This window comes from Rhizobium leguminosarum (genome assembly GCF_019798305.1).
Classification (GTDB): Bacteria; Pseudomonadota; Alphaproteobacteria; order Rhizobiales; family Rhizobiaceae; genus Rhizobium; species Rhizobium leguminosarum_U.
The window spans coordinates 171526-225920 of the sequence record NZ_JAAXDD010000001.1; the positions used below are offsets into that span (position 1 = coordinate 171526).

At 61.3% G+C, this 54395-nt stretch carries 58 protein-coding genes, 1 tRNA gene and 4 pseudogenes (2 of these 63 only partly in view); 32 read left to right on the plus strand and 31 right to left on the minus strand.

Features of this window, described 5'->3' with window-relative positions; translation table 11 throughout:
• Together HFO99_RS00740 and HFO99_RS00745 are read left to right on the plus strand one after the other, a co-directional pair.
• A protein-coding gene (locus HFO99_RS00740) for an alpha/beta fold hydrolase (protein ID WP_222358481.1) crosses the window boundary here: on the plus strand, window positions 1-24 show its 3' end. It extends 807 nt beyond the left edge of the window; only the last 24 of its 831 coding nucleotides appear in the window; its start codon lies beyond the left edge, outside the window; it ends in the stop codon at window positions 22-24.
• A gap of 114 nt (window positions 25-138) precedes the next feature.
• Window positions 139-1344, plus strand: coding sequence for an NAD(P)/FAD-dependent oxidoreductase (locus HFO99_RS00745; RefSeq protein ID WP_222358483.1), 1206 nt, complete (start codon window positions 139-141; stop codon window positions 1342-1344).
• A 693-nt stretch (window positions 1345-2037) separates the two neighbouring features.
• Here the strand turns inward: HFO99_RS00745 and HFO99_RS00750 are convergent.
• The 3 genes from HFO99_RS00750 to HFO99_RS00760 form a co-directional block, all read right to left on the minus strand.
• Window positions 2038-2463, minus strand: coding sequence for a cupin domain-containing protein (locus HFO99_RS00750; protein ID WP_222358485.1), 426 nt, complete (start codon window positions 2461-2463; stop codon window positions 2038-2040).
• Between the two features lie 145 nt (window positions 2464-2608).
• A complete protein-coding gene (locus tag HFO99_RS00755) occupies window positions 2609-3361 on the minus strand; it encodes an SDR family oxidoreductase (protein ID WP_222358488.1) in 753 nt (250 codons plus the stop codon).
• Between the two features lie 148 nt (window positions 3362-3509).
• Window positions 3510-4463, minus strand: coding sequence for an MBL fold metallo-hydrolase (locus tag HFO99_RS00760; protein WP_222358491.1), 954 nt, complete (start codon window positions 4461-4463; stop codon window positions 3510-3512).
• 323 nt (window positions 4464-4786) lie between these two features.
• Here HFO99_RS00760 and HFO99_RS33220 point away from each other — a divergent pair.
• Window positions 4787-5066: pseudogene (locus tag HFO99_RS33220) on the plus strand (DNA-binding response regulator); the annotation flags it as partial.
• Window positions 5067-5085: 19 nt separating this feature from the next.
• Here the strand turns inward: HFO99_RS33220 and HFO99_RS00765 are convergent.
• Entirely contained in the window at window positions 5086-5982 is an 897-nt protein-coding gene (locus HFO99_RS00765; protein WP_222358494.1) for a LysR family transcriptional regulator, read from the minus strand.
• A 94-nt stretch (window positions 5983-6076) separates the two neighbouring features.
• Between HFO99_RS00765 and HFO99_RS00770 the strand changes: the two genes are divergently transcribed.
• Together HFO99_RS00770 and HFO99_RS33225 are read left to right on the plus strand one after the other, a co-directional pair.
• Entirely contained in the window at window positions 6077-6826 is a 750-nt protein-coding gene (locus HFO99_RS00770) for an SDR family NAD(P)-dependent oxidoreductase (protein WP_027666963.1), read from the plus strand.
• 2 nt (window positions 6827-6828) lie between these two features.
• Window positions 6829-7352, plus strand: a pseudogene (locus tag HFO99_RS33225) (integrase core domain-containing protein); the annotation flags it as partial.
• Window positions 7353-7389: 37 nt separating this feature from the next.
• Here HFO99_RS33225 and HFO99_RS00775 read toward each other — a convergent pair.
• Window positions 7390-7464: transfer RNA gene (locus HFO99_RS00775), tRNA-Gly, on the minus strand.
• Between the two features lie 256 nt (window positions 7465-7720).
• Between HFO99_RS00775 and HFO99_RS00780 the strand changes: the two genes are divergently transcribed.
• From HFO99_RS00780 to HFO99_RS00795, 4 genes are all read left to right on the plus strand, one after another.
• Window positions 7721-8230, plus strand: a complete 510-nt coding sequence (locus HFO99_RS00780) for a prolyl-tRNA synthetase associated domain-containing protein (protein WP_222358497.1) — start codon at window positions 7721-7723, stop codon at window positions 8228-8230.
• Between the two features lie 160 nt (window positions 8231-8390).
• Complete coding sequence (trxA, locus tag HFO99_RS00785; RefSeq protein ID WP_222334725.1) at window positions 8391-9365, plus strand: thioredoxin; 975 nt, start codon at window positions 8391-8393, stop codon at window positions 9363-9365.
• A 372-nt stretch (window positions 9366-9737) separates the two neighbouring features.
• A complete protein-coding gene (locus HFO99_RS00790) occupies window positions 9738-10424 on the plus strand; it encodes an LON peptidase substrate-binding domain-containing protein (RefSeq protein WP_222359226.1) in 687 nt (228 codons plus the stop codon).
• Window positions 10425-10433: 9 nt separating this feature from the next.
• On the plus strand, window positions 10434-10622 hold the full coding sequence (locus HFO99_RS00795) for a Trm112 family protein (RefSeq protein WP_017966162.1): 189 nt from the start codon (window positions 10434-10436) through the stop codon (window positions 10620-10622).
• Window positions 10623-10686: 64 nt separating this feature from the next.
• Here HFO99_RS00795 and HFO99_RS00800 read toward each other — a convergent pair whose 3' ends face one another.
• Window positions 10687-11901: a ubiquinone biosynthesis hydroxylase gene (locus HFO99_RS00800; protein WP_222334724.1), complete on the minus strand. Its 1215-nt coding sequence runs from the start codon at window positions 11899-11901 to the stop codon at window positions 10687-10689.
• 84 nt (window positions 11902-11985) lie between these two features.
• Between HFO99_RS00800 and tesB the strand changes: the two genes are divergently transcribed.
• From tesB to HFO99_RS00830, 6 genes are all read left to right on the plus strand, one after another.
• Window positions 11986-12870, plus strand: a complete 885-nt coding sequence (gene tesB, locus HFO99_RS00805; RefSeq protein WP_222334723.1) for an acyl-CoA thioesterase II — start codon at window positions 11986-11988, stop codon at window positions 12868-12870.
• Window positions 12871-13081: 211 nt separating this feature from the next.
• A complete protein-coding gene (locus HFO99_RS00810; RefSeq protein ID WP_003543684.1) occupies window positions 13082-13432 on the plus strand; it encodes a P-II family nitrogen regulator in 351 nt (116 codons plus the stop codon).
• Between the two features lie 27 nt (window positions 13433-13459).
• Window positions 13460-14887: an ammonium transporter gene (locus HFO99_RS00815; protein ID WP_222334722.1), complete on the plus strand. Its 1428-nt coding sequence runs from the start codon at window positions 13460-13462 to the stop codon at window positions 14885-14887.
• A 281-nt stretch (window positions 14888-15168) separates the two neighbouring features.
• Window positions 15169-17862 (plus strand): FtsK/SpoIIIE family DNA translocase, encoded by a 2694-nt coding sequence (locus HFO99_RS00820; RefSeq protein ID WP_222358500.1) that lies wholly within the window; start codon window positions 15169-15171, stop codon window positions 17860-17862.
• A gap of 139 nt (window positions 17863-18001) precedes the next feature.
• A complete protein-coding gene (locus HFO99_RS00825; protein ID WP_222249036.1) occupies window positions 18002-18670 on the plus strand; it encodes an outer membrane lipoprotein carrier protein LolA in 669 nt (222 codons plus the stop codon).
• A 147-nt stretch (window positions 18671-18817) separates the two neighbouring features.
• Window positions 18818-19621: an exodeoxyribonuclease III gene (locus tag HFO99_RS00830; RefSeq protein WP_222358503.1), complete on the plus strand. Its 804-nt coding sequence runs from the start codon at window positions 18818-18820 to the stop codon at window positions 19619-19621.
• A 48-nt stretch (window positions 19622-19669) separates the two neighbouring features.
• Here HFO99_RS00830 and HFO99_RS00835 read toward each other — a convergent pair whose 3' ends face one another.
• Window positions 19670-20125: a cyclic nucleotide-binding domain-containing protein gene (locus tag HFO99_RS00835; RefSeq protein ID WP_222301020.1), complete on the minus strand. Its 456-nt coding sequence runs from the start codon at window positions 20123-20125 to the stop codon at window positions 19670-19672.
• 135 nt (window positions 20126-20260) lie between these two features.
• A complete protein-coding gene (locus tag HFO99_RS00840) occupies window positions 20261-20944 on the minus strand; it encodes a response regulator transcription factor (protein ID WP_222249035.1) in 684 nt (227 codons plus the stop codon).
• A 167-nt stretch (window positions 20945-21111) separates the two neighbouring features.
• Here HFO99_RS00840 and HFO99_RS00845 point away from each other — a divergent pair, with 167 nt between their 5' ends.
• Window positions 21112-21633 carry a L,D-transpeptidase gene (locus HFO99_RS00845; RefSeq protein ID WP_222358506.1) on the plus strand — a complete coding sequence of 174 codons (522 nt, stop codon included), beginning with the start codon at window positions 21112-21114 and terminating at the stop codon, window positions 21631-21633.
• Window positions 21634-21863: 230 nt separating this feature from the next.
• Window positions 21864-22694 carry an aldo/keto reductase gene (locus HFO99_RS00850; RefSeq protein WP_222358509.1) on the plus strand — a complete coding sequence of 277 codons (831 nt, stop codon included), beginning with the start codon at window positions 21864-21866 and terminating at the stop codon, window positions 22692-22694.
• A 79-nt stretch (window positions 22695-22773) separates the two neighbouring features.
• Here HFO99_RS00850 and HFO99_RS00855 read toward each other — a convergent pair whose 3' ends face one another.
• The 6 genes from HFO99_RS00855 to rplS form a co-directional block, all read right to left on the minus strand.
• Complete coding sequence (locus HFO99_RS00855) at window positions 22774-23121, minus strand: cell surface protein (protein WP_222358513.1); 348 nt, start codon at window positions 23119-23121, stop codon at window positions 22774-22776.
• Window positions 23122-23567: 446 nt separating this feature from the next.
• A complete protein-coding gene (gene leuC, locus HFO99_RS00860; protein WP_170257166.1) occupies window positions 23568-24977 on the minus strand; it encodes a 3-isopropylmalate dehydratase large subunit in 1410 nt (469 codons plus the stop codon).
• A gap of 75 nt (window positions 24978-25052) precedes the next feature.
• Entirely contained in the window at window positions 25053-25214 is a 162-nt protein-coding gene (locus HFO99_RS00865) for a hypothetical protein (protein WP_222301199.1), read from the minus strand.
• On the minus strand, window positions 25201-26073 hold the full coding sequence (locus HFO99_RS00870; protein WP_222358516.1) for an amino acid ABC transporter permease: 873 nt from the start codon (window positions 26071-26073) through the stop codon (window positions 25201-25203). The genes HFO99_RS00865 and HFO99_RS00870 overlap by 14 nt, the downstream gene beginning before the upstream one ends.
• 16 nt (window positions 26074-26089) lie before the next feature.
• On the minus strand, window positions 26090-26887 hold the full coding sequence (locus tag HFO99_RS00875) for a transporter substrate-binding domain-containing protein (protein ID WP_222358518.1): 798 nt from the start codon (window positions 26885-26887) through the stop codon (window positions 26090-26092).
• Window positions 26888-27030: 143 nt separating this feature from the next.
• Entirely contained in the window at window positions 27031-27582 is a 552-nt protein-coding gene (gene rplS, locus HFO99_RS00880) for a 50S ribosomal protein L19 (protein WP_072640274.1), read from the minus strand.
• Between rplS and HFO99_RS00885 the strand changes: the two genes are divergently transcribed.
• Window positions 27572-27859, plus strand: a complete 288-nt coding sequence (locus tag HFO99_RS00885; protein WP_222346361.1) for a hypothetical protein — start codon at window positions 27572-27574, stop codon at window positions 27857-27859. The two genes, rplS and HFO99_RS00885, sit on opposite strands and share 11 nt — an antisense overlap.
• A gap of 10 nt (window positions 27860-27869) precedes the next feature.
• Here the strand turns inward: HFO99_RS00885 and trmD are convergent, their stop codons facing one another.
• The 5 genes from trmD to ffh all read right to left on the minus strand — a co-directional run bounded on the left by trmD (window position 27870) and on the right by ffh (window position 31627).
• Window positions 27870-28601 (minus strand): tRNA (guanosine(37)-N1)-methyltransferase TrmD, encoded by a 732-nt coding sequence (gene trmD / locus HFO99_RS00890; protein ID WP_151520434.1) that lies wholly within the window; start codon window positions 28599-28601, stop codon window positions 27870-27872.
• Window positions 28601-29170 carry a ribosome maturation factor RimM gene (gene rimM, locus HFO99_RS00895; RefSeq protein WP_094087706.1) on the minus strand — a complete coding sequence of 190 codons (570 nt, stop codon included), beginning with the start codon at window positions 29168-29170 and terminating at the stop codon, window positions 28601-28603. The genes trmD and rimM overlap by 1 nt, the downstream gene beginning before the upstream one ends.
• A gap of 112 nt (window positions 29171-29282) precedes the next feature.
• Entirely contained in the window at window positions 29283-29654 is a 372-nt protein-coding gene (gene rpsP, locus HFO99_RS00900; protein ID WP_012759371.1) for a 30S ribosomal protein S16, read from the minus strand.
• Window positions 29655-29703: 49 nt separating this feature from the next.
• Window positions 29704-30024: a chorismate mutase gene (locus tag HFO99_RS00905; RefSeq protein ID WP_011427149.1), complete on the minus strand. Its 321-nt coding sequence runs from the start codon at window positions 30022-30024 to the stop codon at window positions 29704-29706.
• Window positions 30025-30040: 16 nt separating this feature from the next.
• Window positions 30041-31627, minus strand: a complete 1587-nt coding sequence (gene ffh / locus HFO99_RS00910) for a signal recognition particle protein (RefSeq protein ID WP_065281561.1) — start codon at window positions 31625-31627, stop codon at window positions 30041-30043.
• A 492-nt stretch (window positions 31628-32119) separates the two neighbouring features.
• On the opposite strand from ffh, the gene HFO99_RS00915 reads away from it, so the two are divergent.
• From HFO99_RS00915 to HFO99_RS00940, 6 genes are all read left to right on the plus strand, one after another.
• A complete protein-coding gene (locus HFO99_RS00915) occupies window positions 32120-32344 on the plus strand; it encodes a hypothetical protein (protein ID WP_017962453.1) in 225 nt (74 codons plus the stop codon).
• A 118-nt stretch (window positions 32345-32462) separates the two neighbouring features.
• Window positions 32463-33368 carry a diaminopimelate epimerase gene (gene dapF / locus HFO99_RS00920; RefSeq protein WP_222358521.1) on the plus strand — a complete coding sequence of 302 codons (906 nt, stop codon included), beginning with the start codon at window positions 32463-32465 and terminating at the stop codon, window positions 33366-33368.
• Window positions 33365-34639: a tRNA (N(6)-L-threonylcarbamoyladenosine(37)-C(2))-methylthiotransferase MtaB gene (gene mtaB, locus HFO99_RS00925; RefSeq protein WP_222358524.1), complete on the plus strand. Its 1275-nt coding sequence runs from the start codon at window positions 33365-33367 to the stop codon at window positions 34637-34639. The genes dapF and mtaB overlap by 4 nt, the downstream gene beginning before the upstream one ends.
• Before the next feature lie 16 nt (window positions 34640-34655).
• Entirely contained in the window at window positions 34656-36251 is a 1596-nt protein-coding gene (gene ftsY, locus HFO99_RS00930; RefSeq protein ID WP_222358527.1) for a signal recognition particle-docking protein FtsY, read from the plus strand.
• Window positions 36252-36326: 75 nt separating this feature from the next.
• A complete protein-coding gene (locus HFO99_RS00935; protein WP_065281557.1) occupies window positions 36327-36971 on the plus strand; it encodes a septation protein A in 645 nt (214 codons plus the stop codon).
• Window positions 36968-37555: a DUF2585 domain-containing protein gene (locus tag HFO99_RS00940; RefSeq protein WP_222358530.1), complete on the plus strand. Its 588-nt coding sequence runs from the start codon at window positions 36968-36970 to the stop codon at window positions 37553-37555. Before HFO99_RS00935 ends, HFO99_RS00940 begins: the two co-directional genes overlap by 4 nt.
• A gap of 191 nt (window positions 37556-37746) precedes the next feature.
• Here HFO99_RS00940 and HFO99_RS00945 read toward each other — a convergent pair whose 3' ends face one another.
• From HFO99_RS00945 to ccmA, 5 genes are all read right to left on the minus strand, one after another.
• Window positions 37747-38352: a DsbE family thiol:disulfide interchange protein gene (locus HFO99_RS00945; RefSeq protein ID WP_222358533.1), complete on the minus strand. Its 606-nt coding sequence runs from the start codon at window positions 38350-38352 to the stop codon at window positions 37747-37749.
• Entirely contained in the window at window positions 38349-38528 is a 180-nt protein-coding gene (gene ccmD / locus HFO99_RS00950; protein WP_017962446.1) for a heme exporter protein CcmD, read from the minus strand. Before ccmD ends, HFO99_RS00945 begins: the two co-directional genes overlap by 4 nt.
• A 2-nt stretch (window positions 38529-38530) precedes the next feature.
• Entirely contained in the window at window positions 38531-39292 is a 762-nt protein-coding gene (locus tag HFO99_RS00955) for a heme ABC transporter permease (RefSeq protein WP_222358536.1), read from the minus strand.
• 48 nt (window positions 39293-39340) lie between these two features.
• Window positions 39341-40000, minus strand: a complete 660-nt coding sequence (gene ccmB / locus HFO99_RS00960; protein WP_222358539.1) for a heme exporter protein CcmB — start codon at window positions 39998-40000, stop codon at window positions 39341-39343.
• 226 nt (window positions 40001-40226) lie between these two features.
• On the minus strand, window positions 40227-40874 hold the full coding sequence (gene ccmA / locus HFO99_RS00965; protein ID WP_222358542.1) for a heme ABC exporter ATP-binding protein CcmA: 648 nt from the start codon (window positions 40872-40874) through the stop codon (window positions 40227-40229).
• A 260-nt stretch (window positions 40875-41134) separates the two neighbouring features.
• Between ccmA and acnA the strand changes: the two genes are divergently transcribed.
• The 3 genes from acnA (at window position 41135) to HFO99_RS00980 (ending at window position 45518) form a co-directional block, all read left to right on the plus strand.
• Window positions 41135-43825 carry an aconitate hydratase AcnA gene (gene acnA, locus HFO99_RS00970; RefSeq protein WP_222358545.1) on the plus strand — a complete coding sequence of 897 codons (2691 nt, stop codon included), beginning with the start codon at window positions 41135-41137 and terminating at the stop codon, window positions 43823-43825.
• A 235-nt stretch (window positions 43826-44060) separates the two neighbouring features.
• Entirely contained in the window at window positions 44061-44801 is a 741-nt protein-coding gene (locus tag HFO99_RS00975; protein ID WP_222358548.1) for a DUF1223 domain-containing protein, read from the plus strand.
• 315 nt (window positions 44802-45116) lie between these two features.
• On the plus strand, window positions 45117-45518 hold the full coding sequence (locus tag HFO99_RS00980; RefSeq protein ID WP_222301059.1) for a DUF2794 domain-containing protein: 402 nt from the start codon (window positions 45117-45119) through the stop codon (window positions 45516-45518).
• Between the two features lie 82 nt (window positions 45519-45600).
• Here HFO99_RS00980 and HFO99_RS00985 read toward each other — a convergent pair whose 3' ends face one another.
• The 4 genes from HFO99_RS00985 to HFO99_RS01000 all read right to left on the minus strand — a co-directional run bounded on the left by HFO99_RS00985 (window position 45601) and on the right by HFO99_RS01000 (window position 50425).
• Window positions 45601-46158: a GNAT family N-acetyltransferase gene (locus HFO99_RS00985; protein ID WP_222358551.1), complete on the minus strand. Its 558-nt coding sequence runs from the start codon at window positions 46156-46158 to the stop codon at window positions 45601-45603.
• A gap of 110 nt (window positions 46159-46268) precedes the next feature.
• Window positions 46269-46997: a Bax inhibitor-1/YccA family protein gene (locus tag HFO99_RS00990; protein ID WP_027682507.1), complete on the minus strand. Its 729-nt coding sequence runs from the start codon at window positions 46995-46997 to the stop codon at window positions 46269-46271.
• A gap of 180 nt (window positions 46998-47177) precedes the next feature.
• Window positions 47178-49721 (minus strand): ABC transporter permease, encoded by a 2544-nt coding sequence (locus HFO99_RS00995; RefSeq protein WP_222358554.1) that lies wholly within the window; start codon window positions 49719-49721, stop codon window positions 47178-47180.
• Window positions 49718-50425: an ABC transporter ATP-binding protein gene (locus HFO99_RS01000; protein WP_116407513.1), complete on the minus strand. Its 708-nt coding sequence runs from the start codon at window positions 50423-50425 to the stop codon at window positions 49718-49720. Before HFO99_RS01000 ends, HFO99_RS00995 begins: the two co-directional genes overlap by 4 nt.
• Window positions 50426-50496: 71 nt before the next feature.
• On the opposite strand from HFO99_RS01000, the gene HFO99_RS01005 reads away from it, so the two are divergent.
• On the plus strand, window positions 50497-51141 hold the full coding sequence (locus HFO99_RS01005; RefSeq protein ID WP_222334701.1) for an arylesterase: 645 nt from the start codon (window positions 50497-50499) through the stop codon (window positions 51139-51141).
• A 68-nt stretch (window positions 51142-51209) separates the two neighbouring features.
• Window positions 51210-51803 (plus strand): RNA 2',3'-cyclic phosphodiesterase, encoded by a 594-nt coding sequence (thpR, locus tag HFO99_RS01010; RefSeq protein ID WP_003543644.1) that lies wholly within the window; start codon window positions 51210-51212, stop codon window positions 51801-51803.
• Here thpR and HFO99_RS33865 read toward each other — a convergent pair.
• Window positions 51710-52259 (minus strand): annotated as a pseudogene (locus tag HFO99_RS33865) (low molecular weight phosphotyrosine protein phosphatase). The gene thpR and the pseudogene HFO99_RS33865 overlap by 94 nt on opposite strands.
• 258 nt (window positions 52260-52517) lie before the next feature.
• Window positions 52518-52649 (minus strand): annotated as a pseudogene (locus HFO99_RS01025) (low molecular weight phosphotyrosine protein phosphatase); the annotation flags it as partial.
• A gap of 34 nt (window positions 52650-52683) precedes the next feature.
• Here HFO99_RS01025 and HFO99_RS01030 point away from each other — a divergent pair.
• Together HFO99_RS01030 and HFO99_RS01035 are read left to right on the plus strand one after the other, a co-directional pair.
• Window positions 52684-52989: a 4a-hydroxytetrahydrobiopterin dehydratase gene (locus HFO99_RS01030; RefSeq protein ID WP_222358563.1), complete on the plus strand. Its 306-nt coding sequence runs from the start codon at window positions 52684-52686 to the stop codon at window positions 52987-52989.
• Window positions 52990-53069: 80 nt separating this feature from the next.
• Window positions 53070-53462, plus strand: coding sequence for a YkvA family protein (locus HFO99_RS01035; RefSeq protein WP_018072065.1), 393 nt, complete (start codon window positions 53070-53072; stop codon window positions 53460-53462).
• A gap of 34 nt (window positions 53463-53496) precedes the next feature.
• On the opposite strand, the gene HFO99_RS01040 is transcribed toward HFO99_RS01035, so the two are convergent.
• Window positions 53497-54057, minus strand: a complete 561-nt coding sequence (locus HFO99_RS01040) for a sigma-70 family RNA polymerase sigma factor (protein WP_222358565.1) — start codon at window positions 54055-54057, stop codon at window positions 53497-53499.
• Between the two features lie 336 nt (window positions 54058-54393).
• On the opposite strand from HFO99_RS01040, the gene HFO99_RS01045 reads away from it, so the two are divergent.
• Window positions 54394-54395, plus strand: a 2-nt sliver of a protein-coding gene (locus tag HFO99_RS01045; protein ID WP_011653884.1) for an invasion associated locus B family protein. It continues 508 nt past the right edge of the window; just 2 of its 510 coding nucleotides fall inside the window; only part of the start codon is in view: it crosses the right edge, with 2 bases visible at window positions 54394-54395; its stop codon lies off the right edge, out of view.

A 54395-nucleotide genomic window follows, 5' to 3' on the forward strand; every position in this document is an offset into this window, starting at 1 on the left:
ATGCTGGCCTTTATCACCGCCTGAGCGACATCGCTTCACCAATCCGCGCGCCATCGTTGCCGACCATCTCGCCGCCCATCGGGAGCGGCAACGGTGACGTGCGGCCCCTTTGAAACCACAAACCACGGAGTGAATAACATGAGACTTGTGATTGTAGGCGCCGGGTTCGCCGGCATGTACGCCGCACTTTCCGCAGCCCGCCTGCGCGATATCGAAGGCGTTTCGCCCGAAGAGCTCGAAATCGCGCTGGTGTCCCCGGAACCGACGCTCGTCATCCGCCCCCGGCTTTATGAGCCGAAGCCCGAGAGCCTGACGGCACCCTTGCAGCATGTATTTGATGCCGTCGATGTCGCCTACGTGCAGGGCAGCGTTGAAACGGTCGACACGAAGGCCGGCACCGTAGACGTCGTCAATGCCAAGGGCGAACGAAGGTCCCTTCAGTATCATCGCCTTGTGCTCGCCACCGGCAGCCGGCTGTTCCGTCCGAATATTCCCGGCCTCGCCGAATACGCCTTCAGAGTCGATAACATCGATGACGCCATTGCCCTTGATCGCCACCTGCACGAGCTTGCGAAGATGCCGGCCACGGCCGCGCGCGACACAATCGTTGTTGCCGGCGCCGGTTTCACTGGTATCGAGGCGGCGACCGAGATGCCTTCGCGGCTGCGGACCCTGTCCGACAAAACCGCCAATCCGCGTGTCATTATCGTCGACCGCAGCAGCGCGGTAGCCCCCGACATGGGCGAAGGTCCGCGCCCGATCATCGAGGACGCACTTCGCAAGCTCGGTGTGGAAACGCGGCTCAATGCCGGCGTTTCATCGCTGGACAGATCCGGAGTTACGCTGAGTACCGGCGAGCATATCGAAACCATGACCGTGATCTGGGCGGCAGGCATACGGGCCAATCCGCTGACCACCAAAATTCCCGGCGAGCGTGACAAGTTCGACCGGCTGCTGGTCGATGGCTGCCTGCGCGTGCCGTCCGTACCCGGCGTCTTCGCCACCGGGGATGCGGCGCGCGCCGCTTGCGATGACTGCGGCAACTATGCACTGATGTCGTGCCAGCACGCCACACGCATGGGCGCCTTCGCGGGCAACAATGCCGCCGCTGAACTGTTGGGCGTGCCAGCACGGCAATATCATCAGGAAGCCTATGTCACCTGCCTCGACCTCGGCGATGCCGGAGCCCTCTTTACGCGAGGATGGGATCGCAAGGTGGAGATGGTTGGCGAGAAAGCGAAGGCGACCAAGCAGGAGATCAACACCGTCTGGATCTATCCGCCGAAGCCCGAGCGCGCCGCTGCGCTGGCCTCAGCTGATCCGGAGCACGTGACCAAACTGTGATCGGATCCCGAGATGAGGCTGCGCTCCGAATAGGAGCGCAGCTTGCCATATTCCGGCTTGTTCCTGACGCAACTTATCTTTCATCGATCATTTGTTCCCGAGTGCTTTCGGTTCGTAAGCGATCTTTGAGGGCGTGCCGCAAGGAGCAGACCGCCTGGTTCTCACCTGGAAACCTGATCGTCTCCCTATTTGCTCAAAACAAGCTTGCATTGTCCCGATATCGGGAAAGTCCGCCGCGTTTTCTGTAAGCCGGTTGAGGCCGAAGCCCCATGACTCCATCATCCGATGGTCGGAGAGATAGGATTCAGAAAGTGGTAGGAGAACTCTATGCTATCAGCGCGAGGCTGACTGGTGACCTCGGAGCCGAGCAGTTCGCTGCTGCTGCCCCAGGCAGACCGATGCGCGCGCTCGCGCATCCCGCGGCCCCGGATGGCTCTCGCGCTGGTACCATCGGGCTGGTGCGGCGCGATGCATAAAAGGCACGAGACTCATGCCGGTAAAGAAAAGGATCAGGACGATCGGGCGACCTGTCGGACGGTTTCAGCCCTGAATGTGCCACACGACGATCCCGGCAATTCCCATGGTGTTGGACAAGCGGCAGGAACTTGTCATCACCTGACATAGTTGGGTCCACCGATCATGGTCTGCGTCACAGAATTGCCGGGCACGGCATCGTGTGCGCGGCCAGGCCATCTATTTCTTGATCGGGAAGGTCAGTTCCTGCTCAGCGGTATCGACCACGAAGACAGCGAGAAGCTTTGCCGGCTTAGTCTTGCTGGCATTTTCGCTGACACCGTGGCGATCGCCCGGAAATTCCGAAAAGCTTTCACCCGCGCTATAGACAGTGACGGGGCCACCGTTGACTTGACTGCGGATCGCGCCTTCGAGAACGGTCGCGTATATGAAGGCGGACGCTGGATGTGTATGGCCCTCCGAGAAACCGCCCGGAGCATATTCGACGAGAACGCCCTTCATGCTCTTGCCGGGTACGTTCGGCAGTTTGTGGTCATAGACCAGCGTAACCTTTGCGCCCTCCCCGCCACCCGGCGCATCATGCGCAAGAGCCGAACCTGACAGGAGAGCCGTCAATGCGACGGCAAAAGCCAATGACTTGATCATGTTTATCATCCTTTCGTGATTTAGAGTAGATCGTAGTTTTCTATAAAATATTGTTTTTGTACATCTTTTCGATGTTTGGCGTAGCCATCAAAATGTCATGCTACGGGCGCATGGGCCGCGTATCAGGCGGCCCATACGCAAGTCGTTATTTTCTGGGCGTTGTCGCAAACCAATCGTCGAAACCGATGCGGCCGATGCGAGGATGATTGTCGGAGACGAGCGAACCGTCTTCCAGTTTGGTGCCGAAATAGCGGGCATCCGGATCTGCGATAACGGTGCGGGAATCTCCGATCGCCTTGAGGTAGCGCGCTGCGAAATCGCAAAGACGCGCACGCTCGGGGCCGCAGATTTCGATAATGCCGTTAACCGGCGCAGCAAGCGCCGCGTCAGCCACGAAATCGGCGACGTCGTCGGACGCGATCGGCTGCAGGGAACCTGTCGACAAGCGGGCCGTGTCGCCAACCGTGCCCTCCTGGGCGATGCCGCCGAGAAATTCCATGAACTGTGTGGAACGCACGATGGTGTAGGGAGTGCTGGCTTCCCGGATGATCTTTTCCTGGGCGACCTTGGCTCGAAGATAGCCGCTATCCGGCAACCGATCCGTGCCGACGATGGAAAGCGCGATGTGGTGTTTCACGCCGGCCTCGATTTCCGCTGCCATCAGGTTCTTGCCCGCCGTCTGAAAGAATTCAAGCACGGCCTTATCCTCGAAGGATGGCGAGTTCGCGAGGTCGATCACTACGTCGGTATTCTTGAGTGCTTCCGTCAAGCCCTCCCCGGTAAGGGTATTGATGCCGGTTCTCGGGGCAGCGGCAATGACCTCATGCCCTTTCTTGCGCAGGCGCTCTGCGGTCTTGGAACCGATCAGGCCGGTTCCGCCGATAATCACGATTTTCATAAGACGCTCCATTTGCTGCGCGCCTATGCGGTGCGCGTGGTTCAATAGGTGGATAGGTGAAGGCCTGGTTGAAGCTCGGACTTGAAGGCCGAGCTGGGCACGGCCTTCAAGGATGCACGCTTCGGTTCGGCCTTAATTCAACAAGTGGTCAGTAGTCCCAGAAGACCGGGACCCAACGAAAGGCGTCGCCGTCGACTGCAACATGGCCAACGGAAGGAAACGGCATATGCGTTGCCACCAGCAGTTCGCCGGTCGCTGCAAGCTCCCGCAAAAGCCGGACCCGAACGCGGGCGGCCTCCTCGGGGTCGTGTTCGAAGCCGTTGAACCAGTCGGGGTGGTCGAACCCGACCGCGAACACGGCGTCGCCGGCAAACATCAGACGGTCGTTGCCTGAGGCCACGCGGACCACGCTGTGCCCAGGGGTGTGCCCGCCGGTACGAGAGACGACCACGCCCGGCGCCACTTCATGCTCATCCTCGAACAGCCTGAGATGGCTGCGATACTCTTTGGCGAACCGCTTGGCGGCCGCCCGAAGCGCGTCGGGGAAGCCCGCCGGCATCGAGACGTGGGAGAAATCGGGCGACTCCCAAAATTTGACCTCGGCAGCCGCCACATGGATCCGCAGGTCCGGATTCAATTGTTCCTTCACCCCGTCGACGAGCAGCCCGCCAACGTGGTCCATGTGCATGTGTGTAAGCACGACGTCGGTCACGGATCCAAGATCGATGCCGGCGGCCTCCAGTCGCTTCATCAACTGCCCGGCTCGCGGCAAGTTCAAGTCCGGGTCCAATCCCAGCCCAGCATCGATAAGGATGGTCTGCCCGCCGCTGCGCACCACGACCACGTTTAGTGCCCAGTCGAAGGCGTCCGGCGGCAGGAACATGTCGCCCAGCCAGGCGGCCCGGGCGGCCGGCTCGGCGTTGTGTCCCAGCATCGCGGTTGGGAGCGGCAGTACGCCATCGCTGATCACCAGCACGTCAATCTCGCCGATCCGCACCGCATAGCGCGACGGAACCAGCTCTTCGGGCGCCGGTCTGCTGGGATGTAAGGTGTTGTCCAGTTTCATGCTTGCCTCCTGAGTATTGTTGATCATCTGGTTCATCTTCGAAAACTCCTGTGTTCTATCTTGGTGCTAATCCTGGTTGGCTTACGCTTCCTGGGCGGGAGGCGCGGTCAATGCGGGTGAAGTCTTTAGCGATCGGCGACACACTCACCGCTGGCGTGTCCTCTAATGATCTAGCGAAACCGATCTGCGGCTGCGCCAGAACGATTGCTGCCGCTGCAGAGCAATTGCTGTTGACGCATGTGCATGCGGCAATCGCCCGGGGTTTCGCCGGTTTGTTGGATGCACCCGCGAGAGATACGTCCCGCAATGATCGGGGCCGTTGATTGAAGCTCACCGCCTTTTCCCAAGTGTCGGCTGCCAAAACGATGAAGGCGAGCGCTGTGGATCTCCTCTCCAAGCCGGTGTCAGACCAGATCGCGTTGGATGGCCCCGGCGCACGGAGGTGATCATCGTCAAGCGCAATCTTGAACGTTTAGGGACGCTGACGCATCGCGAGCGCGAGATCCTACGCGAGGTGGTGACGCGCTGCGCCGTGCCAATGTCATGCGCAAGATGGAGGTCCGCTCCGTCTGTGGGCTGATCCGGGCATGGGAGACCTTACCCCCGACGATGCGCGAGACCGGCGGACCGGGATTCTGACCAACCCAACATCAGGTGCTCAGATGGCTTCGAGGGCTTTTGCCTCGCGGGCGATGAAATCGCAGACCAGTTTTACGCGTAACGGCACGGTGCGGCCAAAGGCGTGCAGTGCATTAAAGGGAGCGCTAGGGAACGCAAACCCCGCAGCGAGTGTAACAAGCGTGCCGCCTGCCAGGTCTTTCGCGACCAGACATCGCAGAAGATAGGCCGCTCCCAGCCCACTCAGCGCAGCCTGAATGAGTGCGGCCCCTGAATCGCAATCGACGCGCCCGAAGGGAATGAAGCTCGTCCCGTCCGGCAGACGCAGAGGCTGCGTGATACCATCCAGCGCATAGCGGGCAAAGGGCAGAGCCGCCAGTGCTTCGGCAGTTGCAGGATTGCCCCAGGTCTTCAGAAAGGCCGGAGACCCGACGATCGTCATCGGCAGGTCGGCCAGGTGACGAACCATGAGGTCCCCCGGCGCGGGATTTCCAACGCGCAGCACGACGTCGTAGTCCTCCCTGATCAGATCGACGAACCGATCCGTAAGTCCGACTTTGAGATGCAGGTTCGGATACTCGGCTGCAAAGCTTCCGAAGAGGCGGGGCAGCAGTAGAGGGGCCATTTCGCTAGGCATGCTGATGCGCAAGCGACCCGAGGGCGCAACGTCGGACCTGATCGCCTCTTCACTTGCATCCAGGTCCCGCAACAGCGGCGCAACGCGGTCGAAGAAAAGTTGCCCGTCCTGGGTAAGCATCAGGGCGCGCGTGGAGCGCAGGAACAGCCGGGCGCCAATCTTCTTTTCCAGCCGGGCCACGCTCTTCGACACCGCTGACGGTGTCGTCGCCAGATCGCGGGCCGCGGCGCTGAACGATCCGGCCTCTACCGTCCGCACAAAAGCCATCAATCCGGGCATCTCGTTGAGCAGATTCGGCATTTGCACCTCCTCGGCACAGATCATGTGCCCGCCCACGATCTAATGACGAAGGGTGGCAGCGTTTATCTAATTTCTCGTTGAAAGGAGATAAACAATGCAACACCTCAAAGACAAGGTCGCCGTCATCACCGGCGGCAACAGCGGCATCGGCAAGGCGACCGCTCGGCTGTTCGCGGAAGAAGGAGCGCAGGTCATCATTTCCGGGCGCCGGCAGGATGCTGTCGACCGCGCCGTGCAAGAAATCGGTCCCTCGGCCATCGGCTTCGTGGGTGATGCCGCCGACCTGGAAGATCATCGCAGGCTGGCGGACACCGTGAAGAGCCGCTTCGGCGGGCTCGACATCTACATGGCCAATGCTGGGATCATCAATCTTACCACCTCCGCCGAGGTGACTCCGGCAGACTATGACCGGCATTTCGCAATCAATACGCGCGGCGTGTTTTTCGGCGTGCAGACGATCGCCCCTCTGATTCGCGACGGCGGAAACATCATCGTTACGAGCTCGCTCGCGGCCACGAAGATCCTCCCGGACCACACCGTGTATGCCGGTTCAAAGGCAGCAACCGCCGCCTTTGCGAAAAACTGGGCGATCGAATTCAAGTCGCGGCGGATCCGCGTCAACATCCTGAGCCCGGGACCGGTCGAGACGGAAATCCTCGCCAAGCTGGGCGTATCGGAGGCCGAGCGGCCGGCATTCGAAGATTACATGGCTTCCCTGATCCCCGCCGGCCGTCTCGGCCGACCGGAAGAGTTGGCGCGCGCCGCACTCTTCCTCGCCTCCGATGCAGGAAGCTTTGTCAACGGGATCGAGCTTCATGTCGATGGCGGCATGACCCTGGCCTAAAAGGCCTGCCCTTTGCCAGCCCCAACGGGCTCTACAACCTGTCGAACCTGTCGGTCTGGTGGTTGAGGCTCGGCAGGTATCGAATGCATTAAGCCATCCGCAGCAGAACGGTCGCCACGAGCGCCTGCATCTGACGTTGAAGGAGGAGGCCACCCGTCCGCCCGGCAAACGACCCTTCAACAGCAGGTACGCTTCGATGGCTTCATCAGCGAATTCAACGAAGAACGCCCGCACGAGGCGCTGGAAATGAGGCATCCGGCAGATATCTATCGGCCCTCAAACCGCTTCTACAAGCGTCTGCCCGAGATCGACTATCCCATGATCGCGAGTGCTGGTCACCAATTTCGGACGCATCTGCCTGCATCGCAAGAAGATCAATATCTCGACCGCGCTGGCCGGACAGAAACTGGGAATCAAGGAGGTCGATGACGGTATTTGGCTCGTCAGCTTCATGCACTATGGTCTGGGTTATTTCGACCTGGAGCAGAGGGCTTTGCAAACCATAGATAACCCGTTCGGCACGAGGTTGTCACCTATGTCTTCGGTATGGGCAATTGGAAAACTGGAGCGGGCGAAGGGATTCGAACCCTCGACCCCAACCTTGGCAAGGTTGTGCTCTACCCCTGAGCTACACCCGCTCAATCCGCATCGGTCCGGGGTAGTTGTTGGACCGTCGGCGCCGCCTCGCGGCGACCGGCGCTATATGGCCTAACGGGTTTTCAAATGCAACAGGGAAATGACGGAGAGGCGAAGAAAAATTCTGATGCGCGCAGACGCGCGGCGGAAAGGCCGCAAATGCGGGGCAAAGCGTCGGTCGCAAAGATTGCCAAACGATGTGGACCGACTTAATCAGGACGCCTCGCTTTTTTCCCTTCCTGCCCAATGGATTGCCCCATGTCAGAAAATGCCCCGAAGACAAGAGAAGAATTGTTTGCCTTTCTCGAAGGGCTCGGCATCGCCCATAAGACGGTCGACCATGCGCCTGTTTTCACCGTGGCGGAATCGGTGACCCTGCGCGATGAAATCCCCGGTGGTCACACCAAGAACCTCTTCGTAAAGGACAAGAAGGACAGGTATTTTCTGCTGACCGTGGAGGAAAATGCTGCCGTCGACCTCAAGCAGGTGCATAATGCCATCGGCGGGTCCGGGCGGGTTTCCTTCGGCAGACCGGAGAAGCTGATGGAGTATCTCGGCGTCGTTCCGGGTGCGGTCACGGCCTTCGGCGCGATCAACGATACTGCCGAGAATGTCACCTTCGTACTCGATGCCGAGCTGATGGCGCACGAGATCGTCAACTGCCATCCGCTATCCAATGATGCGACGACCTCGATTGCGAGCAGCGACCTTATCCGTTTCATGGAAGCGACCGGACATAAGCCGCTTGTCTTGAAAGTGACGTCCTGACATACGATTTTAGCGCTAAAGCGCGTCGCGATCTTTTAGATTCGCTTGCCGCGCTTTAGTCTTTGGTTTTGCGCATGCCTTTATCGCAAAACCGCACCACAGTTTTGCGCGACATGCTTTAGCAAAGACGCCGGAAGGATCGGCGCGGCGGGAGATACCTATGAGCGGCAGCGACAACCCCTATAACGCTTCCTTCGGAAATCAGATGACGGCGAGCACAAGCTTCGGCGCGGCACCAGAGCCCGCGGCTGCGGCCGGCAGCTACATCACCGAGACGACGACCGCGAATTTCGCCAAAGACGTCATCGAGGAATCGCGCAAGCAGCCGGTGCTGGTCGATTTCTGGGCGCCCTGGTGCGGCCCGTGCAAACAGTTGACGCCGGTCTTGGAAAAGGTGATCAACGAGGCCAAGGGCCGTGTCCGGCTGGTCAAGATGAACATCGACGACCATCCCTCGATCGCCGGCCAGCTCGGCATCCAGTCGATCCCCGCCGTCATCGCCTTCGTCAACGGCCGTCCTGCCGACGGTTTCATGGGCGCGGTGCCGGAAAGCCAGATCCAGCAGTTCATCGACCGGATCGCCGGTCCGGCCGGTGCCGACGAGGCGGCCGAAATCGAAGCGGTGGTTGCGGAAGCGGCGGAACTGCTTGCCGCCGGCAATATCGACGAGGCCGCTCAGCTCTATGGCGCCGTGATGCAGGCCGATCCCGAGAATGCCAAGGCGCTTGCCGGAATGGCCGAATGCATGATCGCCGCCAACCAGCATCAGCGGGCGCGAGAAATACTGACGGAATTGCCGGAAGAGCTGGCGAAAGACGCCGGCATCCAGGCCGTGCTGATGAAGCTTGAGCAGATCGAAGAGGCCCGCAAGCTTGGTGATCCCGTTGCCCTCGAGCGTGAACTGGCCGCCAATCCTGATGACCACGAGGCGCGGATCAAGCTCGCCAAGATCCGCAATGTCGAAGGCCGGCGCGACGAGGCGGCCGACCATCTGCTGCTGATCATGCGCAAGGACCGTGCCTTCGACGATGATGGCGCCCGCCGCCAGCTGCTGCAGTTCTTCGAGGTCTGGGGCTTCAAGGATCCAGCGACGGTTGCAGCGCGCCGCAAACTTTCGGCGATGCTGTTCTCGTAGATCAGGATGATTTTAGGCCTGATCGGCCTAAAATCTGAATCCTGATCTAAATCAAAGAAATAGAGCATGATCTCGCCCGAAAACCGCGCACACTTTTCGATCATGCTCTAGATCGCCGCGCGTCCGACAAGACATGCTGTCAGTTTGAATCTACGCATACCCCGAAAACCGATTCCGATTTTCGGGGTATGCGCCACTGCATAGTGCCTTAAATCGGAATCGATTTAAGGCACTATGCAGTGATTCAAAGTTTTACAGCGTCCTTTTGCGCGTCTAAAAAGACGCGCGGGGCTGTAAGTTTCGAGCACCTGCCCTTGCGTTTTCGGGCGAGGGCACCACATTCTCGTGAAGACGGGCATGCCCGTTACAAGAATGCGGGACGGTTTCATGCAAGTCGGGAATGCCAGATACCTGAAGCCGGGCGATCTGCCTGATGCGATCGCTGTCTTCCCCCTGACCGGCGCCCTCCTCCTGCCGGCCGGGCAGCTTCCCCTCAACATTTTCGAGCCGCGCTACCTAGCGATGCTGGATGCAGCATTGAGCGGAAACCGGCTGATCGGCATGGTGCAGCCGGCGCTCGGCGAACACGAGGACAAGGGCGGCGAGCCCAACCTTGCCGCTGTCGGCTGCCTCGGCCGCATCACCTCCTTCGCGGAGACCGGTGATGGGCGCTATATCGTATCGCTGACCGGCGTCTGCCGCTTCCGGCTGCTGGAGGAGAAAGCGACCGGCGATCCCTTCCGCATCTTCCGTATCGCCCCGTTCATCGCCGACCTCTCGGCCGCAAACGAGGAGGAGGCGGTCGACCGCGCAGCGCTTCTGACCGCCTTCAAAGCCTATCTCGATGCCAACAAGCTGGAGGCAGACTGGGAGAGCGTCGAGCGGGCGAGCAACCTGACGCTGGTCAATTCGCTGGCGATGATGTCGCCCTTCGGGCCGGCGGAAAAGCAGGCGCTGCTGGAGGCGCCCGACCTGAAGACGCGGGCCGAGACGCTGATCGCCATTACCGAAATCGTGCTGGCGCGTGTCTTCGGTGACTCCGACACGGTTCTGCAGTAGACTTCAGCCATGGATGAAAAACTCAGCCGCGTCGATCCAAAACTGCTCGACCTCCTGGTCTGCCCGCTCTCCAAGGGCCGGCTTTCCTATGATCGCGAGCAGAATGAGCTCGTCTCGGAAAAGGCACGGCTTGCCTATCCGATCCGCGACGGCATTCCGATCATGCTGGTGTCCGAGGCCCGCCGCCTCGACGATTAGTGCGAAGCGGCTTTCCCAGGCAAACCGCGAAGCGAATTTGCTGGGAATTGCGTAAAAACAAAAGTTAAATCGTCTCTCCCGCAAGCAGGCGCGGATTGTCCTTTGCCGTCGTTCCGGCCGCCTGGCCAATGAAGAAGGATTTGAGGCGTGGCAGCCGGTCGACGATGCCGAGGCCGACGTCGCGGGCGATGCGGATCGGTGTTGCGTCGTTGGAGAAGAGCCGGTTCAAGACGTCCGTCGTCACCCCCATGCGGAAAGTGTCGAAGCGCCGCCAGGTCTGGTAGCGTTCGAGAATGTTGATCGAGCCGATATCGAGGCCGAGCCGATCGGCGTCCACGATGGTTTCGGCAAGTGCCGCCACATCCTTGAAGCCGAGATTGAGCCCCTGACCGGAAATCGGGTGGATGCCATGGGCGGCGTCGCCGGCCAGTGCGAAACGCGGCGCGACGAAGGAGCGGGCGAGCGTCAGGCCGAGCGGGAAGGCGCGCTTGTCGCCGATCACTTTCAGGCTCCCAAGCTTGTGGCCGAACCGGCGTTCGAGCTCTTCCTCGAAGATCAGGTCGTCGGCAGCGACCAGCCGGTTGGCATCCGGCGTGCGCTCTGTCCAGACGAGCGAGGAGCGGTTGTTCTTGAGCGGCAGGATGGCGAAGGGGCCGGCCGGCAGGAAATGTTCTTCGGCGCACCCGCCATGCGGCCGCTCGTGTTCGACGGTTGCAACGATGCCGGACTGGCCATAGTCCCAGGTGACGGTCCTGATGCCGGCGAGATCGCGCAGCGTCGAGCGCACGCCGTCGCAGGCGACCAATAGCTTGGTTTCCAGCGCGCTGCCGTCCGAAAGCGTGACAGTGGCATGGGTGTCATGGGTCTTCAGCTCCGTGGCGCCGAGCCCGTGGCGGATGTCGATGCCGAGCCGGTCGCAGGCGCCGCGCAGGGCTGCGACCATCACGACGTTCGGGATCATGTGGGCGAAGGGCCGGCCTTCGGCGACTTCGCCGTCGAAGGTCAGAAAAACCGGACGCACCGGATCGGAGGTCTTGGAGTCGGTGACGATCATTTTGGTGATCGGCTGGGCTTCCGGCTCGATCTCGTTCCAGATGCCGAAGACCTCGAGCATCTTTGCCGCCGCCGCGATGATGGCGGAAGCGCGCGTATCGTTTTTCCAGACATGTTCGGGAGCCGCCTCGACGACGGCGACATTCAGATGCGGCGCCGCCTGTTTGACCGCGACAGCGGCGGAAAGGCCGACATAACCCCCGCCCACAACCAGCATGTCCAGCATCGCACCGCTCCCGTACCTTATGCCTCAGATGTGCTCTATATAGATCATCGCAACTTCACTTCCTACCGCTGGGAGACATAGAAAATGACGGGCGAGACATCAGGGCCTTCGGCGATGGAGGCGCTGCTTTCGACGCTCGACCTCGAGCCGATCGAGGTCGATATCTTCCGCGGCCGCAGCCCCAAGGTCGGCTGGCAGCGGGTCTTCGGCGGCCAGGTGATCGGCCAGGCGCTGATGGCGGCGCAGCGCACCATCGAGGGCGAACGTTTCGTCCATTCGCTGCATGCCTATTTCATGCGGCCCGGCGATCCCTCGGTGCCGATCATCTACCAGGCGGAGCGTATCCGCGACGGATCGAGCTTCAACACGCGGCGTGTCGTCGCCATCCAGCACGGCAAGGCAATCTTCGCGCTGTCGGCCTCCTTCCAGGTGGAGGAGCCGGGCTTCGAGCACCAGATCGCGATGCCCGAGGTCGAGATGCCGGAGGCGCTGCTCGGCGAGCAGCAGATCAAGGAACAGTATCTCGCGCATGCGCCGGAGGCGATCCGAAAATACTGGCAGCGCGAGCGGCCTATCGAGATCCGTCCCGTCTCGCTGACGCATTATTTTTCCGACAGGAAGCTCGATCCCAAACAGGATGTCTGGGTGCGCGCCACCGGCCCGGTTCCCGATGACCGGCTCTATCAGGCGGCGGTGCTTGCCTATCTTTCGGACATGACGCTGCTCGATACGTCGCTCTATGCGCACGGAACGTCCATCTTCGATCAGAGCCTGCAGGTGGCGAGCCTCGATCACTCCATGTGGTTCCACAGACCCTGCAAGCTCGACGACTGGCTGCTTTATACGCAGGACAGTCCGTCAGCTTCAGGCGCCAGAGGATTAACCCGGGGAAGCCTGTTTACCCGATCGGGTGAGCTGATTGCCTCTGTCGCGCAGGAAGGACTGATTCGGAAAAAGGCAAATGAATAAATAATGTGCATCTTTTTGAATTTGCGCGTTATTTGTGCGCTTATCGGCCGATCATTTGCCTGTTTATTGGCGCTCTTTATTATAACCTTTACTTTTCAATAACTTACGATCTGCCTCGAATCTGGCACGCCCCTTGAATGTGTATTCGCCGGTCGCTGTTCAGGAATGTCAGCGGCAAGGAGAGTCGGCTCCGCGCCGAGGATAACGAAGGATGGGAAACCAGATGAAAATTGTGATGGCCATTATCAAGCCGTTCAAGCTCGATGAGGTCCGCGAAGCCCTTACGGCGATCGGTATTCAGGGGCTGACCGTAACCGAGGTTAAGGGCTACGGGCGCCAGAAGGGGCACACCGAAATCTATCGCGGCACCGAATATGCAGTCAGCTTCCTGCCGAAGCTCAAGATCGAAATCGCGGTTGCATCGGAACTCGTCGACAGGGCGGTCGAGGCCATCGCTGCATCGGCCAAGACCGGCCAGATCGGTGACGGCAAGATCTTCGTCTATTCGATCGACCATGCCGTGCGCATCCGTACGGGCGAAACCGATTCAGAAGCGCTGTAAGAACGGCAGATCAAGGAGCTTTACCCAATGTCAATTTCGAAGTTTTCTTCCACCTTTGCGCGTGTTTGCGCAGCAACGGTTGCCCTTCTGGCGCCGGCCGTTGCTTTCGCGCAGGAGGCTGCACCAGCTGCCACCGCCGCTGCTGCTCCTGCTTTCACCATGGACAAGGGTGACAATACCTGGATGCTCGTCTCCTCGGCGCTCGTCCTTCTGATGACCATCCCCGGCCTTGCGCTTTTCTACGGCGGTCTCGTCCGCGCCAAGAACATGCTCTCGGTGCTGATGCAGGTCTTCATGATCACGGCCGTCGTGGCGCTGATCTGGGTGACCTATGGCTATTCGCTCGCCTTCACCGACGGCGGCTCGCTGAACAGCTTCGTCGGCGGCTTCTCCAAGGCGTTCCTCGCCGGCGTCAACACGTCGTCGCTCGCCGAAACCTTCTCGAAGGGCGTCGCCATTCCGGAATACACCTTCATCGTCTTCCAGATGACCTTCGCCTGCATCACGCCCGGCCTGATCGTCGGCGCATTCGCCGAGCGCATCAAGTTCTCGGCCGTCATGCTCTTCGTCGTGCTCTGGGTCACCTTCATCTACTTCCCGATGGCCCATATGGTCTGGTTCTGGGGCGGTCCGAGCTCCTACACCTCGCCGGCCGGCCTGATCTTCTCCTACGGCGCAATCGACTTCGCCGGCGGCACGGTCGTTCACATCAATGCCGGTATCGCGGGCCTCGTCGGCGCCATCATGCTCGGCAAGCGTACGGGCTATAAGAAAGAAATCATGGCTCCGCACTCGATGACGCTGACCATGGTCGGCGCCTCGCTGCTCTGGGTCGGCTGGTTCGGCTTCAATGCCGGCTCCAACCTCGAAGCCAATGCCTATGCCTCGCTTGCCTTTATCAACACCTTCGTCGCAACGGCTGCCGCCGCTGTGTCCTGGTGCATCGTCGAATCCCTCACCCGCGGCAAGGCTTCGATGCTGGGTGGCGCTTCCGGCGCGGTTGCCGGTCTCGTCGCCATTACCCCGGCGGCAGGCTTTGCCGGCCCGATGGGCGCGATCGTTCTCGGCCTCATCGTCTCGCCGGTCTGCTACTTCTTCGTCGACGTCGTGAAGAACAAGTTCAACTACGACGACAGCCTCGATGTCTTCGGCGTCCATTGCATCGGCGGCATCATCGGCGCTCTCGGCACCGGTATCCTCGTCAACCCGGCCCTCGGCGGTGCAGGCATCGTCGATTATTCGACTGCAGACTTCGCAGCCTCCTATGCCGGCACGGCAACCCAGGTCTGGGCTCAGGCCAAGGGCGTGCTGACGACGCTGCTGTGGTCGGGCATCGGCTCGGCGATCCTCTACAAGATCGTCGACGTCGTGATCGGCCTGCGTGTCACCGTTGAAGCCGAACGCGAAGGTCTCGACCTTTCGACCCACGGCGAAGCCGCCTACCACTCTTCCTGATCACTGGGTTTGCGGCGCCCGGCAAAAGGGCGCCGCTGCACGGCCCGTCGCGGCCTATCTCGAGCTTTTCCGGGTTAGACCCGGAAAAGCTGCCATAGACCGCATTTCGCCCGGACCTTCCAAGGTTCGGGCCTTTTTTCATTTCCCTGCTCGGAATGCACGTCCAGGCATGCATGGTTAACATCGCTTTAACCCGGCTCTGATTAGGTAGAGCGGACGCATTTTGGCACGGCGAAGCTTCAGCGATTCGCGTGTCCTCAGGCATTGGACGGGTTAGACACATGGCAAGAAGCACGTCGCCGGCAATGGATGGCCGTCCGGATCGGTTCTCCTTCTCGGCATTCATGCTGCGGCAAATCCAGGCGCTCATCGGCTTTGCGATCTTTCTGCTGCTGGCGTTCTGCGTCGCGGCGCTGGCGACTTGGAATGTCGCCGATCCGAGCTATTCCTATGCCACTGCCAACCTGCCGACGAATATTCTCGGTTACAGCGGTGCCGCCTTTGCCGATATCGTCATGCAATTCCTCGGCCTTGCCAGCGTCGTTTCGATGCTGCCGATCGTCGCCTGGGCGCTGACGCTGATTTCTGGGCGCCGCTTCAGCCGTATTCCCGCCCGCATCGGCGCCTGGTTGGCCGGTTCGGTGCTCTCTTCCGCCGTCATCGGCTGTTTTCCGCCGCCGCTCACCTGGCCGATTCCGAACGGCATCGGCGGCGTTGTCGGCGACATGATCCTGCGTTTTCCGGCACTCTTCGTCGGCGCCTATCCCACAGGCACTTTCGCCATGGTCGTCGGCTGCATCTTTGCCGCGCCGACCGCCTGGATGATGCTCTTTGCATCGGGCCTCGTCGGTCGCAGCGACGCTGACGAGGAGATCGAGGAAGACTACGTCGATACAAGAAGCAAGGCCCGCGTCGTCGGAGACGAGGACGAGGAGGAGGATGAGTCGCGCTGGGTCGCTTTCAGCGGCGCCTTGACGCATGCCTGGTACATGAGCCAGGGCCGGCTGCGCCGGCTCTTCGGCATGGGTCCGCGCAAGCGGCGCCAAGGCGATTACGAATCACCTTATGATTTCAACGATGACGAGTTCGGCACGCTGAACGAACCCGTTCGCGCCAAGGCGCCGACCGTCCGCGGCGAGCGCATGGAGCCCTCGATGGAACCATCGATGGCGCCAAGGGCGGCTTCGCCGCGACGCATCGTCTCCGCGCCGTCGCTGTCCATCGATGACGACGACGACAATGACGACGACCTGCCCTTCGATAACGACATGCCGCCGCGCCCGGCCGATATCCTGCCCGACGACGATGACGACGATTGGATGATCCGCGCACCGGCAAAGGCGGCCGGCAAGCCGGAACCGCGCGTCGTCCCGGTGGTCGCACGCCCGAAGCCCAGCGCCCGCATCGAGCGGGAGGCGCAGGGCTCGTTTATCCGCCCCGACGGTTTCCAGCTTCCGTCGATGCATCTGCTCGCCGAACCGAAGAACGTCGTGCGCGACTCCACGCTTTCGGCCGATGCGCTGGAACAGAACGCCCGCATGCTCGAAGGCGTGCTCGAAGATTTCGGTGTCAAGGGCGAGATCATCCATGTCCGTCCCGGCCCTGTCGTGACGCTCTACGAACTGGAGCCGGCGCCCGGTATCAAGTCGTCGCGTGTCATCGGCCTTGCCGACGATATCGCCCGCTCGATGAGCGCGATTGCCGCCCGCGTCGCCGTCGTGCCCGGCCGCAACGCGATCGGCATCGAATTGCCGAACCAGACGCGCGAGACCGTCTATTTGCGCGAACTTATCGCCTCCCGGGATTTCGAGGGCAGCAAGGCGAAGCTCGCCATGGCGCTCGGCAAGACGATCGGCGGCGAAGCCGTGATCGCCGATCTTGCCAAGATGCCGCATCTGCTCGTCGCCGGCACCACCGGCTCCGGCAAGTCGGTCGCCATCAACACGATGATCCTGTCGCTGCTCTACCGCATGACGCCGGAACAGTGCCGGCTGATCATGATCGACCCGAAGATGCTCGAACTCTCCGTCTATGACGGGATCCCGCATTTGCTGACGCCCGTCGTCACCGATCCGAAGAAGGCCGTCGTCGCGCTCAAATGGACGGTGCGCGAGATGGAAGAGCGCTACAAGAAAATGTCGAAGATCGGCGTGCGCAATATCGACGGCTTCAACACCCGCGTCGAGCAGGCGCTGTCGAAGGGCGAGGCGATCTCGCGCACGGTGCAGACCGGATTCGACCGCCATACCGGCGAGGCGATGTACGAGACCGAAGAATTCGATCTAAGGCCGATGCCCTATATCGTCGTGATCATCGACGAGATGGCCGACCTGATGATGGTCGCCGGCAAGGATATCGAAGGCGCCGTCCAGCGTCTGGCGCAGATGGCGCGTGCGGCCGGCATCCACGTGATCATGGCGACACAGCGTCCGTCGGTCGACGTCATCACCGGCACGATCAAGGCGAACTTCCCGACCCGCATCTCCTTTCAGGTGACCTCGAAGATCGACAGCCGCACCATTCTCGGCGAACAGGGCGCCGAACAGCTGCTCGGCATGGGCGACATGCTCTACATGGCGGGCGGCGGGCGTATCCAGCGCGTGCATGGCCCGTTCGTCTCGGATGTCGAGGTGGAAGAGATCGTCTCCTACCTGAAGACCCAGGGCTCGCCGCAATATCTCGATGCGATCACCGCGGATGACGACGAAGACGGCGATTACGGCGGCGGTGGCGGCGGTCCGGCCGGCACGTCCAATCTTTCCGAATCGGAAGATCCCTACGACCAGGCGGTCGCCATCGTACTGCGCGACGGCAAGGCGTCGACCTCCTACGTCCAGCGCCGGCTCGGCATCGGCTACAACCGCGCCGCCTCGCTCGTCGAGCGCATGGAGAAGGAGGGCATCATCGGACCGGCCAACCATGCCGGCAAACGCGAGATTCTCGTTCCCACAGAAGGCGACATCCTCGACCGCTGACGGAACAGGCATATATTTCCAATACAGCCGCTTTTGCGGAAACCTGATAGCATCGAAGCCGTTACCTCTCGCAGGCCGATCGCAACGCCTTGAAGACGCCGCCTTTCGGCAGCATGCAGATCGCATAAAGGAGATTTAGATGAGTCACTCCGATAGCTTCCTCTCCGGCCTGACGGTAACGCGCCGCGATCTTCTCGGCGCCTTCGCCGTTGCTGCGATGGCGAGCGCCATTCCGTTCGGCGCTCATGCGCAGGCGGCAGCTCCCGCCTCCGGCACGGCGCAGGCGATCGCCGATCATTTCTCCGGCGTCACGACGATGCAGGGTGAATTCGTGCAGTTCGGCCCGCGCGGCGAGCAGACCGGCGGCAAGTTCTACATCCAGCGCCCGGGTAAGTTGCGCTTCAACTATGACGCTCCGTCGCCGATGCGGGTGATCGCCGACGGCAAGAACGTCGCCATCGGCAATACGAAGCTCAAGACCTGGGATCTCTATCCGCTCTCCAAGACCCCGCTCAGCCTGCTCTTGGCGCAGCATATCGACCTGTCGGCCGGTATGGTGAAGGGCGTGAAGCAAGAGTCCGACCTGACGACGATCGCGCTCGGCAACAATACGGTGTTCGGAAACTCGACCATCACCATGATGTTCGACCCGAAGACCTACGACCTGCGTCAGTGGACGATCACCGACAATCAGGGCAAGGACACTTCGGTGATGATCTTCAACGTCAAAACCGGCATGCAGTTCGACGATCGCGTCTTCCGCGTGCCCTATGAGACCATTCCCGGCACGCCTCAGTCGCGCGACTGAGAGCTTTTCGGTTGATCGCCGGCCGCTTTGACATGCGGCCGGTTCCCTCGCGTCCGCCTTTGTTTTAAAGCCCTTTCATGAAAGCGGATCGCATGAAAGCCGTTGCACGGTTTGCGCGATACGCGTTGGGCGTGAAAGGGCATCGGCATGGGCTTTTCGATCACCACCTGGAACATCAACTCGGTGCGGCTACGCATGCCGATCGTCGAGCAACTCGTTCTCAAGCACAGGCCCGATATCCTCTGCCTGCAGGAAACCAAGGTGACGAACGACCTGTTTCCAGCGGCACCGCTCAGGGCCATGGGCTACAATCACATCATCATCCATGGCCAGAAAGGCTATCACGGCGTGGCGATCGCCTCGCGCATTCCGTTGACCGAGGATCACCGGCAGGATTATTGCGGCGTCGGCGATGCGCGCCACATCTCGGCGATCTTCGAGCACGGCAATCGCCGCGTCCGGCTGCATAATTTCTATGTCCCGGCCGGTGGCGACGAGCCGGATCGCACGATCAATCCGAAATTCGGCCACAAGCTCGATTTCATCGAGGAGATGAAGCTGCTGAAAGCCAACGGTGAGGCCAACACCTCAGCGATCCTCGTCGGCGACCTCAACATCGCGCCGCTGGAGCACGATGTCTGGTCGCACAAGCAGCTTCTGAAGATCGTCAGCCATACGCCCGTCGAAACCGAGGGGCTGCTCGAGGTGATGAAACGCGGCGCTTGGCTCGATCTCATGCGCCAGCATGCGCCTGAAAACGAGAAGCTCTACACCTGGTGGAGCTATCGCGCCAAGGACTGGGAGGCGGCCGATCGCGGCCGTCGTCTCGACCATATCTGGTCGTCGTCGGATCTCGGGCCGCATCTGAAGCGGATCGAGATCCTGAAGGAGGCGCGCGGCTGGGATCGTCCCTCCGACCACGTACCGGTCACGGCGCATTTCGATTTCTAGAGCGATGCAGTTCGGCTTTTCGTAAAGCGCAGAACCGCCCTAACGGGATCAGCTGAAGCGGTGGAACTGGCTTGCGGCCTTTGCCGCAAGCTCGGCGAGATTGTCGCGGATCCGGTTCTCGATCAGCCGGGCTGCGTCCGGATATTCTTCGATCAGCCGGTGGAAGAGGGCGCGGGTAATGCGGATGATGCTGGTGTCCTCGCGCGCTACCGCGGTGAACTTGCGCTCCACCAGTGTCACCAGCGCCAGCTCGGAAACCAGGGTTCCGGGACCGGCGATCCCCTCTGTCCTCTGCATGCCGTCGCTGCTCGTCGCGCTCAGCTCCAGGCTGCCGGTGAGGATGACATAGGCGCTCTCGGCCGGTGAGCCTTGGCGAAACAGCATCTGGCCGGCAGCGATCATGCGCCGGTCGCCGCCGAAGGCGACCAACCGCAGCTGATCCTCGTTCATGTCCTTGAACAGAGGAAGCTGCGCGAGCATGTGGATGTCGTCGGTCAGCGCCATGCGGGCTTTTCGCCTTAGAGCAATTCCAGCAAAAGTGCCTAGCGGTTTTGCCAGGCAAAGCGTGAAACGCTTGCCGGGAATTGCGTGAAAACAAAGAGATAAAGCATTTCCGTGATTCGGAGAAAAGGAAATGCTCTAGGGTATGATCTTGTAGCCGCCGTTTTCCGTGACGAGGATTTCGGCATTGGAGGGATCGCGCTCGATCTTCTGGCGCAGGCGGTAGACGTGGGTTTCCAGCGTATGCGTCGTCACGCCGGAGTTATAGCCCCAGACCTCTTCGAGCAGCACGTCGCGGGTGACGACTTTCTGTTCGGCGCGGTAGAGATAGCGGATGATCGCCGCTTCCTTTTCCGTCAGCCGGATCTTCTGGCCGGTATCGGTGGTCAGCAGCTTCTGGCTCGGCTTGAAGAGGTAGGGGCCGACGGTGAAGGTCGCATCCTCGCTCTGCTCATGCTGGCGCAGCTGCACGCGGATGCGCGCGAGCAGAACGGCGAAGCGGAAAGGCTTGGTGACATAGTCGTTGGCGCCGGCTTCGAGGCCGAGGATCGTGTCGGAATCGGTATCATGGCCGGTCAGCATGATGATCGGCGCCTTGAAACCGCCCTTGCGCAGCAACTTCACTGCCTCGCGGCCGTCCATATCGGGCAGGCCGACATCCATGATCAGCAGGTCGATCGGCGTCGAGCGGGCGGTCGCGACACCTTTGCCGGCGTTGGCTTCCTGCAGAACCGTGAATTCCTCATACAGCGACAATTGCTCCGTCAGCGTCTGCCGAAGGTCATCGTCGTCATCCACCAGAAGAATGGTGCGTGCGGTCATGCCGTTTGCGTCCTCATGTTAAGTTCCCTAGTCCTACGCCAAATTCCTGGTTTGGCAAGGATCGGGCAGCGGGCTGTTGCCGGGTCGGTTTTGATATGATTTCAATCGAAGCCCCAGACAAGGCACGACATGCGAGAAAAATGGAAAAAGCAAGGCAGAGGCGGGGTATGACGCCGTCGACGATGGTGGTGCGTCCTGCGCCGGGGCGTAAGAGCCGAGCAATCGTCCGGCTCGGCACCATCACCGTACCGGCTGCGATCGGCCGTTCCGGCCGCACCGTGATGAAACGCGAGGGCGACGGCGCCACGCCGATCGCCTCGATGAGGCTGATATCCGGCTTCCGGCGCGGCGAGCGGAACGGCCGGCTCGTCACTCCGCTTTCCATCCGCCGCATCCGCCCCGACATGCTCTGGTGCGATCGGTCTGACAATGCCAGCTACAACCGCCTCGTCCGGGCGCCGTTCGGCGCAAGTCACGAGGAGATGCGGCGCAGCGACGGGCTCTACGATATCTGTCTCGTGATGGACTGGAACATCTCCTCGCGTGCGCGCAATCGCGGCTCGGCGATCTTCTTCCATCTGATCAAACCGGGCTACGAGCCGACGGCGGGCTGCGTGGCGGTGAGTCTCAGCAACATGCGCCGCCTGCTGCCCTACCTTCGAAAAGGAACGATTGTCCGCGTCGTCTGATTGTCTTCCGAATGCGGCCGCCTATATGTTTTCGGTGACCGAACGCTCCGGCTGAAATGCGTTCAGGGACGTCCGCACCCTGCACAATTCCTCAAATCGAAATCGATTTGAGGAATTGTGCAGCAATTAAAAGTTTTACAGCGTCCTTTGCGCGTCTTAAAAGACGCGCGGCGCTGTAAGGGGGCGCAATTCATGCCTCGTCCAATTCTTCAAACTCCCGGAGATATATTGTGACCGCTCAACCCATCATCACTTTCCATGACGGACATTCCATTCCGCAGGTCGGCCTCGGCGTCTGGCAGACGCCGCAGGATATCGCCGCTCCCACCGTGCGCACGGCGATCGCCGCAGGCTATCGTCATATCGATACGGCTTCCGGCTACGACAACGAAGAGGGCGTCGGCGAAGGCATCCGCTCTTCCGGCCTCGACCGCAGGGATATCTTCGTCACCACCAAGCTCAGGAACGACGACCAGGGCTACGACAATGCGCTGCGCGCCTTCGACGGCAGCCTGAAGAAGCTCGGTTCCGAATATGTCGACCTCTATCTCATTCACTGGCCGTCGCCGCATCGCGGCCTTTATACGGAGACCTGGAAGGCTTTCGTTCGCATCCGGGAAGAGGGCCGCGCCCGCTCGATCGGCGTGTCGAATTTCAATCCTGAACATCTCGAGCGCATCATCGGCGAGACCGGCGTCGTTCCCGTCATCAACCAGATCGAGCTGCATCCCGATTTCCAGCAGAAGGCGGCGCAGGAGGTTCACAAGAAGCTTGGCATCGCCACCGAATCCTGGAGCCCGCTCGGCCAGGGCAAGTTCATCTCGAATGCTGTTGTTGGTGAGATTGCCAAAAAGCATCAGAAGACACCGGCTCAGGTCATCATTCGCTGGCACATCGACACCGGCCTTGTCGTCATCCCGAAGTCGGTGACGCCGTCGCGTATCGAGGAGAATTTCCAGGTGTTCGACTTCAAGCTCGATGCCGATGATATGGCTGCGATCGCCAAACTCGACAGTGCCAGCGCTCGCATGGGACCGGATCCGATGACGGCAGCCTTCTGATTAAGCAAGCCAATGAGCGGCCGCGCGGGTGAGAATCGCCCGTAGCGGCCGTTGCATCAAGGAGGCATGCAGCCTTCAGTCAATAATTGCAGTTGGACGATCCGTTGGTCGGGGCGAAGCCGTAACTACAGCTATTGCCCAGGCTCTGCGGTCTTCCAATTGCGCCGGTATAATCGTCGAAGGCGTGTGAGGGATACCAATAACCGTTCGCGCTTTTGATATAGCCGGGCCGGCCGCTGCTGTCGCCGCGGTATCCGTTGAGCGACGGTATCTTCTTCTGTGCGACCTGCAGCAGTTGGCCCGAGGCGAGCGTGATTGGCGGTATGGTTGGATGCATCGGCGCGGCGCCGACGGCGTCGATCGATGCCAGCGGTGCGAAGATGATCAGGCCGGCTCGCAGTAAACTCGCTACTAATTTCTGCCTCATGGCGCTTCCCCGATGGCGCGGTGTTCGCCGAAGCCTGAACGGGATCTGTCGCGTGTCGCGCCTGATTATCGATGAGGCCACAGGACTTTATCGATGTCGATTGCCCGAAAGGATGAAATTGGGAAGGCGGGCCGTGCACAAACGGGCTCGCCCGCCACGAGTGAGTTAAATCGGAAGCAATTTACGGAATTAGAGCATGTCGCGCAAAACTGTGCAGCGGTTTTGGGACAACGGCATGCGTAAAAACAAAGGCCTAAAGCGCGAGGAGCGAATCTGAAAGTTCGCGGCGCTTTGGTGCAGCAGGGGCTGCAGAGCTCTTTGCGCGTCGGAGAAGGCGCGGGGCTGTGCAGGTCGCAATCTGGGCGCCGAAGCGACAGACGCCATAAACGCAAAGCCGCCCGATGCGCATCGGGCGGCTTTCAATCTCATCCGTTGGCCGGATCAGATCAGTTCCACTCGCGGATATCGACGAAGTGCCCGGCGATCGCGGCTGCGGCGGCCATTGCCGGTGAGACGAGGTGGGTGCGGCCCTTGAAGCCCTGGCGGCCTTCGAAGTTGCGGTTCGAGGTCGAAGCGCAGCGTTCGCCCGGCTTCAGGCGGTCGTCGTTCATCGCAAGGCACATGGAGCAGCCCGGCTCGCGCCAGTCGAAACCGGCGGCCTTGAAGATCTTGTCGAGGCCTTCGGCTTCCGCCTGTTCCTTGACGAGGCCGGAGCCCGGCACGATCATCGCGTCGACAGTTGGGGCAACCGTCTTGCCTTCGACGACCTTGGCGACTTCGCGCAGATCCTCGATGCGGCCGTTGGTGCAGGAGCCGATGAAGACGCGGTCAAGGGTGATGTCGGTCATCTTCGTGCCCGGCTTCAGGCCCATATAGTCGAGCGCGCGCCACTTGGAGGTGCGCTTGGTTTCGTCCGGAATGTCGTCGGGGTTCGGAACGATGCCCTGGACGGAGATGACATCCTCGGGCGAGGAGCCCCAGGAAACGATCGGCGGCAGGCTGGCGGCATCAAGCACGACGACGCGGTCGTAATGAGCGCCCTCGTCGGTCTGCAGCGTCTTCCAATAGGCGATCGCCTGTTCCAGCGCCTCGCCCTTTGGCGCGCGCGGTTTGCCCTTGATATATTCGAAGGTCTTTTCGTCAGGGGCGATCAGGCCGGCGCGGGCGCCGCCTTCGATCGTCATGTTGCAGACGGTCATGCGGCCTTCCATCGACAGCGCGCGGATCGCTTCGCCGGCAAATTCGATGACGTGGCCGGTGCCGCCGGCCGTGCCGATCTCGCCGATGATGGCAAGGATGATGTCCTTGGCGGTGACGTGCGGCGGAAGCAGGCCATCGACCCGCACCAGCATGTTCTTCGCCTTCTTCTGGATCAGCGTCTGGGTCGCCAGCACATGCTCGACCTCGGAGGTGCCGATGCCGTGTGCCAGCGCGCCGAAGGCGCCATGCGTCGAGGTATGGCTGTCGCCGCAGACGATGGTCATGCCGGGCAGGGTGAAGCCCTGTTCCGGACCGACGATGTGGACGATGCCCTGGCGCTTGTCACTTGCCGAATAATATTCGACGCCGAATTCGGCGGCATTGGTGGCCAGTGCCTCCACCTGGATACGGCTTTCCTCGTTCTTGATGCCGAGATGGCGGTCGGGCGAGGTCGGAACGTTATGGTCGACGACGGCAAGCGTCTTTTCCGGCGCGCGAACCTTGCGGCCGGTCATGCGCAGGCCTTCGAACGCCTGCGGCGAGGTGACTTCGTGGACCAGATGGCGGTCGATGTAGAGAAGACAGGTGCCGTCTGGCTGTTCGTCGACCAGATGATCGTCCCAGATCTTGTCGTAGAGGGTACGCGGTGCGCTCATGGCGTTAAGTCCGTTTTTCTAAAGCTTTTGGAAAATCGAGAAATGGCGGATCAGGCTCCGCCGGCCGTCATTCGATCAACGAAGTCGGCTGTTGAGCGCACCGGATACGCACGCAAAAAACCGCGCCGGCAGGCGATAATGGTCCTGCAGCACGAAAATATGCGCACCAATGCATCTGAACTTGGATTCCATGGGCTGCATATAGCGATTTTTCGCGGCGGCTTCAATTTGAATCATCAGCAGACGCTCTGCGGCCTCTCAGCGACGCGACGGAGATTGATCGCTTACCCGACTTCATCCATTTCTCCGTCCGCCGCAGCGCCAGCGACAGGCCGATCGTCAGGATCAGGTAGATATAGGTGACGATCGAATAGGTCTCGAAGAAGCGGAAGGAGCCGGCGGCATAGACCTTGCCCATCTGGGTGATGTCGGCGACGCCGAGCACGGAGACGAGCGAGCTATCCTTCACCATCGAGACGAAATCGTTGGAGAGCGGCGGGAAGATCACCCGGATCGCCTGCGGGAAGACGACGGAGCGAAAGCGCCGGTAGCGCGACAGGCCAAGCGCCTTTGCCGCCTCGATCTGACCGAGATCGACCGACTGGAAACCGGCCCGGAAGATTTCGGCGATGAAGGAGGAATAACCGACCGTCAGAGCGATGATCGCTCGCCACATCAGCGACAGGTCGCGCACCAGGATGGGCTCGGCCATACCTGATGTCACCAGCGGCGAAATCAGGAAATTATAGGCTGCGACCAGAGCCGGCGCGCCGACGAAGGCGACGTAGAACAGCAGCACGAGAATCGGTATGCCGCGGATGATCTCGATGTAGAATCGCGCAATCTGGCGCAACACCTGGCTGTCGGCCATGCCGAGCAGGCAGATGCCGAGGCCAAGCACCGTGGCGAGCACGAAGGCGACCAGCGTGACGAAGACGGTGACGCCGACACCGTTGACGACGGTGCGAAAGACCTGGGCATAGATATCGTTGGCGACGATGACGGCGGCAAGCACGATGCCGATCGTGACGAGGGCGACCAGCCACCAGGGATAGTCATCCTTGACGTGTCTGTCGGGCGATGGTCGCAAGGCCATCAGCAATTGCTCGGCGTCATTCGCCCATCTTGTAGTCGAGGAACCACTTCTTGTTCAGCCCATCCAGCGTACCGTCGGCCTTGATTGCGGCGATGGCGGCATTGATCGGGGCGACGAGGTCGGACCCCTTCGGGAAGATGAAGCCGAAATCCTCGGTGCCGAGCGGTTCGCCGATCAGCTTGAGGGCGCCGTTCGAGGCATCGACATAACCCTTGCCGGCGGTGCCGTCGGTCAGCACGACGTCGACATCGCCGGCCTTGAGCGCCTGGACGGTGGCGCCGAAGGTTTCGAAGAGCTTGATGCGCGGGTTCTGCTCGTTGCCATCAAGCACTTCATAGACGGCGGTGTAGAAGGGCGTGGTGCCGGGCTGTGCGCCGACCAGACCATCCTTGAATTCGCCGAAGGACTTGGCATCGGTGAAGCGCTTCTCGTCGCCGCGCACCAGCATGAACTGCTGCGAGCGCATATAGGGATCGGAGAAATCCACCTTCTGCTTGCGGTCTTCCTTGATGGTGATGCCGGTCATGCCGATGTTGTACTGGCCATCGGACACCGCCTGGATCATCGCGTCCCAGCTGGTGTTCTGGTATTCGACCTTGAAGTTCAGCCGCTTGGCGATCTCGTTCATCGCATCATATTCCCAGCCGATCGCCTTGCCGGATTTCGGATCGACGAATTGCAGCGGCGGATAGGCATTCTCGGTGACGACGACGACGCTCTTGCCGCCGAGATCAGGCAGCTCGGCGGCCGATGCGGCGAGGGGTGCAAGAGCAAGGGCGGCGAAGCTCGCAAGAACGGTACGACGAAACAACATTGAACGGTTCCCCAAATTGAACGGCAAAAACTGTCACGGAAGATAGGCCCGAGGCAAGGCCGCGGCTGCGTGCCGAAGCAAAAAATAGAAAAGGCGACCCGAAGGCCGCCTTTCCAAGCAAAGAACTTTGCGTGGCGCAGATCTTATTCTGCTGCCGGTTCCGCTGCAGCGGCTGCTTCTGCGGCGGCCTTTTCGGCTGCGGCCTTGGCTTCCGCAGCTTCTGCTGCTGCCTTCTCGGCGGCGAGCGCCTGGGCTGCTGCAACCTTTTCAGCTTCGATGCGTGCCTTTTCCTCGGCAATGGCGGCGCGCTCGGCGTCGTTGAGCTTGCGGGCGCGGACGCCGGTGTCTTCAACGATACGGGCAGACTTGCCGCGACGGTCGCGCAGGTAATAGAGCTTGGCGCGACGGACCTTACCGCGGCGAACGACGTCGACGCTTTCGATCATCGGCGAGTAGATCGGGAATACGCGCTCGACGCCTTCGCCGTAGGAGATCTTGCGGACCGTGAAGTTTTCCTGCAAGCCGCCGCCGGAGCGGGCGATGCAGACGCCTTCATAGGCCTGAACGCGGGTACGGGTGCCTTCCGTGACCTTCACGTTGACGCGGACGGTGTCGCCCGGGGAAAATTCGGGAAGCGTGCGCTTGGCTTCGATCTTGGCGGCCTGTTCGGCCTCAAGCTGCTGAATGATGTTCATCGTCTTAACCTTTGGTTCTTCTGAAACAGCCAGAGCGCTCAACACTGATCCTTCGGAAACTGGCCTCAGGACTTTGCCCGGCAAGGGCGGGAGCGGATTCGCCATTCTTTGTTTGCTGGCAGACGGGGATAAACCCCATTTCCGCGTGCGCCAATACACGAAAGGCCAGGGCTTGTCATCCCTTGGGCGGCATTTTTGTGAAAAGGGCTGCGAAATCAGCCGTTTTTCTCACTTTACAGCGCCGCGCACCTTTTCAGACGAGCAAAGGACGCTGTGACACTTTGAATCTATGCATCGTGCTTTCCGAAATTCGATCCCGATTTTCCGGGCGATGCGTCAGCCTTTTCGAGCAGATCCGGCCGCCGCTCCCGCGTCAGCCGCACCGCTTCCTGATGCCGCCATTTTTCGATGGCGCCGTGGTTGCCCGAGGTGAGGATCGCGGGGATTTCGCGGCCTTCCCATTCCTGCGGCCGGGTATAATGCGGGTGTTCCAGCAGTCCGCCTTCGAAACTTTCGTGCAGGCCGGAAAGATCGTTGCCCATGACACCGGGCAGGATGCGAATAATCGCATCGAGCACGATCAGCGCCGCCGGCTCGCCGCCCGATAGGACGTAGTCGCCGATCGAGACCTCTTCCAGTCCGCGCGCCTCGATCACCCGCTGGTCGACGCCCTCGAAGCGGCCGCAGACGATGATAACGCCGTCACCCGCGGCGAGCTCGCGCACACGCTCCTGCGTCAGCGGCCGGCCGCGCGGGCTCATCAGCAGCCGCGGGCGGGTATCGTTTTCTGAGGCGCTGTCGATCGCACGTGCAAGAACGTCGGCCTTCAGCACCATCCCGGCGCCGCCGCCGGCCGGGGTGTCGTCGACGGTGCGGTGTCTGTCGGTGGCAAAATCGCGGATCTGCACCGTGTCCAGTGACCATTGCCCCCGCTCCATCGCCTTGCCGGCGAGCGAGAAGCCCAGATGCCCCGGAAACATTTCCGGATAAAGTGTCAGCACGCTCGCCCGGAAAGCCATTACTTCTTCTTTTTCGGCTTGTCGGGAATGAATTTCGAAAGCTCTTCGGGATCGTCGACCAGCCCCGCCGCCAGCGGATCGATCAGCAGCGTGCCGGCTTCGAGGTCGATCTCCAGCACCGAAGCTTCCGAGAAGGGGATCAGCACCGGACGTTTGCCCGGACCTTTAAGTTCCAGCAGGTCGCCGGCGCCGAAATCGAAGACGCCGGTGACCGTGCCATAGCTGACACCCTTGTCGTCGCGCGCTTCGAGCCCTTCGAGATCGGCATAGTAGAACTCGTCTTCGTCCAGCTCCTCGTCCGGCAGGTTGTCCCGCTCGATATAGAGCTCAAGCCCGTTCAGGGCCTCGGCGGCATTGCGGTCGTTGACGCCGCGGAAACGGACGACGACGACATTCTTCATCTCGCGGATTTCGAGGACTTCGAAGCTGCGGCCGTCCATGCTGTGCAGATGGCCATAGTCGCCAAGCGCGCCGGGATCGGCCGTATAGGCCTTGGCGCGCACCTCGCCCCGAAGGCCTTGCGCGCCACCGATCGTCGCCATCAGAACGGGGTTTTCAAGCTTTGTCATAGGTTCCTTCATGTGAAGCCGAAAGACAGGTTTCTCATAAACGAAGTGCGTGCGATTGGAAACGAAAACGGGCGGCATGTCGCCATGCCGCCCGCTCGAAGGGATGTCGCGATTATTCCGCGGCGTCGGCAGCAGCAGCGGCGGCGTCGGTGACCTTCTGAGCCTTTTCAGCGGCGCGTTCCTGGGCGCGCTTGCCGGGCTTTGCCTTGACCGGGTTGTTCTTGACTTCGCGCTTGGCAACGCCGGCCTCATCGAGGAAGCGCAGAACGCGGTCGGTCGGCTGGGCGCCGTGTTCGATCCAGTGCTTGATGCGCTCGGCGTTCAGCTGAACGCGCTTCTCGTCGTCCTTGGCAAGCATCGGGTTCCAGGAACCGAGGTTTTCGAGGAAGCGGCCGTCACGCGGGCTGCGCGCATCGGCGAGAACGACGTGGTAGTACGGGCGCTTCTTGGAACCACCGCGGGCGAGACGAATTTTCAGTGCCATGTTCTTTACTCCTTGGGCTTTTCTTGACCGCTTTCTTGAGCGGTACGGGTTATCGGGCTGCAGCGCTCTGTTCAGCGTGATCCGCAGCGATCTGCTCATGATGCCGGATGACTTCCTTGATGACGAAGTTCAGGAACTTCTCGGCGAAATCCGGGTCCAGATTGGCGGCTTTCGCCAGCTGGCGAAGGCGTTCGATCTGGTATTCCTCGCGCGCCGGGTCGGCCGGCGGCAAATTGTATTTGGCCTTCAGCACGCCGACCTCTTTGGTGCAGCGGAAGCGTTCGGCCAGCATGTGCACGAGAGCGGCATCGATATTGTCGATCGACTGACGATAGCTCGCGAGCTGGGCTTTGACGTCTGGATCAATCATGGGGCAAGCGATCCTTTCACTTCTTCTTCGGCAATCCGGGCAATCCCGGGAAACCACCGCCAAGGCCCGGCAGCTTGGCGCCGCCGAGGCCCGACAAACCACCCGGCAGACCGCCGAGACCGGGCATACCCCCACCCGGCTTTCCAAGCCCCGCCGCTTCCGCCTGCTTCTGCAAGGCCTCGAGCTGTCGGGGATCGATATTCGAAAGATCGGGCATGCCGCCACCCATGCCGCCCATGCCGCCGCCGAGCCCCATCTTGCCGGCAAGGCCGCCCATCATCTGCTTCATCATGCCGCCTTTGCCCTTGCCGCCCATCATCTTCATCATGTCCGCCATCTGGCGGTGCATCTTCAGAAGCTTGTTGATTGCGGCAGCATCGGTGCCGGAGCCGGCGGCGATGCGCTTCTTGCGCGAATGCTTGAGCAGGTCGGGATTGGTGCGCTCGGCCTTGGTCATCGACTGGATAATGGCGATCTGGCGACCGAAAAGCTTATCGTCGAGGCCGGCTGCGGCCATCTTGTCCTTCATGCCGGCCATGCCGGGCATCATCCCCATGATGCCGCCCATGCCGCCCATCTTCTGCATCTGGCGCAGCTGGTCGGCCAGGTCGTCGAGGTCGAACTTGCCCTTGGCCATCTTGGCGGCCATGGCGGCCGCCTTCTCGGCGTCGATGTTTTCGGACGCGCGCTCGACGAGCGAGACGATGTCGCCCATGCCGAGAATGCGGTCGGCGATGCGGCGGGGATGGAATTCCTCCAGCTCGCTCATTTTCTCGCCGACGCCGATCAGCTTGATCGGCTTGCCGGTGACGGCGCGCATCGAAAGGGCGGCACCGCCGCGGCCATCGCCGTCCATGCGGGTCAGCACCAGACCGGTGATGCCGACGCGTTCGTCGAAACTGCGGGCGAGGTTGACGGCGTCCTGACCTGTCAAACTATCGGCGACCAGCAGGATTTCATGCGGGTTCGAGCGCTTCTTGATGTCGGCCATCTCGACCATCAAGGGCTCGTCGATATGCGTGCGGCCGGCGGTGTCGAGGATGACGACGTCATGTCCGCCGAGCTTGGCCGCCTGCACGGCGCGGGCGGCGATATCGGTCGGCGACTGGCCTGATATGATCGGCAGCGTGTCGATATTGGCCTGCGCGCCGAGCTGCCGAAGCTGCTCCTGGGCTGCCGGACGGCGCGTGTCGAGCGACGCCATCAGCACCTTCTTCTTCTCGCGCGTCGACAGGCGATGGGCGATCTTCGCCGACGTCGTCGTCTTGCCGGAGCCCTGCAGGCCGACCATCATGACGACGACGGGGGCCGGTGCATGCAGATCGATGCCGACCCCTTCGCCGCCCAGCATCTCGATCAGTTCGTCATGGACTATCTTGACGACCATCTGGCCGGGCTTGATCGACTTCAGAATCTCTGCGCCGACGGCCTTTTCACGCACGCGGTCGGTGAAGGAACGCACGACGTCGAGCGCGACGTCGGCCTCCAGCAACGCACGGCGAACCTCGCGCAGCGCTGCGGAAACATCGGCTTCCGAAAGCGCGCCACGGCCTGTCAGTCCATTCAGAATGGATCCAAGACGGTCCTGGAGGTTTTCAAACATCGGCTCTTCCTTGATACGTTTCGGGCGGGTTTTAGATGCCCGGAAACGTCGTGCTTTTCCTTGACGAAAACAAGACGCAAAGCCAAAAAGCACCCGAGGGCGCATCGCGCTGTCGGGTGTTGACCTCCGGGATCTCTAAGTCCCGGTCGGCGGCTCGGAGTCGTGTGGCTCGTCGCGGATTGGGCGCGATAAACAGGAAAGCCGCGCGAAAGTCAAGGCAATGCAGACAAATGACTGCATGACCGCCGTCTCAAAAGCCAGGTGGCGAGAGGGTACTAGTGTCTCATCCAGTGGTTGCAGAAAAAGTACATACTCAAACAAAGTGATGTATTGGCTTGCGCAATTCGCCAACGCTTTAGGTTTTGCCGATAAATATTGCCACTCCGGCGGCCGAATTCGCTGTCAACGCCAGTTGCAAATTATTCTGCGTATGATTCTACTTTCTACTTAAGTGCGTCCTGTAAAATGATTCGTGAATATCCTTGATGCCGAATGAATCGGCGGAGATATCGAATGCTAAATGCTGATATTGAGAGCTGGGCGCTGGCGCGGGCCCATCATATTGTCCTGAACGAAGGCCTGAATCTGGCGAAGGCGGCACAGGATCTGGATCGCAAGCGGTCCCGCTCGCTGGTCTACGAGCTGAGAAAGGTCATCACCGCAGCCATTGTCGAAGCCCATGCTGCGTCTTTCGATCCTGACGGTGCACAGCGGTAAAAGTCGAACTGCTGCCTCGACGGGGTCAGCGGGCCGCAACGTCTGCCCGGCACTCACCCACTGGTAATTCCTTCGCATTTCCGCCATATACACCGGAAAGACAGACGGAATGATACCCATGAGCGCAACGGTCGAATTTGCGAGGATGAACGGGCTTGGCAACAAGATCCTGGTCGTCGACATGCGCGGTCGGCCGGACAAGGTGACGCCGGCGGCGGCGGTCGCGCTCAATGCCGATCCGCAGACTGAGTTCGATCAGATCATGGCGATCCATGATCCGAAGGCCGACGGCACCGATGCCTTCATCGATATCCTGAATTCCGATGGCTCGAAGGCGCAGGCCTGCGGCAACGGCACGCGCTGCGTCGTGCAGGCGCTTGCCGCCGAGACCGGCCGGAAGGCCTTTACCTTCCAGACGGTCGCCGGCATCCTCAACGCCGTCGAGCACGAGGACGGGACGATCTCGGTCGATATGGGCCGGCCGGTCTTCGATTGGGACAGGATCCCGCTGGCGGAAGAATTCCACGACACCAGCCGCATCGAGTTGCAGATCGGCCCGATCGACAAGCCGGTGCTGCATTCGCCCTCAGTGATGTCGATGGGCAATCCGCATGCGATCTTCTGGGTGGACAGGGACGTGATGTCCTATGATCTCGCCCGCTTCGGACCGCTGCTCGAAAACCATCCGATGTTTCCCGAGCGCGCCAATATCACGCTGGCGCAGGTGACGTCGCCGACATCGGTGACGACGCGCACCTGGGAGCGCGGCGCGGGGCTGACGCTTGCCTGCGGCTCGGCTGCCTGTTCTGCTGCCGTCAGTGCCGCGCGCACCGGTCGCACCGGCCGCAAGGTGACGATCAATGTGGCAAGCGCCAAGCCGCCGGCCACGCTTTCCATCGAATGGCGCGAGCGCGACGATCATGTCATCATGACCGGCCCGGCCGAATGGGAATGGTCGGGCAGGGTCGATCCTTCGACCGGTCTCTGGGCGCGCGATGGTACCCGAGAGGCGGAGGCGCAGTGAGCGGCATCGAGGTCATTACCTTCGGCTGCCGCCTCAACACATATGAATCCGAAGTGATGAAGGCGCAGGCTGAGAAGGCCGGGCTCAACAACGCCATCCTGGTCAACACCTGTGCCGTGACCGGCGAGGCCGTGCGCCAGGCCCGCCAGGCGATCCGCCGGGCACGGCGCGACAATCCGCATGCCCGCATCATCGTCACCGGCTGCGCCGCGCAGACGGAAAAGCAGACCTTCGCCGCCATGGCGGAGGTCGATGCCGTGCTCGGCAATGAGGAGAAGCTGACGAGCGCCTCCTATCGCAGCCTGCCGGATTTCGGCGTCTCGGCCGAAGAGAAGCTGCGGGTCAACGACATCATGAGCGTCAAGGCGACGGCGCCGCAGATGGTCAGGCACATCGACGGCCACGTGCGTGCCTTCATCCAGATACAGAACGGCTGCGACCATCGCTGCACCTTCTGCATCATTCCCTATGGCCGCGGCAATTCCCGCTCCGTACCGATGGGAGCCGTCGTCGAGCAGGCCCGCAATCTCGTCGACGGCGGTTACAGTGAGATCGTGCTGACCGGGGTCGATGCCACCAGCTATGGCGGCGATCTGCCGGGCTCCCCGACGCTCGGGCTGTTGGCGAAGACGCTGCTGAAGCAGATCCCCGATATCCGCCGGCTCAGGCTTTCCTCGATCGACAGCATCGAGGCCGATGCCCACCTGATGGATCTCATCGCCGACGAGCCACGTTTCATGCCGCATCTGCATCTTTCGCTGCAGCATGGCGACGACATGATCCTGAAGCGCATGAAGCGCCGGCATTTACGCGCCGATGCGCTGCGTTTCATCGAGGATGCGCGCCGCCTCCGTCCCGAGATGAGCTTCGGCGCCGATATGATTGCCGGCTTTCCCACCGAAACCGAAGAGATGTTCGAGAATGCCGTGAGGCTGGCCGAAGAGGCTGGCATCGCCCATCTGCATGTCTTCCCCTACAGTCCGCGTCCCGGCACGCCGGCCGCCCGCATGCCGCAGCTCGACCGGTCGCTGGTCAAGGACCGCGCCGCAAGGCTGCGTGCCGCTGGACATATGCTGCATCAATCCCATCTCGATGGGATGATCGGAACCCGGCAATGGCTGCTTGTTGAAAACAACGGCCTGGCGCATACGGAGAACTTCACGCTGGTCGCTGCCCCCGGCCTTCGTCCCGGTGAACTTGTGCCGGTCACGATCACCGGCCACAATGGCAAACATCTCGACATGCAATTGACGGCCGCAACCGCGGCCTGACTTTCACGGAATCCCCATGGCGCTCAGTTTCATCAAAAAGGTCTTCACCTTCGGCAAGCCGGCTGAAGAACCTGTGCCTGCGGCCGTGGAAAGGGAGCTGGAGCCGCGTTCGCGCCACGAAGATCTGCCGGTTGCTGACGATCCGGTGCTGGCCGAGGAAATGGATACGGCCGGCGGGCCGGCTGCCGATATTGACGAGGGCGGGGTCGAAGCAGCGGTTGCTGACGACGATGTCGAATCCTCAATGCTGCCCGCCGCCGACCAGCTGAGCGATATGGGTGTCGTACCGCTTTCATTGCTGGAGGCCGAGGCGGCAGCGGAGGTGGAGGCTGAAAGCCGGACGGTCGCCGAGCCCGTTGCGGAAATACCCGCTTCTGTCCCTCCGGAACATTTCCCCGACGAGGCAGGAGATCGTCTGGCGACCGGAGCGCTAGAACAGCCGGCTGACCTCGAAGAGAGCGTCGAAAAGCTTCCGGAAGAGATTCCGACCGAGCCGGAAGAAATTCCGACTGAGGATGATGCAGGACTGGATTCGCCCTCCCAGCCAATCTCCCCACCTGTGGGGGAGATGCCCGGCAGGGCAGAGGGGGGTAGCCCCGCGGTAGAACCGGAGATTGGCTCTCCGATCCTCCCCAGAGGCTTTGCCACCGGCCCGAAGGTCGTCGAGCCGGAGCCGGTTGTTTTGCAGCCAAAACTCAGCTGGTTCCAGCGCCTGCGTAATGGCCTTGCACGCACCTCTTCGCAGCTGACCGGCCAGATCACCGCGCTCTTCACCAAGCGCAAGCTCGATGACGAGACGCTGCAGGATCTCGAGGACCTGCTGATCCAGGCCGATCTCGGTGTCGAGACCGCCATGCGCGTCACCGACACGCTTGCTTCCGAGCGTTATGGCAAGGATGTCACCGGCGAGGATGTCAGCCGGATCATGGCATCCGAAATCGCCAAGGTCCTGAAGCCGGTCGCCAAGCCGCTGCAGCTCGACCTCTCGCACAAGCCGCATGTCATCCTCGTCGTCGGCGTCAACGGCACCGGCAAGACCACCACGATCGGCAAGCTTGCGGCAAAGCTCTCCGGCGCCGGGCTGAAGGTGATGCTGGCGGCCGGCGATACGTTCCGTGCGGCTGCGATCGAGCAGCTGAAGATCTGGGCCGACCGGACGAAATCCGAATTCATCGGCACCAAGCTCGGCGCCGATGCCGCCGGCCTTGCCTATGATGCCTTCGAACAGGCGAAGGCGAAAAAATGCGACGTGCTGATCGTCGATACCGCTGGCCGCCTGCAGAACAAGGCAGAGCTGATGGCGGAGCTCGAGAAGATCGTCCGCGTGCTCGGCAAACTCGATCCCGATGCGCCGCACACCGTGCTGCAGACGCTTGATGCCACGACGGGGCAGAACGCGCTCAGCCAGGTCGAGATTTTTCGCAACGTCGCCGGCGTCAATGGGCTGATCATGACCAAGCTCGATGGCACGGCCCGCGGCGGCATTCTCGTCGCCATCTCCGCCAAGCATAAGCTGCCGGTCTATTTCATCGGCGTCGGCGAGGGCGTCGAGGATCTGGAGCCGTTCGAGGCCGAGGATTTTGCCCATGCCATTGCCGGACTTGGGCAATGATGCCACAGATATGCCGCCGAAAGCCTGCAGGGCACGGCCGGAAACAGTTTCCAGGAAAACAGGTTTGAAGAACGCATGAGCACCGAGAGCGATATCACCCCGTCTGCTGCCGACCGGCATCACCCGCTGTTGAAACTGGCGCTGGAACTCGGGCCGCTGATGATCTTCTTCTTCGCCAATCTGCGCGGTCAGTGGCTGGTGGAGACGTTTCCTGCTCTTTCCGAATTGGGCGGACCGCTGTTCGTTGCGACCGGCCTCTTCATGGCGGCGACGATCATCTCGCTGATCGTTTCGAAGATCGTGCTCGGCCATCTGCCGATCATGCCTTTTGTATCGGGCATCGTCGTCGTCATCTTCGGCTCGCTGTCGATCTGGCTGCAGAACGAGACCTTCATCAAGATGAAGCCGACCATCGTCAACGCGCTCTTCGGGGTGGCGCTGCTCGGCGGGCTGGCCTTCGGCAAGTCGCTGCTCGGCTATGTCTTCAACGCCGCGTTCCAGCTCGATGCCGAGGGCTGGCGCAAGCTCACCATCCGGTGGGGCATCTTCTTTCTCTTCCTCGCGGTGCTGAACGAAGTCGTCTGGCGCAATTTTTCCGACAGTACCTGGGTCGCCTTCAAGGTCTGGGGCACGATGCCGATCACCATCATCTTCACGCTGGCGCAGATGCCGCTGGTGCTGAAACATAGCGTCAACCTGGAAACGGAAGGCGAGAAGTGAGCGCTGTCGACGTAGAAACTCGCGTAAGACACCAGAACTTCTGGTTTATCGCCTGCCTTGCGGTGCTGATCATTCAGATCGTCGCCGAATATATGATGGGCCGCGTGCCGATCTGCGCCTGCGGCACTGTCAAGCTGTGGGAGGGCGGGGTCAATACCAGCGGCAATTCGCAGCATCTGTCGGATTGGTACACGCCGTCGCACATCATCCACGGCTTCCTGTTCTACGGGCTCGCGCATCTCATCCTGCGCGGCAAACCGCTGGCGGCAAGGCTGCTGCTGGCGCTGGTGATCGAATCCGGCTGGGAGCTGCTTGAAAATTCACCTCTCATCATCGACCGCTACCGTACGGCGACGATCGCGCTCGATTATTACGGCGACAGCATCCTGAATTCGGCGATGGACACCGTCTTCATGTGCGTCGGCTTCTTCTTCGCGCGGCGCGCACCGGTGGCGCTGACGGTTGCGATCGCCATCTTCTTCGAGATTTTCACCGGCTACATCATCCGCGACAACCTGACGCTCAACGTTGTCATGCTGATCTGGCCGGTGGAGGCGATCAAGGTCTGGCAGGGCGGGGTGTAGGGCTTCTCTGTCCCGATAAGACCCCTCCCCAACCCCTCCCCACAAGGGGAGGGGCTTAACAGGCGGCTCTCGTCGTGAGCCCTATTGAACGTCGACTGTGCGGTTGGTCTATTTGTTTGTGAGGCGGGTGCCACAACTTAGCCCCTCCCCCTTGTGGGAGGGGTTGGGGAGGGGTCTTTGTGGCGCGATCGTTACGAAGCGGGCTTGCCGAGCGCCTTTTCCATCGCTGGAAAAAGCCCTTCCTTCAGACTGATATCGTCGAAGGGGCCGACGCGCTTGTAGAGGATCGTGCCGTCAGGCCCGACCAGATAGCTTTCCGGAATGCCGTAGACACCCCAGTCGATCGCTGCCTTGCCGTTCGGATCGACGCCGATCGCCCGAAAAGGGTTGCCGAGCTCGCCGAGGAAACGCAGGGCGTTGTCGTTCTGGTCCTTGTAATTGATGGCGACGATGTTCAGCCGTCCGTCTTTTGCCAGTTCTTTCAATAACGGATGTTCGTCCCGGCAGGGGAGGCACCATGAGGCGAAGACGTTGACGAGGGTCAGCTTGCCCTTGATTGCCGTATCGGTCAGCGCCGGCAGGTTGGCGCCGTCGAGCGGCGGCAGGTTGAGCGCCGGCGCCTTGGTGCCGATCAGGGCGGAGGGAATTTCGGCGATGTTCTTGCCATGGAAATCCTGGTCGTAGAGCATCTTTGCGGCTGTGGCCGCAATGCCGCCGAAGACGACGAGCGGCAGCAGCGCCAATGCGTAACGGCCAAGCCCGCGCGGCTTGGCGGCGTTTTCCGGCGTGTCGTTCATTCGCCATCCCCCACACTGTCCTTGGGGCGCGCCGAACGGCGGCGAATGCCGGCAGCCTCAAGGGCGGCGAGTTCCGTGCGGCGGGCGCGGCCGTCGGCCCAGGTCCAGGCTGTGACGGCGATCGTCACCAGGGCTGCAAAGCCATAGGAAGCGTAGACGTAGAAGGCATGTGTCACGATTAATCCTCCCGGCTCGCCATGCGGGCGGCAAGACGGCGCTGGGCGGCGATGCGGCGGCGCCAGATCTCGTTCCTCATTGCCATGATGTGCAGCGTGAAGAAGAGCAGGGTGAAGGCGATCGCCATGACGAAGAGCGGCCGCAGGAATTCCGGATCGATCGCCGGGCCGTCGAGGCGCAGCACGCTTGCCGGCTGGTGCAGCGTGTTCCACCACTCGACCGAGAATTTGATGATCGGGATGTTGACGAAGCCGACGAGGATGAGCACGGCGCTGACACGCGCGGCCTTCGACGGATCGTCGATGGCGCGGCCGAGCGCAATCAGCCCGAGATACATCAGGAAGAGAACGAAGACGGAGGTGAGCCGCGCATCCCAGACCCACCAGGTGCCCCACATCGGCTTGCCCCAGAGCGAACCGGTGACGAGGGCAAGCAGGGTAAAGGCGGCGCCGAGCGGGGCTGCGGCTTTGGCGGAGACATCGGCCAGCGGATGGCGCCAGACCAGCGTGCCGATCGCCGAGACGCTCATGATCGTATAGCACATCATCGAAAGCCAGGCCGAGGGCACATGCACATACATGATGCGCACAGTCTCGCCCTGCTGGTAATCGCCTTCGGTGGCGAAGCTCAGATAGAGGCCGGCCGCAAAACAGAGGGCGGTGATGCCGGCCAGCCACGGAATGACGCGCGCCGCCAGCGCCAGAAACCGCGTCGGGTTGGCGAGATCACTGAATTTGCTGATGGCAAGGCTGGTTTCGCTCATGTCCGCTTCCTTACCTTGATCCGGCTTTTCCCGCAATCGAATGGCCCATCAATCCGCTGTGTTTCGCAGCGCCAGGGCGGCGGCTGCCGGGCCGATGACCGCGAAGAAGAGTGTCAGCGCAATGAGGATCAGGAAGGGCGGCAGGAAGGGGGCGGGATCCTCGACTGCGGCATAGGTGGCGCTGACGCCGAAGATCAGCACCGGAATGGTCAGCGGCAGCACGAGGATCGAGACCAGCAGGCCGCCGCGGGGCAGCGCCACGGCAACGGCGGCGCCGACGGCGCCGATGAAGGTGATGGCGGGCGAGCCGACCAGCAGCGTCAGCATGGTGGCAGCAATCGCCGTCTCGTCCATGTTCATGAAGAGGCCGAGCAGCGGCGAGGCGATGACCAGCGGCAGGCTGGTGGCCGTCCAATGGGCGAGGCATTTGACCAGCACGGTGAGGACGAGCGGCGTTTCCTGTATCAGCATCAGGTCGAGCGATCCGTCATCGCGCTCGGCTTGGAACAGGCGGTCGAGGCCGAGAAGGGCGGCAAGCAGGGCGCCGATCCAGACGATGGCGGGGCCGATGCGCGACAGCAGCTTGAGATCGGGACCGACGCCGAAGGGAATGACGGCGACGATGGTCAGGAAGAACAGCACGCCGATCAGTGCGCCGCCGCCGGCGCGGATGGAAAGTTTCAGGTCGCGGAGGAAGAGGGCGGTCATGCGAGGCAGCTCTCTGCAGGTGCGGTGGACGGGGCACCCCCCTCTGCCCTGCCGGGCATCTCCCCCACGAGGGGGGAGATCGGCTGGATGCTCTCGCTTCCCCAAACAATCGGCCATCCAAACCGGCAATCCGGTTGCGAAGCGGGAAAGCTAAGCAGCTTGTGATCTCCCCCCTTATGGAGGAGATGCCCGGCAGGGCAGAGGGGGGTAGCCAAACCGAGCAGCATCAACCCCACACCCCCGGATCGACGCCGGCAAACCCCGTCATCTTCAATTCCTGCGCATTCCTCAACCCCAGCGGTTGATGTGTCGCCGCCAGCACGATGCCGCCCTTTGTCTGATGCGCTCCAATCAAATCGGCAAGCAGCCGGTCGGCGCTGGCATCGAGTGCGGCGGTCGGCTCGTCGAGGATCCAGACAGGGCGATGGCTGACCAGCAGCTTGGCAAAGGCGAATCGTCGCTGCTGGCCGGCGGAGAGATAACCGAAGGGAAGGTGGGTGATGCCGGAAAGACCGACGGCGTCGGTGGCGTCCTCGATGGAAAGGGCGGCGGCGGAGCCTGCACTGCCGAGAAAGGCGCGCCAGAAATCGAGGTTTTCTGCAACCGTAAGTTCAGTTTTCATCGCATTTCGATGGCCGAGGTAGTGGCTTACTTCGCCCGGATGCCTGCCTCCCGGGCTCTCTTCGTCGCAGAAGATGACAGTGCCTTTTTCCGGCCTCAGCAGGCCGGCGACGACGCGCAGCAAAGTGGACTTTCCCGATCCATTTTTGCCCGTCAGCACAAGCGCCTCGCCGGCTGCCAAGTGAAAGGAAATGTTAACGAAAATGAGATCTTCACCGCGCTTTGCAGCCAGATTGTCGGCGGTGAGATGCATGCGGCGGCTCTTTCCTGGTTTCGGCTTGCGGCGGTCAAAAAATGTCCGATTTTGACTGTGCTCGGGTATGGCAAGTTTTTAGGAAATTATCTATAAGACCTGCAACCACGCCAGCGGTCGGCGTGAATTTCATCCTTGCGCCGAACTTGGAGCGTCTGTTCCACGTGCGGACAGCGGAAATGGCCGTACCCGCATCCTGATGTGCATTAAGTGCATAGGCGTTCGCACGACTGTGTTGGCTATCAGAAACGGGGTATCTCGTGTCTAAATCTCTTGACAGTTTCAATTGTCGTTCCACGCTTTCCGTCAACGGGAAGGACTATGTCTATTACAGCCTGCCCAAGGCTGAGGCAAACGGTCTGGCCGGCGTGTCGAAGCTTCCCTATTCGATGAAGGTGCTGCTCGAAAACCTGCTGCGCTTCGAAGACGGCCAGTCGGTCACCAAGGAGCACATCCTGGCCATTGCCGCATGGCTCAACAATAAGGGTGCCGTCGAAAACGAGATCGCCTATCGCCCGGCGCGCGTGCTGATGCAGGACTTCACCGGCGTTCCCGCCGTCGTCGATCTTGCCGCGATGCGCGACGCGATGGTGTCGCTCGGCGGCGATCCCGAGAAGATCAACCCGCTCGTTCCGGTCGACCTCGTCATCGACCACTCGGTCATCGTCGATGAATTCGGCACGCCGCAGGCTTTCGCCAAGAATGTGGAGCTGGAATACCAGCGCAACGGCGAGCGCTACCGCTTCCTGAAGTGGGGCCAGCAGGCCTTCAAGAATTTCCGCGTCGTGCCTCCCGGCACCGGCATCTGTCATCAGGTCAATCTCGAATATCTCGGCCAGACCGTCTGGACCAAGGAAGAGGACGGCGAGACGATCGCCTATCCCGATACCTGCGTCGGCACCGACAGCCACACGACGATGATCAACGGTCTCGGCGTTCTCGGCTGGGGTGTGGGCGGTATCGAAGCGGAAGCCGCGATGCTCGGCCAGCCGGTCTCGATGCTGCTGCCCGAAGTCATCGGCTTCAAGCTGACCGGCAAGCTCAAGGAAGGCGTCACCGCGACCGACCTCGTTCTCACCGTCGTGCAGATGCTGCGTAAGAAGGGCGTCGTTTCGAAGTTCGTCGAATTTTTCGGCCCCGGCATGGATAACATGCCGCTTGCCGACCGCGCGACGATCGGCAACATGGGCCCGGAATACGGCGCGACCTGCGGCTTCTTCCCGGTCGACGGCGAAACCATCAACTACCTTACCATGTCCGGCCGCACGCATGACCGGATTGCGCTCGTCGAAGCCTATTCGAAGGCCCAGGGCATGTGGCGCGAAGGCGACGGTTCCGATCTAGTCTTCACCGATACGCTGGAACTCGATCTCAGTGACGTCGTGCCGTCGATGGCCGGCCCGAAGCGACCGGAAGGCCGCATTTCGCTCGAGAACATCGCGACCGGCTTCGCCGGCTCGATGGACACGGATTACAAGAAGCCCGGCCAGCTTTCGAACCGCTATGCCGTCGAAGGCACGGATTTCGATCTCGGCCATGGCGACGTGGCGATCGCCGCCATCACGTCGTGCACCAACACCTCCAACCCGTCAGTGCTGATCGCCGCCGGCCTTCTTGCCCGCAACGCCGTTGCCAAGGGACTGAAGACGAAGCCGTGGGTGAAGACCTCGCTGGCACCGGGATCGCAGGTCGTCGGCGAATATCTCGCCAAGTCGGGCCTGCAGGCCGACCTCGACAAGCTTGGCTTCAACCTCGTCGGCTTCGGCTGCACCACCTGTATCGGCAATTCCGGCCCGTTGCCGGCGCCGATCTCGAAGACGATCAACGACAAGGGCCTTATCGTTTCCGGCGTTCTCTCCGGCAACCGTAACTTCGAAGGCCGCATCTCGCCAGACGTGCAGGCGAACTACCTCGCATCTCCGCCGCTCGTCGTCGCCTATGCGCTTGCCGGCACGGTGCAGATGGATCTGACCAAGGAGCCGATCGGTGAGGACGAGAGCGGCAATCCGGTCTATCTCAAGGACATCTGGCCGACCTCGAAGGAAGTCCAGGAATTCATCCTGAAATACGTGACCCGCGAACTGTACGAAAGCAAATATGCCGATGTCTTCAAGGGCGACGTCAACTGGCAGGCCGTCCAGGTCCCGCCGGGCCAGACCTATGCTTGGGACGACAATTCGACCTATGTGCAGAACCCGCCCTACTTCGTCGGCATGGGCAAAAAGGGCACCGGCGTCTCCGACATCAAGGGCGCCCGCGTTCTCGGCCTGTTCGGCGACAAGATCACCACCGACCACATCTCGCCGGCTGGTTCGATCAAAGCGGCATCGCCGGCCGGTGCCTACCTCATCGGCCACGACGTCGCCATTGCCGACTTCAACCAGTACGGCACGCGCCGCGGCAACCATGAAGTGATGATGCGCGGCACCTTCGCCAATATCCGCATCCGCAACCATATGCTCGGCCCGAACGGCAAGGAAGGTGGCTACACCATCCACTACCCGTCGAAGGAAGAGGCCTCAATCTACGACGCCGCAATGCAGTATAAGCAGGAAGGCGTGCCGCTCGTCATCTTCGCCGGTGTCGAGTACGGCAACGGCTCTTCGCGCGACTGGGCTGCCAAGGGCACCAACCTGCTCGGCGTCAAGGCGGTGATCGCCCAGTCCTTCGAGCGCATCCATCGCTCGAACCTCGTCGGCATGGGCATCATTCCGTTCGTCTTCGAAGAGGGTACGACCTGGCAGAGCCTCGGCCTCAGGGGCGATGAACTCGTCACCATCGAAGGTCTGGAGAAAATCAAGCCGCGCGAGAAGAAGATCGCCAGGATCACCTATGGCGACGGCACCGTGAAGGAGGTTCCGCTGCTGTCGCGCGTCGATACGCTCGACGAGGTGATCTACCTCAATAATGGCGGCATCCTGCAGACGGTTCTGCGCGATCTCGCTGCCTGATTTTTAAGAACCTCGCAGGATAATGGCCGCCGGAGAGCAGTTTCCGGCGGCTTTTTCTTTGCGGCGGCAGTATTCAAGCGGGGCTCACGATGATTTGTTTTGCGCAAGTTCCCGTCGAGCTTCGTCTCACCCGTTCGTGACTTTTCGTTTGGACCCGGAAGGATTATTCGTACGTTCATATGTCAGGGCCTCCGGTACAAACACGCCGTCGGCGCTGAAAAAGAGGTGCAGGTGAATGTCCCCCCGTTTTTTGATTCCGCTGATTGCCGGCGTTGTTCTCTCAGGCCCGCTGCTGGCCGAAGACGGTACGCCGAAAGGTGTCGTCGAACTCTTCACGTCGCAGGGCTGCTCCTCCTGTCCTCCCGCTGATGCCGCTTTCCGCAAGCTGGTGAATCAGGGCGATGTCATCGCGCTCGCCTATCATGTCGATTACTGGAACTATCTCGGTTGGGCCGATACGCTGAGTTCCAAGGAAAATACCGAGCGGCAGTATGGCTATGCCAAGACAATGGGCCGCAGCAACGTCTACACGCCGCAGGCGATCGTCAATGGACGCGGCCATCTGGCTGGCGCCGATCTCAATGGCATCAACAGCCAGATCGACACCTATAGCAGCGAAGGCAATGGGCTGACCGTTCCGATCAGTGCCGCGATGCGCGGCGATGAGCTGGAGATCAAGATCGGCGCGGGACAGGGCAAAGCCAATGTCGTGATGGTCTATTTCGACAAGGAAAAGACCATCGACGTCGAAAAGGGCGAGAACAGCGGCAAGAAGATTTCTTATCTGCACAGCGTCACCAATGTCGAAACCGTCGGCATGTGGGACGGCAAGGCGACCAGTCTGACGCTGCCGGCCAGCGTCCTGCAGCGGCCGCAGCTCGAGGGCTGCGCCATCCTGCTGCAATCAGCGACTGCAGATGGCGACCCGGCTGCGATCTTTGGCGCGACCGTGGTGATGGCTGGCAAAAATATCTGAGATTCCATCCGCTTTCGGATGAAGTGCCGGGGCGGCCCGGCCGAGCGTATTCGGGGCTGGGGTTAAGGTCGATACGCTCCGCCGGGCCTTTTGGCGCGCTGGCGCCAAACTGGAATTCATAAATCTCCTGCAAATGAGGCGCTGTTTTGACTGAAATGCGGCGCTGCGGAGAAAGCGTGATGCCCGCCAGCGCCCTTGCGACAGAGACGCGCGGCGCCGTAGTGCGGCGGAATGTGACGGCCGGCACTCTTGCAATTTGCGGCGGCTCGGGCAAACTGTCACCCTCCTGTCACAAGCGGAGGCCTCGGGAGACTGATGACAGATCAGCCGGATTTGCGACACGGCGAGAGCCGCTCCGTCGACAATAGTTCCTCAGTCGTCGTCGATCTCAGGGAATACAAACAAAGCAAGGACCTGCTTCCGGTGACCTTCCAGCGGCGCGAACTGGACGCGATCCTCTGGATCTACGGCCGCATGGTCGGTGACGGTGAGTGGCGCGACTACGCCATCGATCACCTGAAGGACAGGGCGGTCTTTTCCGTTTTCAAGCGCTCCGGCGAAATGCCGCTCTTCCGCATCGAGAAAAACCCGAAGCTTGCCGCCAAGCAGGGCGCCTATTCCGTGATCAGCGTCAACGGCACCATCCTGAAGCGCGGTCACGAGCTGAACCAGGTGCTGAAGGTGTTCGACAAGGCCCTGAAGCTGGTCGACAAATAAAGCGCGTCGCGCTTTAAGTCTTTGTTTTATGCATGTCGCCCAAAACCGTTGCACACTTTTGGGCGACATGCATTAAGCCGCATCAGCCGGCAAACAGCGTGCCGGGATAGACGGACGGATCCGGATCGCTCGTCATGGCTTCGCCGAGCGCGCGCTGCATGAACATCGTGTCCAGCCAGCGGCCATGCTTATAGCCGGTGCCCTTCATCAGACCGACCTCCTCGAAGCCGGCTGCACGATGAAGCGCGATCGAGGCGGGGCTGGCGCCGCCGATGACGGCTGCCATCTGACGGAAACCGAGGGTGGTGCAGCGGTCGATCAGTTCGGCGAGCAGCGCCTTGCCGATGCCGCGGCCGCGGGCCTGCGGCGCCAGATAGATCGAATCCTCGACCAGCCAGCGATAGGCAGGACGCGTGCGAAACGCCGAGGCATAGGCGTAGCCGAGCAGGATTCCATCCGCGTCGACGGCGGCGATATAGGGATATTGCTGGCTGACGATGGCCGCAAAACGTTGCGCCAGCTCGGCCTCGGACGGCGGCACGATCTCATAGCTTGCGACGCCGTTCAGGACCGATTCGCGATAGATATCGGCAACGGCGGGCATATCGGCTTGTGTGGCATCGCGCAGGAGGAAGGACATTTTGGCGGCAGATCCATTGGGGAGGATATATCTTCCTAAAACCATCCCGCGAAAGCCTGCGCAACAAAAAAGGCGGCCGAAGCCGCCTTTTCGATCTCAGTCGGTCCTGCTTATTTACGGTTGCCCATGAACTGCAGCAGGAACATGAAGAGGTTGATGAAGTCGAGATAGAGCGTCAGCGCACCCATGATCGCCTTGCGGCCGGCGACGGCGACGTCATCGGCTTCCAGGTACAATTCCTTGATCCGCTGCGTATCGTAGGCGGTGAGGCCTGCGAAGATCAGCACGCCGAGTACCGAGATCGCGAACTGTACGGCGGACGACGCCAGGAAGATGTTGACCAGCGAAGCGATGATCAGGCCGAAGAGACCCATCATCAGGAACGAGCCCATCGCCGACAGGTTACGCTTCGTCGTGTAGCCGTAAAGCGACAGCGCGCCGAAGGAGGCGGCGGTGACGAAGAAGGTCTGAACGACGCTCTGGCCCGTATAGATCAGGAAGATCGACGAGAGCGACAGGCCGACGAGCGCAGCATAGACCGCAAAAGTCGTCTGGGCGGCAGCCACCGTCATGGTATTGATCCGGAAGCTCAGGAAGAACACCAGAGCCAGCGGCGCCAGAATGACCACCCACTTCAGCGGGCTCACATAGATCGCCTGACCGAAAGCGGTCAGTTCGCCGTTGGCGAAGGCGAGTTGGAACGACAGATATGCGGCCACACCGGTGATCGCCAGACCCAGCGCCATCAGGTTGTAGACCTTGAGCATATAAGCGCGCAGGCCTTGATCAATCATCTCGCCGGTCTGAGCGCGGCTTTGATAGTTACGAAGATCAGCCATAGTTTCCTCTTACAAGCTCCGATGGAAATACGGTGTCGGGGTTTTCGACCCGGGCGCCGCTGCGGAGCTCCAGCATGCCTGCGAACAATATGAGGCTTTCGCCCATTGCAAACAAGAGGCTTGCAAAGCCTCGGCCGGTTAAATCGCCGTAAGGTGAAGGGTTTGAGTGCTGCTGCCCGGTCAAAGTTCGCGCAAAACGGGCGCCGCCTTCTGCCCAAGGATGCGCCAGGTGCCGATAAGGCCGATGCCGACGGTGAGGACAAGTGCTGTGACGAGCGTCAGTCCCGCCACATCGGGCAGAAAGGTCGAGGGCAGGCGCATGATGCGGGCAACGATGAACCAGGCGGCAACGCCGCCGGCGATCAGCGCGAAGACCGCGGTCGCAAGCCCCAGGATCAGATATTCGTAGCTGAAGGCGCGGATCAGCATGGCGCGCGTGGCGCCGAGCGTTTTCAGCACCACCGCATCGTGGGTGCGCGCCCGGTTTCCGGCGGCAAGCGCCCCGGCAAGAACGAGGATCGAGGCGATGAGGGCGACGGAGGCCGCAGCGCGGATCGCGGTCGCAAGCTGTGCGACCAGCTGGTTGACGATATCGATCGCGTCCTTGACGCGCACACTGGTGATCGTCGGATAGGTATTGGTGACCGATTTCAGGATCGCCGCATCTTCGGCGGGTGTCGAAGAGGGATCGGTCAGCGTCGCCAGCCACGCATGCGGGGCGCCGCGGAAGGTATTCGGCGAGAAGACCATGACGAAATTGATCGACAGCGATTCCCACTCGACGCGGCGCAGACTGGCGATCTTCGCCGTGATATTGCGGCCGAGCACATTGACGGTCACCTTATCGCCGATCTTGAGGCCGAGTTCATGCGCCTCTTCCGAGGAGAAGGAGACGAGCGGCTCGCCGCTATAATCCTTATCCCACCATTTGCCTTCGGTGAGGGCGGCGTTCTCCGGCAGGGTTTCGGCATAGGTGATGCCGCGATCGCCGTTCAGCACCCAGCGGCCGGCTGCCGGCACGTTCATCTTGGTGACGTCCTCGCTGTTGAAGGCGACGATCCGGCCGCGCAGCATCGGCACTTCGACAAGCTTGCCCTGCGGCGCCTGCGCCTGGACGAGATCGCGGAAGGCATCGACCTCGGCGCTCTGGATGTCGACGAAGAAGAAGTTCGGCGCACCCTCGTTCATCCGGCCGGTCAGCTGCCGGCGCAGGTTCCCGTCGATCAGGGTCAGGGTCACCAGCAATGCCAGGCCAAGGCCAAGCGAGAGCACGACCGAGGGCGTCAGTGCGCCGGGGCGGTGGATGTTGCCGATTGCCAGCCGCAGCGCCGGCGAATTGACGCGTGGGCTGCGGCGCGCGAGCCAGGCGATCAGGGCGGCGACCAGGCGCAGGATGACGAAGGCGAAAACGATCGCGCCGACGAAGACGACGGCGATGAAGCGATCATAGGCGGTGAGGATGGCAAGCCCGGCAAGGGCGGCCATGAACAGGGCGGCAAGCAGGATGTAGGGCCAGGAGGGCAGGCGGCGGGCCTCGAAGCCCTGCTCGCGGAAGAGTGCCGTCGCCGGCACTTCGCGGGCGTGGCCGAGCGGCAGGATGGCGAAGGCGAGCGTCGTCAGGATGCCGAAGAGCGTGGCGAGCAGCAGGGCGCCGGGGTAAAGGGTCGGCGCAGTCGAGACCGGCAGGAATTGCGCCAGAAACTGGGCGGCGAAGATCGGCGACAGGGCGCCGATGACGAGGCCGATCAGGATGCCGCCGAGAGCGATGATGGCAATCTGGAAGAGATAGATCAGAACGACGACCTGCGCCGGCGCGCCGAGACATTTGAAGGTGGCGATGGTGGTGCGCTTGGCATCGAGGAAGGCGCGCACCGCATTGGCGACACCGACGCCGCCGACGATCAGTGCGGTGAGGCCGACCAGGGTCAGGAACTGCGAGAAGCGGGTGATGTTTTCGGTGAGTGAGGGCGCGGCGCGGTCGCTGGTGCGGATCGCCCAGCCGGCGGAGGGGAACTCCTTGGAGGCGCGCGCCTGGATGCCCGACATTGCGCCCTTGTCGTCCAGCCGGATCTTGTAGGCATGTTCGACCAGGCTTCCGGTCTGGATCAGTCCGGAGGCTTGGAGCGCCTGGCGGCTGACGAGCAGACGCGGCGCAAAGCCAAAACCTTCCGACAGTGCGTCCGGCTCGGTTTTGACCGTGCCGGTGATGCTGAGCTTGACGTTGCCGAGCAGCAATTCGTCGCCGACCGTAAGCCCGAGCCGATCGAGAAGGAGGGGCGCCGCGACCGCACCATAGGTGCCGCTTTGGCTGGAAAGCAGTGCTGCAAGCGGATAGTCCGGCTCGGCCACGAACTTGCCGTAGAGCGGGTAGGCGTCATCGACGGCCTTGACCTCGACCAGCGCCTGATCGGAACCGTCAGGCTTGCGGGCCATCGAGCGCAGGCCTGTCGACACCGAAACGGTGCCAAGGCCGTCGAGGAAACCTATTTCCTGAGGTGAGGCTTCGCGGTTGTTGAGTTCGAAGCGGATGTCGCCGGCCAGCAGTTCCTGCCCCTGCGAGGCGATCGTATCGGTGATCGACTGTGAAACGGAATTGACGGCGGCGATGGCGCCGGTGCCGAGCGCGATGCAGGCAAGAAAGATGTAGAAGCCGCGGATGCCGCCGCGCAACTCGCGCAGCGCCAGGCGAAAAGCGAGCGAGACGCGTGGGGTGATGATCATCATGCGATCGCCGCTTCGCTACGGCGGGCGGCGCTGTCGCCTTCGATCCTGCCGGAGCGGACGCGAATCTGGCGCGAGCATCGGTTTGCAAGTGAGACGTCGTGGGTGACGAGAAGCAGGGTCATGCCGCGTTCGGCCTGCTTGGAGAATAGAAGGTCGGCGATCTGGCGGCCGGTCTCGGTATCGAGATTCCCGGTCGGCTCATCGGCGATCAGCAGGGCCGGCGACGGGGCGAGCGCCCTGGCAATCGCCACGCGCTGCTGCTCGCCGCCGGAAAGCTGGCCGGGATAGTGGTTCAGCCGCTCGCCGAGGCCGACCGATTTCAGCTCGCGATGAGCGATCTCGAAGGCGTTGCCGACATTCGCGAGTTCGAGCGGCACGGCGACGTTTTCCAGCGCCGTCATGTTGGCAATCAGGTGAAAGGACTGGAAGACGATGCCGATGTTGCGGCCGCGGAAGTCGGCGACCTGGTCCTCGCTCAACGCGTGGAGCGGCGTGTCATTGATGTTGATCTCGCCGCTATCGAGCTTCTCCAGCCCGGCAAGCACCATCAGCAGGGTGGATTTGCCGGAACCGGAAGGGCCGACGATACCGACGGATTCACCGGCCGCGATATCGAGATCGATGCCCTTCAGCACATGGACGGAGGCGGCTGCGCTGCCAAGGGTCAAATCGGCGCCCTTCAACTCGATAATGGTTTTTGCCAACAGAAATCGCCCTATATAAGTCCGTTATCGAAAGGCCGCATACGGCACCTCGCCAATCTAGGGAAGCTGGGATGAGATTTAAAGTTGCCGCCCTTCAATTCACCGTCATCGCCGTCTCGCTGTTCCTTGCCACTGCCGCCGATGCCCGGACGATCAATCTCGTCGGTTTTGGGGACAGTTTGATGGCGGGCTATCAGCTGCCGCCCGGCGACGGCTTTCCGGAAAAGCTGCAGGTGGCATTGAAGGCGAAGGGGCTCGACGTCACCATCGCCAACGCCGGGGTCTCCGGCGACACGACGACAGGGGGCCTTGCGCGCATCGACTGGTCGGTACCCGACGGTACCGATGGCGTCATTCTGGAGCTTGGCGCCAACGATGCGCTGCGCGGCATCCCGCCGGAGGAGAGCGAGAAGAATCTCGATCAGATGATTGCCCGGCTAAAGGAGCGTGGGATTGCCGTGCTGCTCGCCGGTATCATAGCGCCGCCGAACATGGGGGCGGATTATGCTGCACGATTCAACCCGATCTATCAGAAACTCTCGGAAAAACATGGGCTTCCACTCTATGCCTTCTTTCTCGACGGCGTTGCGCTGGAGGCAGGGTTGAAGCTCGACGACGGCATGCATCCGAACGCGAGAGGTGTCGACGTTATGGTCGAAAAGATGGAGCCTGCTGTCACAAATTTCGTCGAAGCGATTTCATCTGTGAAGAATTAGGGGCTTGCGCGGTTGTTGATTGCATGATTCCGTGTGAGCACCTGCAAAAGATTCGGGGAGTGCTCGTGATGCCGAGACTGTTTACCGCCCTCGAAATTCCGCGCAATGCGGCGATGAGTCTTTCATTGCTGCGCGGTGGCCTCCCCGGAGCACGATGGATCGATGTGGAGAATTACCACATCACCCTGCGCTTCATCGGTGATGTCGACGGCCGCACGGCCGATGAAATCGTTGAACGCCTCGACCGCATAGACCGGCCGGAATTCCAGTTCCGGCTCGAAGGCATCGGTTCCTTCGGCTCGAAGAAACCGCATTCGGTCTGGGCCGGCGTCTCGCAATCGCCTGAAATGTATGCCCTGCAGGGGGAGATCGAGCGCATCTGCCAGCGTATCGGCCTGCCGCCGGATCCCCGCAAATTCATGCCGCATGTGACGCTGGCGCGGCTCAAATCCTCGCGGCTCGACGATGTCGTGCAATATCTGGCGGGGCGCGGCAACTTCCACACAGCAACCTTCACCGCACCGCGCTTCGTGCTGCTTTCGTCGCGCGAATCGGTCGGCGGCGGGCCTTACCTCACCGAGGAAGTGTTCCCGCTGCACGAGGCGCGCTCGACGCCCAGCGTTTCCAGCAGCCTGCAGCAGCCGGTCAAGAGCCTGGTGTAGCCCAGCTCGAAACCGTCTGGGCCGCCATAATAGGGATCGAGAATATCCTCTCCCGTTCGCAGCGCGGTATCACCGAAAAGGCGGATATTCGCCCCATGCAGCGCGCGCTTTTCGAGCGCCGCCAGGTTGTCGCGGTCCATGGCAAGGATCAGATCGAAATCCCTGAAATCCCTTACAGCGCCGCGCGTCTTTTCAGACGCGCAAAGGACGCTGTAACACTTTGAATTGCTGCATAATTGCATCTTTAAATCGATGCCGATTTAAGGAATTATGCAGCGGCTGGACGCGCCGGGCGCGCTGTCCCGATATGTCGATGCCGTGGTTTTTCGTGGTGGCGATCGAACGCCGGTCCGGCGGCTCGCCCTCATGCCAGCCGCTAGAGCCTTTCCGGGTTAGATTGAAGCATTCTGTTGGCTCGACCGGCCGGCGCGCGTCGTAGCCCAGTTCTACGGCCAAGCCGGCCGGTCGATCAGCCGGCCCGTTTCAGCCAACCCTCCCGCAGATTTGCCTGGCAAATCTGCAAGACTTTAGAATCGCCGGACGCACCTCTTGCTTCGCATGGCGAAGCAGTGCGGCCAGTGGGCCGGGCATCTTTCCGCCAGGATCAAAGGCGATCGGCTCGGACGTACCAAGGGGTATGCCCTTCGCCAATCGCCTCCGCCCTGACGAAAACCTGCTCCGGCAGAATGCTTCAATCTAATCCGGAAAGGCTCTAGTGCCGGCGGAATCGATCATAAAATCGCCGGTCAACCCAGCCTCGGCGACGAGATGGCCAAAAATTCCCTCCGCAAGCGGAGAACGGCATATATTGCCCATGCAAACGAAGAGGATGCTGATGCGTTTCATCGGTAACCTGTCTGAGAGATGAGAGGACAATGGCATGAAAATGGAAAGACTGGAACGGGCGGCGGCCGAGGCTGAGCTGAGCGAGCTTTCGGGCTGGGTGCTGAATGATGCGGCTTCGTCGATATCGAAGACGTTCAAGTTCGCAAATTTCGTCGAGGCTTTCGGCTTCATGATGCAGGCAGCGCTCGCGGCCGAGAAACTCAACCACCATCCCGAATGGTTCAACGTCTATTCCAGGGTGGATGTGACGCTGAACACGCATGACGCCGGCGGACTGACGGAGCTGGATTTCAAGCTCGCCAAAGCCATGGAGAAGGCTGCGGCGCGCCGTGTTGTTTGAAAGCGGGGCCGATTGAAAGGGGCCGATTGAAAGACTGGGCGCCGTCACCATATGTTCGCATGGACAAAAGGGATGCAGGGATGGACGAGGTCAAATTCGGTGAAATCCTCTTGCCAGGCGACGAGGACACCCAGAGCCGACGCGAGAAGACGGTCAGGCAGAAATTCTGGCCGACGTTTCGGCGGGCCGTGCGGCAGATCCCCTTCTCGCGCGATGTCGTCGCCGGTTTCTATTGCGCGCTTGATCCGCAGACGCCGACCAAAGTGCGCGGCGTGCTGCTTGCGGCACTCGCCTATTTTGTCATGCCGATCGACATGATCCCGGATGTTTTTGCCGTCATCGGTTTTTCCGACGACATCGCCGTGCTCTCGGCCGCCTTCGCCATGGTGCGCGGCCACATCCGTCCGGGCCACTACGAGGCGGCCGACCGCGTTCTCGCCGACCGGCCGGAAGAAGCAATGAAGACGATCTAAAGCGCGTCCGCTGCACACTTTTGGCTGACATGTGTTAGGCGATTTCGCGTTCCAGCAGCTTGCGGAGCTTGCCGAAGGCAAGTCGGATACGTGACTTCACCGTGCCGAGCGGCAGCCCGGTCGTTTCGGCGATCTCCGAATGCGATTGACCGAGGAAGAAGGCGGCGCGTAGCATGTCGCGCTGTTCCTCCGGCAATTGACCGACGGCGGCGCGTATCTTCGCGTCGCGATCGTCATTGGCGATGATTTCTTCCGCGCCGATATCGGCCGGCGGCTGCAGGGCCGGATCGTTCTCGTCGAAGATGCGGGTATTGGCGCGGCGCTGCATGTCGATGCGGCGATTGCGGGCAATACGGAAAAGCCAGGTCGAGAGGGAAGAGCGCGCGGCATCATAGAGGTCTGCCTTGTGCCAAAGCACGATCATGATCTCCTGGACCAGTTCCTCGGCCTCGCCTGATGTCATCCTCTGGCGCATCAGCCAGGCCTTCAGGCGGGGTGCGAAATAGTCGAACAGGATGGAAAAGGCCTGCTGGTCGCGATCGTCCGCGACGGCCTTCGCGAGGGCAGCGAAACGCTGTCTTTCCTCGGCATCCATATCCCCTCACCAGCCCCCTGCGGCAATAATTTCGTCCCGGATTTCCAAGCCTTACTGAGGTACAACGGATTTGGGAAAGGTCAAACTCTTGCCTGAATCTTTGTGTCTTAAATTCAGCCGAACGGACGGCCAGTGCCATTGGGGCACGGTGTCGCGGCCGATACCGTCAAAGGGACGAAAATTGACACCCGAGCTGAAATGACACAGGCAGATACAAATCGCAGCTATTGTTGACCATTTGGTAACCTGAATTAAGTCAAAATAAAGCAGATCGTGATTATGCGGCGCCCGCTATGATCGCTTCGGGCCTTGAATCGCAAGAACCGGCAGGAATCCAT

Bases quoted from the DNA above. Each gene is read 5' to 3' on its own strand.
- HFO99_RS00820 (WP_222358500.1), top strand. From the start codon at position 15,169: ATGGCAAGAAGCACGTCGCCGGCAATGGATGGCCGTCCGGATCGGTTC.
- ccmA (WP_222358542.1), bottom strand. From the start codon at position 40,874: ATGCATCTCACCGCCGACAATCTGGCTGCAAAGCGCGGTGAAGATCTC.
- HFO99_RS00750 (WP_222358485.1), bottom strand. From the start codon at position 2,463: ATGATCAAGTCATTGGCTTTTGCCGTCGCATTGACGGCTCTCCTGTCA.
- HFO99_RS00990 (WP_027682507.1), bottom strand. From the start codon at position 46,997: ATGGCTGATCTTCGTAACTATCAAAGCCGCGCTCAGACCGGCGAGATG.
- HFO99_RS00770 (WP_027666963.1), top strand. From the start codon at position 6,077: ATGCAACACCTCAAAGACAAGGTCGCCGTCATCACCGGCGGCAACAGC.
- HFO99_RS00905 (WP_011427149.1), bottom strand. From the start codon at position 30,024: ATGATTGATCCAGACGTCAAAGCCCAGCTCGCGAGCTATCGTCAGTCG.
- ftsY (WP_222358527.1), top strand. From the start codon at position 34,656: ATGGCGCTCAGTTTCATCAAAAAGGTCTTCACCTTCGGCAAGCCGGCT.
- HFO99_RS00870 (WP_222358516.1), bottom strand. From the start codon at position 26,073: ATGGCCTTGCGACCATCGCCCGACAGACACGTCAAGGATGACTATCCC.
- HFO99_RS00935 (WP_065281557.1), top strand. From the start codon at position 36,327: ATGAGCACCGAGAGCGATATCACCCCGTCTGCTGCCGACCGGCATCAC.
- HFO99_RS00955 (WP_222358536.1), bottom strand. From the start codon at position 39,292: ATGAGCGAAACCAGCCTTGCCATCAGCAAATTCAGTGATCTCGCCAAC.
- HFO99_RS00755 (WP_222358488.1), bottom strand. From the start codon at position 3,361: ATGAAAATCGTGATTATCGGCGGAACCGGCCTGATCGGTTCCAAGACC.
- HFO99_RS00975 (WP_222358548.1), top strand. From the start codon at position 44,061: ATGTCCCCCCGTTTTTTGATTCCGCTGATTGCCGGCGTTGTTCTCTCA.
- HFO99_RS01035 (WP_018072065.1), top strand. From the start codon at position 53,070: ATGGACGAGGTCAAATTCGGTGAAATCCTCTTGCCAGGCGACGAGGAC.
- HFO99_RS00945 (WP_222358533.1), bottom strand. From the start codon at position 38,352: ATGAACGACACGCCGGAAAACGCCGCCAAGCCGCGCGGGCTTGGCCGT.
- HFO99_RS00875 (WP_222358518.1), bottom strand. From the start codon at position 26,887: ATGTTGTTTCGTCGTACCGTTCTTGCGAGCTTCGCCGCCCTTGCTCTT.
- thpR (WP_003543644.1), top strand. From the start codon at position 51,210: ATGCCGAGACTGTTTACCGCCCTCGAAATTCCGCGCAATGCGGCGATG.
- ccmB (WP_222358539.1), bottom strand. From the start codon at position 40,000: ATGACCGCCCTCTTCCTCCGCGACCTGAAACTTTCCATCCGCGCCGGC.
- trxA (WP_222334725.1), top strand. From the start codon at position 8,391: ATGAGCGGCAGCGACAACCCCTATAACGCTTCCTTCGGAAATCAGATG.
- HFO99_RS00980 (WP_222301059.1), top strand. From the start codon at position 45,117: ATGACAGATCAGCCGGATTTGCGACACGGCGAGAGCCGCTCCGTCGAC.
- HFO99_RS00995 (WP_222358554.1), bottom strand. From the start codon at position 49,721: ATGATGATCATCACCCCACGCGTCTCGCTCGCTTTTCGCCTGGCGCTG.
- HFO99_RS00845 (WP_222358506.1), top strand. From the start codon at position 21,112: ATGACGCCGTCGACGATGGTGGTGCGTCCTGCGCCGGGGCGTAAGAGC.
- HFO99_RS00865 (WP_222301199.1), bottom strand. From the start codon at position 25,214: ATGATTCAAATTGAAGCCGCCGCGAAAAATCGCTATATGCAGCCCATG.
- HFO99_RS00840 (WP_222249035.1), bottom strand. From the start codon at position 20,944: ATGACCGCACGCACCATTCTTCTGGTGGATGACGACGATGACCTTCGG.
- HFO99_RS00800 (WP_222334724.1), bottom strand. From the start codon at position 11,901: ATGCTGGACATGCTGGTTGTGGGCGGGGGTTATGTCGGCCTTTCCGCC.
- HFO99_RS00765 (WP_222358494.1), bottom strand. From the start codon at position 5,982: ATGCCGAATCTGCTCAACGAGATGCCCGGATTGATGGCTTTTGTGCGG.
- HFO99_RS00915 (WP_017962453.1), top strand. From the start codon at position 32,120: ATGAATCGGCGGAGATATCGAATGCTAAATGCTGATATTGAGAGCTGG.
- leuC (WP_170257166.1), bottom strand. From the start codon at position 24,977: ATGAGCGCACCGCGTACCCTCTACGACAAGATCTGGGACGATCATCTG.
- HFO99_RS00855 (WP_222358513.1), bottom strand. From the start codon at position 23,121: ATGAGGCAGAAATTAGTAGCGAGTTTACTGCGAGCCGGCCTGATCATC.
- rimM (WP_094087706.1), bottom strand. From the start codon at position 29,170: ATGACAAAGCTTGAAAACCCCGTTCTGATGGCGACGATCGGTGGCGCG.
- rplS (WP_072640274.1), bottom strand. From the start codon at position 27,582: ATGAACATCATTCAGCAGCTTGAGGCCGAACAGGCCGCCAAGATCGAA.
- HFO99_RS01005 (WP_222334701.1), top strand. From the start codon at position 50,497: ATGAGATTTAAAGTTGCCGCCCTTCAATTCACCGTCATCGCCGTCTCG.
- trmD (WP_151520434.1), bottom strand. From the start codon at position 28,601: ATGGCTTTCCGGGCGAGCGTGCTGACACTTTATCCGGAAATGTTTCCG.
- HFO99_RS00825 (WP_222249036.1), top strand. From the start codon at position 18,002: ATGAGTCACTCCGATAGCTTCCTCTCCGGCCTGACGGTAACGCGCCGC.
- HFO99_RS00795 (WP_017966162.1), top strand. From the start codon at position 10,434: ATGGATGAAAAACTCAGCCGCGTCGATCCAAAACTGCTCGACCTCCTG.
- HFO99_RS00790 (WP_222359226.1), top strand. From the start codon at position 9,738: ATGCGGGACGGTTTCATGCAAGTCGGGAATGCCAGATACCTGAAGCCG.
- HFO99_RS00835 (WP_222301020.1), bottom strand. From the start codon at position 20,125: ATGGCGCTGACCGACGACATCCACATGCTCGCGCAGCTTCCTCTGTTC.
- dapF (WP_222358521.1), top strand. From the start codon at position 32,463: ATGAGCGCAACGGTCGAATTTGCGAGGATGAACGGGCTTGGCAACAAG.
- HFO99_RS00830 (WP_222358503.1), top strand. From the start codon at position 18,818: ATGGGCTTTTCGATCACCACCTGGAACATCAACTCGGTGCGGCTACGC.
- HFO99_RS00810 (WP_003543684.1), top strand. From the start codon at position 13,082: ATGGGAAACCAGATGAAAATTGTGATGGCCATTATCAAGCCGTTCAAG.
- rpsP (WP_012759371.1), bottom strand. From the start codon at position 29,654: ATGGCACTGAAAATTCGTCTCGCCCGCGGTGGTTCCAAGAAGCGCCCG.
- ffh (WP_065281561.1), bottom strand. From the start codon at position 31,627: ATGTTTGAAAACCTCCAGGACCGTCTTGGATCCATTCTGAATGGACTG.
- HFO99_RS00815 (WP_222334722.1), top strand. From the start codon at position 13,460: ATGTCAATTTCGAAGTTTTCTTCCACCTTTGCGCGTGTTTGCGCAGCA.
- HFO99_RS00780 (WP_222358497.1), top strand. From the start codon at position 7,721: ATGTCAGAAAATGCCCCGAAGACAAGAGAAGAATTGTTTGCCTTTCTC.
- HFO99_RS00885 (WP_222346361.1), top strand. From the start codon at position 27,572: ATGATGTTCATCGTCTTAACCTTTGGTTCTTCTGAAACAGCCAGAGCG.
- HFO99_RS00760 (WP_222358491.1), bottom strand. From the start codon at position 4,463: ATGAACCAGATGATCAACAATACTCAGGAGGCAAGCATGAAACTGGAC.
- HFO99_RS01040 (WP_222358565.1), bottom strand. From the start codon at position 54,057: ATGGATGCCGAGGAAAGACAGCGTTTCGCTGCCCTCGCGAAGGCCGTC.
- tesB (WP_222334723.1), top strand. From the start codon at position 11,986: ATGACGGGCGAGACATCAGGGCCTTCGGCGATGGAGGCGCTGCTTTCG.
- HFO99_RS00745 (WP_222358483.1), top strand. From the start codon at position 139: ATGAGACTTGTGATTGTAGGCGCCGGGTTCGCCGGCATGTACGCCGCA.
- HFO99_RS01030 (WP_222358563.1), top strand. From the start codon at position 52,684: ATGAAAATGGAAAGACTGGAACGGGCGGCGGCCGAGGCTGAGCTGAGC.
- HFO99_RS00985 (WP_222358551.1), bottom strand. From the start codon at position 46,158: ATGTCCTTCCTCCTGCGCGATGCCACACAAGCCGATATGCCCGCCGTT.